The 57671-nt window shown below is 43.9% G+C and carries 42 protein-coding genes (2 of these 42 only partly in view); 34 read left to right on the top strand and 8 right to left on the bottom strand.

The features are described 5' to 3' along the window. From EWE74_RS16090 to metK, 7 genes are all read right to left on the bottom strand, one after another. A protein-coding gene (locus EWE74_RS16090; protein WP_206365279.1) for a hybrid sensor histidine kinase/response regulator transcription factor crosses the window boundary here: on the bottom strand, positions 1-1830 show its start. 2226 nt of this gene lie to the left of the window's left edge; only the first 1830 of its 4056 coding nucleotides appear in the window; it begins with the start codon at positions 1828-1830; its stop codon lies off the left edge, out of view. A gap of 71 nt (positions 1831-1901) precedes the next feature. Then, the gene (locus EWE74_RS16085; protein WP_130142627.1) at positions 1902-3101 is read right to left on the bottom strand and encodes a glycoside hydrolase family 88 protein; all 1200 of its coding nucleotides are present in this window, start codon (positions 3099-3101) and stop codon (positions 1902-1904) included. Positions 3102-3103: 2 nt separating this feature from the next. Further along, entirely contained in the window at positions 3104-4672 is a 1569-nt protein-coding gene (locus EWE74_RS16080) for a DUF4832 domain-containing protein (protein ID WP_130142626.1), read from the bottom strand. Positions 4673-4697: 25 nt separating this feature from the next. Continuing rightward, the gene (locus tag EWE74_RS16075) at positions 4698-5915 is read right to left on the bottom strand and encodes a SusE domain-containing protein (protein WP_130142625.1); all 1218 of its coding nucleotides are present in this window, start codon (positions 5913-5915) and stop codon (positions 4698-4700) included. 39 nt (positions 5916-5954) lie between these two features. Further along, positions 5955-7604, bottom strand: a complete 1650-nt coding sequence (locus EWE74_RS16070; RefSeq protein WP_130142624.1) for a RagB/SusD family nutrient uptake outer membrane protein — start codon at positions 7602-7604, stop codon at positions 5955-5957. 12 nt (positions 7605-7616) lie between these two features. Further along, the gene (locus tag EWE74_RS16065) at positions 7617-10604 is read right to left on the bottom strand and encodes a SusC/RagA family TonB-linked outer membrane protein (protein WP_239018685.1); all 2988 of its coding nucleotides are present in this window, start codon (positions 10602-10604) and stop codon (positions 7617-7619) included. A gap of 390 nt (positions 10605-10994) precedes the next feature. Then, positions 10995-12254, bottom strand: coding sequence for a methionine adenosyltransferase (metK, locus tag EWE74_RS16060; protein WP_130142622.1), 1260 nt, complete (start codon positions 12252-12254; stop codon positions 10995-10997). Between the two features lie 323 nt (positions 12255-12577). Between metK and EWE74_RS16055 the strand changes: the two genes are divergently transcribed. From EWE74_RS16055 to EWE74_RS16040, 4 genes are read left to right on the top strand one after another with little or no spacing between them, the layout of a single operon-like run. Further along, on the top strand, positions 12578-15715 hold the full coding sequence (locus tag EWE74_RS16055) for a GH92 family glycosyl hydrolase (protein WP_130142621.1): 3138 nt from the start codon (positions 12578-12580) through the stop codon (positions 15713-15715). A 10-nt stretch (positions 15716-15725) separates the two neighbouring features. Then, the gene (locus tag EWE74_RS16050; protein WP_130142620.1) at positions 15726-19202 is read left to right on the top strand and encodes a glycoside hydrolase family 38 N-terminal domain-containing protein; all 3477 of its coding nucleotides are present in this window, start codon (positions 15726-15728) and stop codon (positions 19200-19202) included. Next, positions 19199-21541, top strand: a complete 2343-nt coding sequence (locus tag EWE74_RS16045; protein WP_130142619.1) for a GH92 family glycosyl hydrolase — start codon at positions 19199-19201, stop codon at positions 21539-21541. Before EWE74_RS16050 ends, EWE74_RS16045 begins: the two co-directional genes overlap by 4 nt. Positions 21542-21547: 6 nt before the next feature. Further along, on the top strand, positions 21548-23128 hold the full coding sequence (locus EWE74_RS16040; RefSeq protein WP_130142618.1) for a sulfatase family protein: 1581 nt from the start codon (positions 21548-21550) through the stop codon (positions 23126-23128). 21 nt (positions 23129-23149) lie between these two features. Here EWE74_RS16040 and EWE74_RS16035 read toward each other — a convergent pair whose 3' ends face one another. Next, positions 23150-23887, bottom strand: coding sequence for a GntR family transcriptional regulator (locus EWE74_RS16035; protein WP_130142617.1), 738 nt, complete (start codon positions 23885-23887; stop codon positions 23150-23152). A 139-nt stretch (positions 23888-24026) separates the two neighbouring features. Between EWE74_RS16035 and EWE74_RS16030 the strand changes: the two genes are divergently transcribed. The 30 genes from EWE74_RS16030 to EWE74_RS15885 all read left to right on the top strand — a co-directional run. Continuing rightward, the gene (locus tag EWE74_RS16030) at positions 24027-25775 is read left to right on the top strand and encodes a class I mannose-6-phosphate isomerase (RefSeq protein WP_130142616.1); all 1749 of its coding nucleotides are present in this window, start codon (positions 24027-24029) and stop codon (positions 25773-25775) included. Between the two features lie 12 nt (positions 25776-25787). After that, positions 25788-26948: an MFS transporter gene (locus EWE74_RS16025; RefSeq protein ID WP_130142615.1), complete on the top strand. Its 1161-nt coding sequence runs from the start codon at positions 25788-25790 to the stop codon at positions 26946-26948. Further along, positions 26948-28078 carry an ROK family protein gene (locus EWE74_RS16020; protein WP_130142614.1) on the top strand — a complete coding sequence of 377 codons (1131 nt, stop codon included), beginning with the start codon at positions 26948-26950 and terminating at the stop codon, positions 28076-28078. The genes EWE74_RS16025 and EWE74_RS16020 overlap by 1 nt, the downstream gene beginning before the upstream one ends. A gap of 395 nt (positions 28079-28473) precedes the next feature. Continuing rightward, positions 28474-31602, top strand: a complete 3129-nt coding sequence (locus EWE74_RS16015; RefSeq protein ID WP_130142613.1) for a SusC/RagA family TonB-linked outer membrane protein — start codon at positions 28474-28476, stop codon at positions 31600-31602. An 11-nt stretch (positions 31603-31613) separates the two neighbouring features. Beyond that, positions 31614-33578: a RagB/SusD family nutrient uptake outer membrane protein gene (locus EWE74_RS16010; protein WP_130142612.1), complete on the top strand. Its 1965-nt coding sequence runs from the start codon at positions 31614-31616 to the stop codon at positions 33576-33578. A gap of 39 nt (positions 33579-33617) precedes the next feature. Next, positions 33618-34370 (top strand): DUF3823 domain-containing protein, encoded by a 753-nt coding sequence (locus EWE74_RS16005; protein WP_130142611.1) that lies wholly within the window; start codon positions 33618-33620, stop codon positions 34368-34370. A 275-nt stretch (positions 34371-34645) separates the two neighbouring features. Then, complete coding sequence (locus EWE74_RS16000) at positions 34646-35524, top strand: diacylglycerol/lipid kinase family protein (protein ID WP_130142610.1); 879 nt, start codon at positions 34646-34648, stop codon at positions 35522-35524. 34 nt (positions 35525-35558) lie between these two features. After that, on the top strand, positions 35559-35909 hold the full coding sequence (locus EWE74_RS15995; RefSeq protein ID WP_130142609.1) for a translation initiation factor: 351 nt from the start codon (positions 35559-35561) through the stop codon (positions 35907-35909). 434 nt (positions 35910-36343) lie between these two features. Then, positions 36344-37177 (top strand): MotA/TolQ/ExbB proton channel family protein, encoded by an 834-nt coding sequence (locus EWE74_RS15990; protein WP_130142608.1) that lies wholly within the window; start codon positions 36344-36346, stop codon positions 37175-37177. A gap of 97 nt (positions 37178-37274) precedes the next feature. Then, a complete protein-coding gene (locus EWE74_RS15985) occupies positions 37275-37925 on the top strand; it encodes an ExbD/TolR family protein (RefSeq protein WP_130142607.1) in 651 nt (216 codons plus the stop codon). Between the two features lie 19 nt (positions 37926-37944). Beyond that, a complete protein-coding gene (locus EWE74_RS15980) occupies positions 37945-38496 on the top strand; it encodes an ExbD/TolR family protein (protein WP_130142606.1) in 552 nt (183 codons plus the stop codon). A 19-nt stretch (positions 38497-38515) separates the two neighbouring features. Beyond that, complete coding sequence (locus tag EWE74_RS15975; RefSeq protein WP_130142605.1) at positions 38516-39391, top strand: energy transducer TonB; 876 nt, start codon at positions 38516-38518, stop codon at positions 39389-39391. Between the two features lie 2 nt (positions 39392-39393). Continuing rightward, positions 39394-39627, top strand: a complete 234-nt coding sequence (locus EWE74_RS15970; protein ID WP_130142604.1) for a hypothetical protein — start codon at positions 39394-39396, stop codon at positions 39625-39627. Further along, positions 39627-40592, top strand: coding sequence for a PstS family phosphate ABC transporter substrate-binding protein (locus tag EWE74_RS15965; protein WP_130142603.1), 966 nt, complete (start codon positions 39627-39629; stop codon positions 40590-40592). The genes EWE74_RS15970 and EWE74_RS15965 overlap by 1 nt, the downstream gene beginning before the upstream one ends. 179 nt (positions 40593-40771) lie before the next feature. Beyond that, positions 40772-42511 (top strand): tetratricopeptide repeat protein, encoded by a 1740-nt coding sequence (locus tag EWE74_RS15960; protein WP_130142602.1) that lies wholly within the window; start codon positions 40772-40774, stop codon positions 42509-42511. A gap of 104 nt (positions 42512-42615) precedes the next feature. Continuing rightward, positions 42616-42996 (top strand): NADH-quinone oxidoreductase subunit A, encoded by a 381-nt coding sequence (locus tag EWE74_RS15955; protein ID WP_130142601.1) that lies wholly within the window; start codon positions 42616-42618, stop codon positions 42994-42996. Between the two features lie 21 nt (positions 42997-43017). Further along, on the top strand, positions 43018-43572 hold the full coding sequence (locus tag EWE74_RS15950) for an NADH-quinone oxidoreductase subunit B (RefSeq protein WP_130142600.1): 555 nt from the start codon (positions 43018-43020) through the stop codon (positions 43570-43572). Continuing rightward, positions 43565-44068, top strand: coding sequence for an NADH-quinone oxidoreductase subunit C (locus tag EWE74_RS15945; protein ID WP_130142599.1), 504 nt, complete (start codon positions 43565-43567; stop codon positions 44066-44068). The genes EWE74_RS15950 and EWE74_RS15945 overlap by 8 nt, the downstream gene beginning before the upstream one ends. A gap of 19 nt (positions 44069-44087) precedes the next feature. Next, entirely contained in the window at positions 44088-45323 is a 1236-nt protein-coding gene (locus EWE74_RS15940) for an NADH-quinone oxidoreductase subunit D (protein WP_130142598.1), read from the top strand. Beyond that, complete coding sequence (locus tag EWE74_RS15935) at positions 45316-45840, top strand: NADH-quinone oxidoreductase subunit NuoE family protein (RefSeq protein ID WP_130142597.1); 525 nt, start codon at positions 45316-45318, stop codon at positions 45838-45840. Before EWE74_RS15940 ends, EWE74_RS15935 begins: the two co-directional genes overlap by 8 nt. 2 nt (positions 45841-45842) lie before the next feature. Beyond that, entirely contained in the window at positions 45843-47183 is a 1341-nt protein-coding gene (nuoF, locus tag EWE74_RS15930; RefSeq protein ID WP_130142596.1) for an NADH-quinone oxidoreductase subunit NuoF, read from the top strand. Positions 47184-47195: 12 nt separating this feature from the next. Then, positions 47196-48206 carry a 2Fe-2S iron-sulfur cluster-binding protein gene (locus EWE74_RS15925; RefSeq protein ID WP_130142595.1) on the top strand — a complete coding sequence of 337 codons (1011 nt, stop codon included), beginning with the start codon at positions 47196-47198 and terminating at the stop codon, positions 48204-48206. Between the two features lie 13 nt (positions 48207-48219). Beyond that, positions 48220-49257, top strand: coding sequence for an NADH-quinone oxidoreductase subunit NuoH (gene nuoH / locus EWE74_RS15920; protein ID WP_130142594.1), 1038 nt, complete (start codon positions 48220-48222; stop codon positions 49255-49257). Positions 49258-49261: 4 nt separating this feature from the next. After that, the gene (locus EWE74_RS15915; RefSeq protein WP_130142593.1) at positions 49262-49786 is read left to right on the top strand and encodes a NuoI/complex I 23 kDa subunit family protein; all 525 of its coding nucleotides are present in this window, start codon (positions 49262-49264) and stop codon (positions 49784-49786) included. 1 nt (position 49787) lies between these two features. Further along, positions 49788-50294, top strand: coding sequence for an NADH-quinone oxidoreductase subunit J family protein (locus tag EWE74_RS15910; RefSeq protein WP_130142592.1), 507 nt, complete (start codon positions 49788-49790; stop codon positions 50292-50294). Continuing rightward, positions 50294-50623 carry an NADH-quinone oxidoreductase subunit NuoK gene (gene nuoK / locus EWE74_RS15905; protein ID WP_130142591.1) on the top strand — a complete coding sequence of 110 codons (330 nt, stop codon included), beginning with the start codon at positions 50294-50296 and terminating at the stop codon, positions 50621-50623. Before EWE74_RS15910 ends, nuoK begins: the two co-directional genes overlap by 1 nt. Before the next feature lie 31 nt (positions 50624-50654). Then, positions 50655-52574, top strand: coding sequence for an NADH-quinone oxidoreductase subunit L (gene nuoL, locus EWE74_RS15900; RefSeq protein WP_130142590.1), 1920 nt, complete (start codon positions 50655-50657; stop codon positions 52572-52574). A gap of 15 nt (positions 52575-52589) precedes the next feature. Next, entirely contained in the window at positions 52590-54035 is a 1446-nt protein-coding gene (locus EWE74_RS15895; RefSeq protein WP_130142589.1) for a complex I subunit 4 family protein, read from the top strand. Between the two features lie 19 nt (positions 54036-54054). Next, positions 54055-55437, top strand: a complete 1383-nt coding sequence (locus EWE74_RS15890) for an NADH-quinone oxidoreductase subunit N (RefSeq protein WP_130142588.1) — start codon at positions 54055-54057, stop codon at positions 55435-55437. Between the two features lie 114 nt (positions 55438-55551). Then, on the top strand, positions 55552-57671 hold the 5' portion of the coding sequence (locus EWE74_RS15885) for a DUF5686 and carboxypeptidase-like regulatory domain-containing protein (RefSeq protein ID WP_130142587.1). 415 nt of this gene lie beyond the right edge of the window; 2120 of the gene's 2535 nt are visible here — the first part of the coding sequence; the start codon lies at positions 55552-55554; its stop codon lies off the right edge, out of view.

Here is a 57671-nt window from a genome sequence, read left to right as displayed (position 1 = left end):
AGATCCACATTTGTTTTCTTTATAAAAACGTGCCTTCTCAAACTTGGTGGATTTGGGATTATAACTATAAATGCCATCGCTGGTACTAAGCCAGATTCTCTTCGAACTGTCGTCTTCCAATATACCGAATACCATCTTTGGCGGAAACCCATTGTTGCTGTTGAAATTGAGGTAAGTGCCATCTTTCTTCAGTACGTTTACGCCTCTTCCTAATGTGCCTAACCATAAATCACCATTTGAAGATTCGTGATGGCAGGATAGATTGTTGGCGGAATAAGGGGCGTCTTGAATCAGATAATGTTTCAGGACTTTAAGCGTATTTCGGTCAACAACATATAATCCTTGTTGTGTAATCAACCGGAGGTTATATTGGTTATCTAAATACAATGTGGCTATATCGAGGTTTAGCTTTTCATCATTTGCACCGATAATTTTAACAATTTCTGTATCCGCGTTTTTCTTTCTTTTATATAAAAAAGGTTGGTTGGGATCGGTCATCCACCAAGTTCCTTCTTCATCCTGTACGAAATCGTATATGGTGAGTGGCTGCCGGCTTCCCGGGAAGAAGAAATGGAGATCGTTGAAAGTACGACCAGCGGGGTCATACGCCGTAAGGCCGCCGCTAAATGCAGAAATCAAAAGACGTTGGTTCTCCGAATCAAAACGTAAACGCTTGATCATGTTGGAGTTTGGTGAATCTGTGGATGATTTTATAAAATGGTGGAAGGAGTCGTTTTTCCGGTCCCAGTAATTGAGCCCGCCACCTTCAGTTCCGATCCACATGTTGCCCAATTGATCTTCTTGGAAACTACTGACAATAGGATGGTTAAGTCCTCCTGGGCTGGGATTAAAATAACGTACATGCGCATCGTATAGCGAGCAGTAGGCAATCTTACCGCCATAGGTTCCGATCCACGCGCCTTGATTAGGATCTGCATAGATGGTCCAGATCGAATTATTCGGTAGTGAAAAAGGATCATTCAAGTTCAATCGAAGAAAACCGCGCTCTTCTTTGATTGGATTATATAAGAACAATCCAACCTGGGTGGCCACCCATATTACACCGGTTTGATCAAGAAATAGGCCTTTCGCTAATGCCGGCTGGTTGTTCGCAAAGGATACAGGAATATGGCGTCTTATTGTTCCCAATGTATCGGTGACAAAGATACCACCTCGTTGGGTGAGGTGGTAATAGAGTCCTTCATATTCCAGTACGTCAACAAGGGTATGGGAAGGTTTGTCTAAATGGATAAACGGTACCAATTGCTTCTCGCTTTGGTGCAGTTTATAAAGTGTGCTTTCATGCGACACATACAGGTCACCATTCAAACTTAGAATTTTACTGTAGAATTTGTCTTTGGGCAGCTGAAAACCGTTTAATGTATTGTTTTGTGAATCATACCACAAAAGACTATCTCTGGATAATATATATAGTTTGCCGTCATCATGTTGACATGCAGATCGTATGCTGCGTTGTACGGCGATATGAAATTTAAATTGCTCATAATCGAAGCGTAGCAAGGCATGATTCGTGAAGAGAAATAGTTCTCCTCGCTGGCTGGCGATTAGAGAACCATACCCCCATTTGACGGTAGGATTGAGGGCGGAAACGAGTTCGTCTAATTGGTGGAAGCTATTCCCGTCATACATAAAGATAGCGTCAGTACCGGTATACCAAATTCGCCCTAGACTATCTTTTGCTATGCTCTGTATTCCACCGTAATAGGAGGTTTCAGGCATCACGTGAAACCGGTAACGTGACGTATCAATCGCAAAAGCGCACTGTAAAAAGAAAATAAAAAAGCAGAATAATAGACTGTATTTTTTCATTTTATAATGAACATTCCTCCGGATTACATGCCAATGTACTATAAAAATTGTTTAGCCCGTTACTTCTTATCTTAAATTTTTTCCCTTAGCCTGGTCAAAGCTTCTAAATAATAGTAGTCTGCATAAGTGAGCGGTACATCCACTTCTGATTGGAGAGGATATGCACCTACACTATGCTTTAAGATAAAATAACCATTTTCGCCGAGAGTAGCCGTATAGGCCGGAGACGCCATGGTCTTAACCTGGACTTTGGCAACGTGCTCATATAGCGATGCGCGATCTTTATCAACATAATTACTTAACTCAATCAACGCCGACGCGGTGATAGCCGCTGCGGATACATCGCGATAAGTGTCCGGAATATCGGAACTGTTATAATCCCAATAGGGAATATAGTCATCAGGCATATTGGGGTGATTAATCAAATAGTCTGCGATATGCTGGGCTTGTTTTAAATAACGCTCATCTTTCGTCTCCTTGTATAGATAGGTATAGCCGTAAAGTCCCCAAGCTTGCCCTCTGCTCCAGGACGACTCGTCCGAGAAACCTTGATGTGTTTGTTTCAAGTGCGGTGTGCCGCTAATTGTGTCATACGAGACGACATGGTAGGAACTGTAATCGGGTCTAAAGTGATGCTCCATCGTTTTGTCGGCGTGGGATAACGCAATCTCCTTGAAACGGGCGTCGCCCGAATAGGTCGCCGCCCACAACAATAACTCTAAATTCATAATATTGTCGATGATAACGGGGTACTGCCATTGTTCGGTATTGTGATCCCAAGACCGGATCAATCCTACCTGCGGACGATAGCGGGTACTTAGCGATTTAGCAGCGGTAAGCATCACGTCTTCATATTTTTTATTGTTTGTGAGCCGATAGCCGTTGCCAAAACTACAATAGATCATAAAGCCGACATCATGATTGTCTGTCGTATATTTCTCCCGCTCGACACGATCCGTATACAATTCCGCATATTTTAATACAGCGGGATTTTGGCTGTTTTCATAGATGTACCAAAGCGAGCCTGGAAAAAAGCCGCTGCACCACCAGCGTGAGTCGGAAGAAACATCTTTGCCGTTCTCGTATGTCCGGGGGAGTCTTCCTTGCTGATCTTTGTATTTTTCCGCCATCAACAAGGATTGTTTTTCGGCAAAAATAAAGGCGCTGTCGATTACCGCTTTTAAGGCCTGATCGTCATCCGTTTCCGGACGTTCGGTACAAGCGAACAGTCCGGACAGGATGATAAAGTAACTAAAAAGTTTGTTGTACATACTTATTGTATTTGGACGTTCAGAAGTTTCACCCACCCTTCTTCGGTTATCTCATCGTTAACGGCAAGCTTTATACCGGGCTGGTTGTCCTTTGTTGTATCAACAATAGCGATGGCCCAGGTATATGTTCCTTTAGGCAGGTCTATGACCATTTTAAAGTCATATGATGCGGGACTGTCTTTTAACCAGGTCGAGGGTTCTGCCTCATGGTCGATAAATGTTTTTTTGACCGATCCCTGCTCGTCCAGGAGTGCAAATGCCACTTTATATTTATAGTTCCATTGCGGGATGTTGTTGGGAAAATAACCCCAGCCCATGTTCCGCCACCGGTGGTTGATGTTAACTTCTTTACCGCTAGCTACGGTTTCTGGTAGGTACAGGCGATCTGGATAAAGCCGATATCCTCCTTCTGATATGAAACGCTGCACAAGGTTAAACGACTTTTCAAACCAGGAATCGGTATCTCCAGATCGGAAGTCCATCATGTTGACACGGGCTTCAGCAGAATCGTCAAACTCGCCCTGCCGAACATCTTCGGGATGACCTTCGCGGTAACGGCCACTTGGATCTGTCCAGTAACGGTGTGTGCCCGAGGTAATCCATCCGCCCTCCATCAGTATTGGGCGTTTGAAATTCCACGATTTGGCGAACTGTTTCTCCCAACTTTGATAGTATTCTGTCATCCCGAACGCGTCTTGCCGCAGACTGTATCCTTTGTTAATCATCTTGACGAGTAATCGATCGCTGTTCGGATTGGGAGAGCCCCAGCTTTGCGGGTGGCCGACTAGACGGTGGTAATTGATGACCAATGGGATGTTAGTGAATGTTCTCGTATAGAGGTCGGAAACCCAATCGATCAATTCTTCCTTTAGTGTTTCGGTATCGGATCCGCTTGGGCTATTGGGGTCTTCGTAGATCACGTTGTGCGCTTCTCCCCATTTTCCAAAACCATAGGCGTCGATAAACGACACGAGATCTGGATCATTGAAATCCTCGGCCAGGGCTTCTATAAATTTGGTGTAGTATTGCCTAAATATTGGATCTTGGGGAAGGGGTGTGACGCGCGTAGGAAAGGAGGGGTTTTCCAGGTAGGACGCCGCTCCGGCATCAAAAACAAATTGTGGCGTATTCATCCCTTGATCGCGGCCATCTACTACGATACGGAAGGCTATGGGAAGCCCTCTTTCTTTGGCACCGTTGATTAATCGGGCTATTTGCGTGCTCGGATCGCGCCAAGCGTAAACGCCATCGGCTGGGTTTAACGATGACCAACTGGTGCGTAGATAGCAGGCCGATGCGTAATCGATAGCTTTTACGCGTTTGCCCAAGTCGGCAACATAGTACTCTTGGTCCCAGTAGGTAGGTTCGGCGGTTCGTGCGGCATACATGACCCAACCATTCAAGGGGTTGCGGAACATGGTGCTTCTGTTGTATTTTGTTTTTACGAGCGTATGATCTCCATTTCCACCTTCGCTTTCATTAATCCCGTTTGATGAACACGCGACGGATTGGAAACATACTAAGATCATCAAAAGGAGCTTGATCGTTTTCAAATAATTTAAATTTCTCATATTTTTAATATTTCTGCTTAGTGTTTTAGCGTTTTTCTGCAAGAATCGTCATGTTTCTCAAGTCAAGCACCAAGAGGTTTGTACCACCTGGTATCGTGATATAAGAGTTTCTATGCTCTCCGGAAAATCCGCCAGATATGTCATTTATTTTGCCGAGAATGAGCGTGATATCTTGCCTTAAGCCTGCGGAAGTCAATGGAGAGCTAAATGCATAAGCTAAGTTTTTATCGTTGTCACTTCCGCCATACGCAATGAACTTGGTTTTACCCGTGGTGCCGCCCGTGTAAACAAGTACCTGCGGATCCGCCAGGCTTACGGTACAATTCATTTTAATGGGTGTTCCCCAATTATTGATGGCTCCATGCATCCATAGGTCCGTGATTTCCGTTGTTACTGGTCCAGCTCCACTGTTCCAATCCACGACCTTGGGCATCAGTGCTTTGGCCGGAGAATAAATAGTAGCTGTTGCTTTTTGCATATCGATGACGACCCGATATTCGCCGGGGTTTTCTATTTTCCAAGGAATCGGATTTTCGCGTACGGTGACACTGATCGTCTCGCCATCTTTTAATGTTCCATCGTTATCGGAAGGGCTGATATAATTGGTCTCGCCATTGTACGATATGGGTATGATTAACTCGCCGGCATCCAAATCGAGAACATGTGCATAGACATTATTGTTTTCAATGGTTTTGGCCAGCTCAATCCGTGATCCTGGTACCGAGCTGCCGTCTAAAAATACGTTGTCTGCATCGAAGACAATGGTTCGGATGGGGTGTACACGTACCGTGACTGTTTTGACTTCGGGCGCTTCAAATGTTGGTCCTCCTTCCCACTGCGCAATCACTCTGAATTCCAGTGTAAAAGGGGTGTTCACGGGTAGCTTCCATTTTTCATTCGCCCAATTTTGTAACTGCTCTGAGGTGAAGCTGCGGCTGAATATACCATCGTCTTCATACTGCATGATGGCAGTCGACGATCCGAAGTTATTGCCGATGACATCCAGCTTGGTCGTGTAAAGTACCACATGGTCTTCCGATGTTGATCGTGCGGGCTCCCATGTAAAGGTGATGATGTCGTCTGTGAGATGTTCCACATCCAGTGCAATCTCTCCTGATGATGCCTGTAAGGTCATTGTTTCAGGTACTTTGTCGATATCGACGATTTCGTAGCTACAGGCATTTAAACCACAGACGGCGAGAAACAACGTTAAAATTCGATATAGATAAGCTATCTTTTTCATAAAATATAATTTTTAAACAAATGCATGGAATACTTTATCCTATCTATAACCAGGATTCTGTGGGAACTCCGCATCGCGATTGGCATCACGGATGCTCTGCGGTATCGGCCATAATGCATGATCAACCTTTACTCGATCGCGTATGGCACTGTTGTACGTGCTGACTCGTTCTACGTACGTATTCGTGCGGACCAGCGTAAAGCGACGGCTTTCTTCACCGACTAATTCCCTGATGCGTTCATCAAGCAGAAAATCCATATCCATATTACTGGCATTGACAGGTAAGGCGTTCGCTCTTTGCCGCACGGCATTGACGGCATTTGCTGCGCGATCACGAAATGCATCGCCTTGCCCTAAATATGCTTCTGCCAGCAACAGGTAGGTTTCTGCCAGGCGGAACTTCATCCGGTCTCGGTAGCTGCCGGTGAGTCCCAGATTCTCGGCGCGGCCGTAAAAGAATTTGGTCAACGCCGGGAATAGTGTTTTGGTGCTGAACCACGTCTGCTCCGTGATATTCGCTTTCGTGCCGTGCACTGGGCTGTTGGGATTATTATAGTACCAATTACGTTTGATGTTGTAGTTGGAGTTTCGGATATCGCTGGCATCAAATATTCCGGGTGCATTTCCGCTTGCATTGGTGCCCGTAGTACCCATCCACCACTTCATCGGTACAATCTGTGCCAAGCCGCGGCCTCCGAGGGTGTCTGCCAACGTAAAACCAGTGATATCAAAATATTTTGGATTCCATGCGCGACGTGTCCAATCGTCTGAATTTGTTCCTCCGCCGATGGCATTGAATTCAAACTGCAGCACCCAGATACTTTCCCGGTTGCCTGCCTTTCTGTTTTGATTATTTTCTTTGAAGAGATCACTGAATGCATCGCCTGGCTGATTCTCACTGACGCCAAACCGACTCGCCATCAGATTGAAATAGCCGCTGTTGATAACGGCCAAAGCAGCTTTTTCAGCCAGGTTGTACTCGCCTTGTAAGAGATACATTTCGCTTAAGAGATGATATGCCGCCCATTTGGTTAACTTTCCATCTTGCACCTGATCGGGGTTTTCGGGCAGGTTTTCGACGGCGAATTGGAGGTCGTCTACAATGTGCTGTAACACTTCCGCCTTAGGGGTGCGGGTGAAGTTGAGCTGAAAATCATACTGTATGGTTTCTACATAAGGCACGTCGCCATAGAGGTAGACCAACGTGCGATAGGCATACGCCCGAAAAAATTTAGCTTCTGCTTGGAAATGTACTTTATCCGTCGGTCGATCCCAATTGTCGTTTATATCCGAAAACAGCAAAATTTCATTGGCGGAGGCTATCAAGCTGTAAGACCAATCCCAATAAGAACGTACAAACCGTTCTTCAGCGGTTAATGTAAGGTTGGCAAATGCGGTCAGTGATGCATCGCTGTTGATCACGTCCACAATATCCGTTGCGGCCTGTAAAGCTTCATATGGGGTTGCATTACCATGCATAAAAGCGCCCCCCTCTCCCCACGTATTATACTCTGCGCGAGCGAGAGCGTATAGTCCAGTACTCCCTACTTCAAAGCCATACGTACTGGTGAATGTATTTGTAGGCGCCAACTCCGATTTTAGATCTTCCGTGAGAAAGTCTTTGCATCCTGTTACGGCACCTATTGCAAGTGCCGCAACGCAACTCATCATGATTTTATTTATTTTCATCGTCTTTAGGTCTTAAAAAGTTAAGTTTAAACCGAACATATACGAACGCGCTGTGGGGAAAGAAGCCATCCAGCCATTGTCGTAGTTTAGCACCTGCCTGGCGTTAGAAAACGTATGGAGATTATTGACGCTCACGTTTACGTCTATGGCGCTTAGCCGGACTTTATTGGCGATGGCCGATCCGACGCGGTAGCCGAGGGTTACATTTTTAAGTTGAACGTAGTGCTGCTTTCGGTAATATCCATGCCCGAGACTATTGAGATAACCTGGAGAGACAATGTCTGCGTCTGGATTTTCAGGTGTCCAATAATTTGCTCCACGGACATAGTTGGTGATACCATACGTCCATGAACCCATGTTGGCCAAATTATCTTCGCGCCAGACACCAAATACGCCGTTAACCAAGAAAGAGAAATAAAGATTGCCGAAGGACATTCTGTTGCCTACAGAAGCTAGAAAACTAGGCATTTTTGATCCGATGATTTTTCGGTCCTCTGCATCGATGTACCCATTGCCGTCCACATCTTCTATCTTGGCGTCGCCAGGAACAGCACCTCTTTGTATGTCTTCTAAATTACCATCGGCATCGGTGTACTTAAACGTATCTCCCTGCTGCCAAATACCAATGACGTTATAGTCATAGAATACACGTAATGGTTTTCCTATGAACCATTGGTTATTGATGTCATCCATCTGGTCGCCGCGCAGTTCAATAATTTTGTCCCGGTTTAGCGAGAAATTCAGGTTCGAACTCCATTCAAATTTGGACGTACGGACGTTAACGGCATTTAAGGCTACTTCAATACCGGTGTTACGGGTCTGCCCGATATTATCCCAGATCCGCCCAAACCCATTCATGATGGGGACGGTACGGATCATCAAGAGATCGTGTGTGTTGGATCTATACATTTCGATGGTTCCGCCCAAGCGATTATTCAGAAACTGAAAGTCGATACCGAGGTTGGTGGTGCGCGTTGTCTCCCACTTCAGGTTGGGGTTCCCGACGCCGTCACTAGGCAGGTATGCGGTGTTCACAGGTAAGCCGCCATCTCCCCAGATGTATTTCACACTGGAGTACAGCCGGTCCAACGTACGATAGGGGGAGATAGCTTGGTTCCCGTTTGAGCCATAAGAAAGACGTAGCTTCAGCATGTCCATCCAATCTGCGTTATCTTTGATAAAGCTTTCTTCTGCCACGTTCCAAGCTAGGGCTACGGATGGGAAAAAGGCGTATTTATTGTTGGTTCCAAATACAGAGGCGCCGTCTGTACGTCCGGTAATCGTGGCTAGGTATTTGCTCTTATAACCGTAGTTTAGACGGAACATATAGGATAGTAACGCGGTTTCGGTCAATCCCGAAGATATGGTTTGGTTGCGCTCGGCAGCTTCCATCATATAATAGCTGGTTTGGTCCGTTACAAAGCCTTGTCCGTTCAGTCCGGATGAAATATTTTTAGTTTCCTGTAGACTGAATAAGCCGGTCGCATCAAGCCGGTGGTCCCCAATCTCCCGTTCATAACGCAAGATGTTTTCCCAGGTATAGTCCGTATTGTGCGCATTGCTGATGCTGGCATTACCCCCAACCAATCCGGCTTGTTCTCGGCCGACGAAGGTGTCCCTGCCGTAATATGTTCCTGTAAAGTTGGAACGGTAATTATAACCGAGATTGGAGCGGAAGGATAAACCTGTTATCGGAAGTTGTATGTTCGCATATCCATTGATAAAGAAATTGCGGTTGGTTCTGTTCTGATCCGCATTGACATTGAGCATGGGATTGGTGATGAGTGCATATTCCATAGGCTCGGTAATGTACCGGCCTGTTTCATCTATATATTTGCCATAGGGACTCTGTTTGATCGCGTGCTCGATATTTGGCGTAACACCACCGTCTTCGCGCTGTACAAACTGCGTACCTATTCCGGTCGTTAACCAGTCATTGAACACTTGATCGATGTTTGCGGAAATATTATGTCGGTTCAACCGGGAGTTGTATACAACACCGTCTTGCTTCATGGACGAAGCGGCGACCATGTATTTTGTACTGTGTGTTCCGCCCGAAAAATTTAACTGGTGATCCATGGTGATTCCTTTGCGAAAGATATAGTCCTGCCAATTGTGTGTGATTCCATTGATGTAGTTTTCGCGTTCGCTTTGGCTGATGATACCGCCCGCGATGGGATCCAATTGATCCCCGGAAAGGCCTTCTTTTAGACGGCCTATATCTTGTTGTAGGCGGATATATTCATCGGGTCCCATAACCTGGATATATTGCATGGGTTCCGCGACACCAATCTGACCTCTATAGCCGACCTGCGGTTTACCTGCTACGCCTCGTTTTGTTTGCACCAAAATGACACCGTTGGATCCGCGCGAGCCATAAATAGCTACTGCCGAAGCATCTTTTAGTACCGTAAGATTTTCAATGATATTGGGATCCAAGTCTACCAAGGAACCACTATAGGGTATGCCGTCTAAGACAATTAAAGGGTGATTGCTTGCTGATAACGAGTTCTCACCACGGATTAATAACGTTTGGCTGGCACCGGGAGCGGCATTTGAAGTCGTAATAGTAAGACCCGCTACTTGCCCAACCAAGCGATCCATTAAGTTGGTGGTGGATACCATGGATAATTCTTTTTGTCCGACAACGGAGAGACCTCCGGTAAGATCTCGCTTACGTGTGGTACCATACCCAACTACCACCACTTCGTCTAATACGGCTTCGCCCGTCATGGTCACATTCATGATCCCGGAGGCGGGGACAGGCACCTCTTGGCTACTATAGCCAACGTAGGAGAAGGTTAATATAGACGAGGGGGCAGCTTGTAAGCTGTAATTGCCCGCGTCATCAGTGCTCGCGTAGGTGTCGCTATCTTTCACTTGAATGGTGACGCCGGTTAGTGAATTTCCATCGGCATCACTTACTTTTCCCGTAACTTTAATTAAATTTTGTTGTGCATGCATAACCGTTGTCCACAGAAGGGAGAAAAAGAGTAGCATGCAGGTTTTTATTTTTATGTTAGTTTCCTTAATCATATAAATTTAGTTTGGTTAACGCTAAAAAAATATTTTCATTTTTTGGCTTCGTTGCTAAATAAGCAAAGGTGTTATAATAGCTATTTATGTATTTCTATAGGCATTGGGTTTAATTGTTTAACTTTTTTGTTTATAGCGGTTAGCGGAAGCGTTGATGGCGTTCCAGCATGGCACAAAGGTAGCCGAAGAGGCCTGATCTGACGGTATAGGTTTGTTCAGAAATGGTTCAATTTTGTACAGAAAGCGATTTATTGCGCCTAGGAGGCGCTAGTCGGTACTAGAAATATGATCGAAATAAAAAAGGCTACCCTACTGTGCTGTAAAGTAACCTTTATATCGTCTTGTGCTCAGATTTTAGGACTTAATCCCAAACGCCTCCTTAATAGCATCCACATAGTCCAATTTCTCCCAGGTAAACAATTCCACTTCCACGGTTTTCTTCTCACCGTTGGAGCTTTCGAATGTTTTGGTTATGGTTTGGGGCGTTCTTCCCATATGTCCGTAAGCTGCTGTTTCTGAATATATCGGTTTGCGAAGTCCTAAGCGGGTTTCGATGCCGTAAGGTGTCATGTCGAATATTTCACCGATTTTTTGAGCAATTTTGCTATCGTTAAAGTCGACGTTGCTTGTGCCGTACGTATTTACATAGATTCCCATAGGGTCTTTTAAACCGATAGCATAGGATATCTGCACCAGTATCTCGTCCGCAACACCTGCTGCTACGAGGTTTTTAGCAATATGACGGGTAGCGTATGCTGCAGAGCGGTCTACTTTAGAGGGATCTTTTCCGGAGAATGCACCACCACCATGTGCTCCTTTTCCTCCGTACGTATCCACGATAATCTTACGGCCGGTCAAGCCGGTGTCGCCATGCGGCCCGCCGATCACAAATTTTCCCGTAGGATTAATGTGAAACTTGATGTTGTCGGTAAATAGGGCCTGCAACGCTGGTGTCAGTTGTGCCTTTACGCGGGGGATCAGGATGTTTTTAACATCGTCGGTAATTTTCTCCCGCATTGCTGCTTCAGTAGCGAACTCATCATGCTGTGTTGAGATGACGATCGTGTCGATGCGTTGCGGTTTATGGTCGTCACTATATTCTAATGTTACTTGCGACTTAGCATCTGGGCGTAGATAAGTAATCTCTTTATTCTCCCGGCGCAATGCAGCTAGTTCGTATAATAACCGATGAGCGAGGTCTAACGCCAACGGCATATAGTTTTCGGTTTCGTTGCTCGCGTACCCAAACATGATACCTTGGTCGCCGGCGCCCTGTTCCTGTTTTGTTTGGCGATCGACGCCTTGATTGATCTCCGCAGACTGTTCGTGAATAGCCGACAGCACACCACAAGAGTTTGCCTCAAACATATACTCGGACTTGGTGTACCCTATTTTTTGGATAACCGAGCGGGTAATTTTCTGTACATCTAAATAGATGTTGGATTTCACTTCGCCAGCTAAAACAACCTGGCCGGTCGTTACTAAGGTCTCAATAGCGACTCGGGCATCTTCATCCCACGCCAAAAAATTATCAATCAACGCATCGGAAATCTGATCCGCTATTTTATCAGGGTGTCCCTCCGACACCGATTCGGATGTAAATAAATAAGCCATTACTACATATTTCTTTTGTGATTGAACGTACGGAAGGAGTTGTCTAAGTAGAAGTGGAAAAACGACCCAAATTCTGGTTTTAGCACTTTTTTTTACTGTGGTTGCAATCTCCTTCTGGCATATTAGTCAATATGCAGCACGCAAATCAGTCCACATTTTTCGTGCACAAAAGTACAATTCTTTATTTGAATAATACGAATGGAAGCGAATTTTTATGATGCATATTTTAATCGATTTTCTCCTTTAGATATTTGCATTATTAAAATATTCCACATACATTTGAACATACTTTAAATGTTCATACATTAAAATCAGTAACAGCTATGTATTATAAACCCCTTTTCTTTTTTTTCTTAATCAACTGGGCTTTCATTTCTGGCAGTCAAGCGGAAAACATTATTTGGCAGCTTGGTGAAAACAACAACAGTGCAAAAGAATTTGCGCTTGCGCCCAATGAATATAAACGTTTTCTGGAAAAAGATTTTGGATATGAAGATCGTTATTTTCTTATTGGACTTTCTCAGCTGAATCAAGATTTCCCTTATATCTTACCTGGGCCGGCAGATTCTTGGGGTGGTACCGGACCTACATCTGGCTGGCGGACACATGATGTCAATATCCTTTTTGGGTTGGGAAAAGTGCCACAAAACGAAAAATGGACACTGGTTTTGGATCTTGTTGATAACCATCAAGCCCAGACATTAGTAAAAGTAACCGTCAATCATAAAAGCAAGACATTCAGATTAGGTAAGAATGGCTCGGCAGAATCACTACTTGGGAATACATCCCAAGCAAATGAATCTATTCTCGAACTGGGGTTAATGAGCGATGATTTAAATGAAGGAGGCAATATGGTAACGGTCAGTGTGCTGGAAGGTTCATGGATTATATTCGACCATATAAAACTGGAAGGTCCGCAAAGAACACAATTGCTTAGCCACGACAAAGTTTTTATTCGGCAGGTATCAGCCGCCGATTATCAAACAACGAACCAAGGTCAGCAATATCAACCGTTATTAGTAGATGTTGAACATTTAAAAGAAAGACCTGAGCTAAAGGTGCTATTGGATGGAAAGCAAATATTTGCCGCACAGCTAGACACGGGACGCTATATTTATGAAGCGTTAATGCCGGCTGTATCCAAAAGTAAAAAAAGTAAATATAAGGTAGTGGTCGATGGTAAAGTCGAACAGGAAGGTGTCGTTTTGCGGAATAAACAAAAACAGCAAACGTTAGCCGGATATGTTGATACAAAGATTGGCACTGCCCACTCGCGATGGATGATTGCTCCTGGTCCATGGATGCCTTTCAGCATGGTGAAAATAAGCCCGGACAACCAAAACATGGGCTGGCAGGCCGGCTACCAACCCACCTTTGAATCTGTCGGAACATTTAGCCATATTCACGAATGGACCATGGGAGGTCTCGGTCTTATGCCGGTCAATGGAACGCTAAAAACAAAAATAGGCGATGAAAGAGATAATAATTCAGGCTATCGGTCGGCGGTGGATAAGTCTACCGAACGTGCACCGATAGGCCGATATGAGGTATTATTGACCGATTATGATATTAAGGCAGAGATGACAGCGACAACCAGGGCAAGTTTCTCTCGTTATACATTCCCGCAGGATAAAGATGGTAGGGTGATGATCGACATGCATATCCATGCGGAATACGATTATCAGTTAGTAGATGTAGAAATAAACAAAGTAAGTGACTACCGCATTGAAGGCCGAAGCCATCAGATATCTCCCCGTCCGCATGTGTGGAGTAATGATGCCGATCAGGATTATGTTGTTAACTTCGTCATCGAGTTTGACCGCCCGATAAAAAATGTAGGCGGATGGATCAATGAAGAAGTGAAATCTGGAGCCGCTAACATTAAGGGAAAAAACCTAAAAGATGCCGGTATGTTCGTGGAATTTGAGACATCAGATCAACCTGTCGTACAAGTACGCACGGGTATTTCCTTGGTGAGCATAGCCAATGCTTCAGAAAATCTAAAAACAGAAATCACAGATCCTTTTGGGTGGAGTTTCGAAGCGGTAGAAAATAACCAGATAGCCGTATGGAATAGCTATTTCGATCGTATAAAAATTCAGACGAACGATAGAAATGAGAAAATAAGGTTCTATAACAATATGTATCGGTCTATCTGTAGTAGAAATACCTGGAACGATGTCAATGGAGAATGGATGAGCGCTGATGGCGTTAAACAAAGACTAAAAAATCCCGAACATCGTGTCTTGGGTTGTGATGCGTTCTGGAATACATTCTGGAACCTAAATCAGTTCTGGAACCTCGTCGTACCCGAATGGTCTTCCCGATGGGTCAATTCACAATTAGCGATGTATGATGCCAACGGTTGGCTGGCAAAAGGTCCGGCAGGGATGAAATACATACCGGTCATGGTCGCCGAGCATGAAATACCATTGATCGTAGGTGCTTACCAGATGGGCATCCGCGATTTTGATACCGAAAAGGCCTTCGAAGCGGTCAACAAAATGCAAACGACCCCCGCACAGCCCGTGGCTGGAGGATTTGCCGGAAACAGGGACCTGCTACCTTATCTGCAATATTCGTATGTCCCTTCCGATAAAGGACGGTTTTCGAATACCCTGGAATATGCTTATGATGACTGGACCGTGGGCCAATTTGCAAAATCGCTTGGCAAGGAAAAGGAATATCAGATCTATAATAATCGGGGAAGCTGGTGGAAAAATGCGATTGACAAGGAAACGGGTTATGCCAGGTTAAGAGATAGTGAAGGGAAGTTTGAATCGCCTTTTGACCCGTTTCATTCCGGTAAAAACCACCATTATGTGGAAGGAAACGCGTGGCAGCTGACGTATTTTGTTCCGCAGGATGTAAAAGGATTAGCGGACTATATCGGTAAGGACCGATTTTTAGAGCGCTTGGAGTGGGGCTTCAATGCCAGTGAGCATTGGCGATACAATGCACCAAACGACCAGTACTGGGATTTTCCCGTCGTACAGGGCAATCAGCAATCCATGCATTTTGCGTTTCTCTTCAACTGGGTAGACAAACCGTGGCTCACCCAAAAATGGTCCCGCTCTATTATAGACCGCTATTACGGCAGTGGCCAGGCCAACGCCTACCTTGGTGATGAAGATCAAGGACAGATGAGCGCCTGGTTTATTATGGCTGCTTTGGGACTGTTCCAAACGGATGGAGGCTGTAGCGTCGAGCCGGTCTATGAAATAGGTAGCCCGATGTTTGAAGAAATAGAAATCAACTTAGGCAACAGATATGGCCGCGGGGATAAATTCATCATCAGCGCAATAAATGCTTCGCGCAAAAATGTGTATGTGCAACAGGCGACCTTAAATGGTAAACCGCTTCAAAGCTTTAAGTTCTCCGCGAAGGAATTGCTTAACGGAGGCAGTCTAGTGCTGGAAATGGGTCCGACGCCCAATAAAAACTGGGGAGTAGAACAGTAAAGCAATCCGTATGATCCGATTTTTCTTATTCATTATATTACAGATCGGCCTCCAATGGACCTTGTTGTCTGCACAGGAAACCTCGATATGGCAAGAGCTTTCCGCGTCGCATATACAAGTGTCTGCCAGCAGCGAGTTTGAACATTTCGCCGCAGAGAACCTACTTACAGACAAAAGCTTTGTACAAGGAAGACTGGTCAAGAATGCGCAGGGCAGAGACATGTGGCTCTCTAAGGTAGCGGAACACAATGTACAAGGCAACCAACAGGTGCCGAAGGGTAAAGGCTGGATTCTATTCGAATTTGATAAACCGTATATCTTGGAACAAATGGGGATCTGGAACTATAATCAAAATGACCATACCAAAAGAGGACTGAATAAAGTATATATTCACTATACGCAAGATGACAAACACTGGAAACCTCTCCGTAATGGCGAGAAAGACCATTTCTGTTTTCCGGAATCGGGAGGTTCTTTCGAACAGGACATGGATCTTTCCATTGCTTTACGCGGATTGGAAATAAAAGGTTTATGGATAACAATCGACGCCGACTCCGGGAATCATTATCACGTTCCTCATAATGCCGGCATTCTACAGGATGCCGAGCGAAGAGCACAGAACATCAACTATTATGGATTGGGCAAAGTCAGGTTCTATACACGAAAAAAGCTGCCGATCGGCCAGCTGCCGAAACTGGACGGCCTGCAGTTCATAGCTGCCCAGGGGTACCGAAAAACACTGGATGGTCCCGCCCGTGAATTTCGTCTAACCTTCGACCAGCCGCTATACACAGGTGGAAAACTGCGTCTTCAGTGCAGAGGACAACAGAAGATCCTGCACATTCCTACAAGCGAAAGAGGTCTTTACGAATTCCGTGGAACGCTAACAGCGGGGCTCATGGAAAATGAAGAGCAGCTACAGTTGGCCTTTGAAAGCCTCCAAGGAAAGATAGAAAAGCAATTGAATATACCCGGGGCACGTAAATGGGAAATACATTTCTTAGCGCATTCACACCAGGACATCGGTTATACGCACAGACAGGCCGAGGTTTTACGGCGCCAGTGGGACAACCTGGAGTTAGCACTTGATTTGATTGATCGGACGGAACACTATCCGCCACATGCCCAATTCAAGTGGAACACGGAAGCGACCTGGTATCTACACGCTTACTTGCAGCAGTATGAAGACACACCTAAAGCGGCCAGATTGAAACAGGCTATTCGGAATGGCCGTATTGGCGTGGACGCATCTTTGGGCAGTATGTTGAGTGGAATAAGCCGGCAAGAGGAGCTTATGCATTATTTTGATGATGCCCAGACGTTGGAGAAAGAATTGGGCATGGAATTCCAAAGTGTGCTGTTCAGTGATGTGCCTGGCGCTGTATGGGGTATGACATCCGCGTTGGCACAGAATAAAATCAAATATTTTTCGTCGGCACCAAACTATACGCCAAGTTATCCCGGAGGCGGCAGCCGACTGGCACATTTCCATAGGATATGGGGAAATAAACCGTTTTATTGGACCTCGGCCTCTGGAAAAGATAAAGTCCTGTATTGGGCAACAGGTACCGGATATTCGCTCTTTCACAGTTGGATATACGACCGGCTATCGGTATGTGGCCTCGATCCGATATGGGAAATCCTCCAGAATATGGAAAATGAAGCGTATCCCTATTCTATTTCGTATATGCGCTATACCATACACGGTGATAACGGGCCACCGGATCGCGAAATGGCGGACGTGATCAAGAAATGGAACGAGACCTACGCCTACCCTAAATTTTCCATCTCTACTACCGAGGAAGCATTCGAAGCATTGGAAGGGCGCTATGGAAATGTACTGCCTTCCTATGCTGGCGACCTCTCTCCGGTTTGGGAAGATGGTGCGGCGTCAAGTGCCCGGGAACTGGGTATCAATAGGAGAACGGCTGAAAAACTCAACCAACTTGAAGTACAGTGGACTATCTTATCCCCAACAGATTTTCCAACGGAACGATTTAAAGTAGGGTGGAAGTATGTTAACTTATTTTCGGAACATACGTGGGGAGCGTCTAACAGCTTCCACGATAAAAATAGCGCGTTTACCAAAGATTTATGGGAAGAGAAAAAAGGTTATGCGCTGGCAGCAGACAGCATCTCCAGAACGTTGGAAGCGGAACTGATGGACAAAATCCGCCAAGAAGAGGGCGACTATATACAAGTACTCAATAGCAACTCCTGGGTTCGAACGGATTTGGTATCTTTTGTTTCCTATCGGGATCTGCACAGCTTGTCCATTCAGGACGAACAGGGCAATATTTTCCCACTACAGCAACAGCAGAACGGGAATTGGTGTTTTCTCGCGAAAGATATCCCGCCTTTGGCCTCCCGGGTATACCGTTTGGTCAACCATAAACGGAATTACCCGTTGACCTTGCAGACTCAGGATGATGAGATGGCAAGCGACCGGGTAAAGATTGGGCTGGACGAGCAAGGTGTGATTACATTACTGACATTTGACAAGGATCCGCATAATTATGCTGGAGCGGAGGGTTTAAATGGATTTGTACATTCCAAAAGAGGATTGGAGGAACTTTCAGATGAGGTTACGAATACTATGGTCCGTATCATTGAAAATGGACCTGTATTCGCGGTGATTCGTATAGAATCGGACGCTCCGGGATGCGAAAAGTTATATAAGGAATTAACCTTGATACGGGGTATAGACCGACTAGATATAGCGAATATCATCGATAAAAGTGAAACCGATGGTTTCGAGAACCTGCGGTTCCATTTTGATTTTAATGTGACCAATCCCGAAATCAATCTGGATCAAGCCTGGTGTTCTATATTCCCCGAGCGGCAGCAACTACGTGGCGTAAACAAAAATTATTATGCTGTACAAAATCAACTTTCGGTAATGAATAGCGATAGAGCGATCGTGCTGACCACGACGGAAGCTCCTTTTATAGAGCTCGGTAACATGAGTGCGGAGGGTTGGCGTACGCAAAGCCGTTCGCGTACCGATTGGCAGCTTAGCGCTTCACTCGGTAGCAGCCATATATATTCTTGGGTAATGAATAATTCATGGACAACCAACTATAAAGCCTCACAGCCGGGCATAACTTCCTTTCATTATAGCATTTCTCCATCTAGCCCGGATAACTTGGCAGCCCATAAGCGAAAAGGAACAGAGGCCGTTCAAAAACTGACGACGATATGCACATCCAATAAAATGCCGATTGCTACTCCTTTTGAAATTGTAGGGACAAAACAAGTGGCACTTTCGACCATGAAGATGATCGATGGAAATCTCTTCCTGCGGCTGTTTAACCAAGATGATGCGACATCCCGTTTCCAGATAGATTGGAAAAACTTTAAACACTACCATAAATATAATTGCGATAACAAAGGACAGATCATCAGCAAACTCGATGAGGAAGATCTATGGTTAAAACCATATGCTGTTCAGAATATATTGGTCACCCTAAATAATGTCACGAAATGAAAAAGATATTACTCTACATACTATTTTTATCGATTTGCTTACCGAGTGCAGCTTTCCAGCATCAAACTGCAGATAGCTTAACCGCCTATGTAAAAACGGGCATAGGAACGGCGCATTCCAGATGGTTTCATTATGCTCCCGCTTCGGTACCTTTTGGTATGGCCAAGGCAGGCCCTTCGACAAACGGGCATTATGGAAATACCGGTGGCTGGCAAGCGGTGGGATATGATCCACATCATACATCCATCGAGGGTTTCCCAAATTTCCATGAATTTCAAATCGGCGGGGTTGTTTTCGCACCCGCAACGGGCAGACTGCTGACTTACCCTGGGAAACTGGAGACCCCGGAAGACGGATATCGCTCTACCTTTGATAAAAAAGATGAGTTTTCTGCACCGGGCTATTACGCCGTGTATCTAAAAAAGCATCAGGTAACCGCAGAACTCACGGCGACGAAACGGGTGGCTTTCCATCGCTATACTTTCCCCCGCTCCAATCAATCGCATGTGCTCTTTGATATCGGAAATAGACAGGGAGAAAGCGGCCCCGTATTGGATGCCTACGTCGAATATGACGGCGGATACCGCATCGAGGGTTATGTGATTACGAATCCAGTATATGTGGATATTTATCAAAAGGGAGCTGATGTCAAAATGTATTTCTCGGCGGTGGTTGACAAAAAACCAACGTCGTGGGGAACGTTTAAGGGAAAGACAAAAACCGAAGGTAAACGAAAAGAAAAGGGTGTGGGTGCCGGAATTTATCTAAGTTTTGACACGGAAGAGCAAGAAAAGATCGTCATAAAAGCGGGGTTATCCTATACATCGATAGAGAATGCACGCCAAAATCTAAAGCAGGAAGCGGACGAGCTCTCTTTCGAACAAGCCAAAATACGCGCTTCGCAGGAGTGGAATAATATGCTGGGCAGGATACAAGTGGAAGGGGGTAAACAGGACGATAAAATAAAATTTTACACCGGTTTGTATCACGCGTTGTTGGGCCGGGGTCTGGCTAGTGATTGCAATGGAGCATACCCTAAAAATGATGGCAGTATAGGGTATATACCTACCGATATCCATAACGTACCTATCCATCAACATTATAATACCGATGCCATTTGGGGGGCATTCTGGAATCTCACACAGTTATGGTCCTTAGTCTATCCCGAATATTACGACGATTGGATAAAAAGCCAGCTCCTGGTGTATAAAGATGCTGGATGGCTAGGCGATGGTATAGCGGCTAGCCGGTACGTCTCCGGTGTAGGGACGAATTTCACCAGTCTGGCGATCGCCGCAGCCTATAATGTAGGTATCCGGAATTTCGATGTACAACTCGCTTACGATGCCGCACGTAAAAATGAATTGGACGGTCACAACCGGATTGCCGGAGCGGGCAAGCTCGATGTATCGCAATTTGTGAACAGAGGATACTCGCCTTATGCGGATGAACTGCACATGCAGACCACAGCGGCAGGTTCAGGTTTCGCCGCTTCGCATACCTTGGAATACGCATTCAGCGCCTATGCGGTAGCTAATTTTGCAAAGGCGTTGGGAAAGCGGGAGGATTATAAAAAATTAAAAAAACTGTCGCATGGCTGGCGTCTGCTGTATGACGATAAGTTAGACTTGATCCGTCCGAAAGACAGTCTGGGTAATTTTATCGAGCATTTCAATCCACAGGAGCCCTGGCGCGGATTTCAGGAAGGAAATGCCATACAATATACGTTCTATGTACCTCATCATATCGAAGATTTAGTCCGTAAAATGGGTAGAAAAGACTTTGTTAACCGGCTGGACAGTATTATGCTCTTATCGGAAGAGGATTACTTCGGTGGCGGTAAAACACTGGATGCTTTTTCTGGTTTGCAGGCTGTTTATAACCATGGGAATCAACCCAACCTCCATGTTTCCTGGCTTTTCAATTTTGCAGGAAGACCTGATCTGACCCAAAAATGGGTAAGGGCCATATGTGATAAATTCTATGGTGTATCGGATATACATGGTTATGGTTTTGGACAGGATGAGGATCAGGGACAATTAGGGGCTTGGTATGTGATGGCTGCTATGGGACTCTTTGATGTCAAAGGATTAACGGCGGAAACGCCCACTTTTCAATTCAGCACGCCGCTTTTTGAGAAGATCCGCATACAGCTAAATCCGGCATATTATCTTGGTGAAAGATTGTATATCCTCACAAAAAGAGAAAGCGAGGACGCAAGATACATACATGATACGCACTTTAACGGGAAGAAAGTCAACGGATTCGAAATCAAATTCCACGATCTCGTTAAGGGCGGTGAATTAAAATTTAATAGCAAAAACAATCCTAAACGATAAAACAACATGAGAAAATATAGCTTACCTCTTATGCTATGCACCATGCTGGCATGTTTGAACCATACGAATGCGCAGGTAAAAAAAGAGGGGAATAAAAAGCCCAATATCGTCTGGATCATGTCTGATGATCATTCCTTTCAAACGATCAGTGCGTATGGACACCCTATTTCTAAATTGGCGCCAACACCGAATATAGACCGAATAGCGGAAAACGGCGTCGTATTCGACCAAGCTTTTGTAGAGAACTCAATTTGTACGCCCAGCAGGGCTACCTTGCTGACGGGTATGTATAGCAAAAATCATGGTCAGATGTTTTTTGGATATGGTCTGGATACGGGCAAAACGTTCTATTCCGAATATCTGCAAAAAGCTGGGTATACTACAGCGGTATTTGGAAAATGGCACTTAGCCGCAGAACCGAAAGGTTTTACTTATTATGATCTTTTCGACGACCAGGGAGATTATTATAATCCGGCCTTCCGAAACCCGACTACAGAGGGAAAATACATACAGGAAAAAGGGTACGCCACCACACTGGTTACCGACCATGCCCTTACTTGGCTGGAAAAAGAAAAAGACAAGGAAGAACCGTTTTGCCTGGTCATTTTACATAAGGCTCCACATAGAAACTGGATGCCTGATCTTAAAAATTTATATGCTTATGAGGATGTGACTTTCCGGGAGCCCCCAACGCTATTTGATGATTACGCGACCCGCGGAGGGCAGATGGACGTACACGAACTTAGTATCGCACAACACCTGGGGTATGCTTTCGATCTAAAGGTCGAAGCGTTAAAAAATGAGCCTACGCTAGACTATATCAGAGATAGCTGGGCGCTTGCCATGGATAGACTGGATCCTGAACAACGTAGAGTATGGGACGAAGCCTACCGCTCCATCCACCACGATTTCCTACAGAACAGACCGGAGGGTAAGGCGTTAATCAGCTGGAAGTACCAACGCTATATCCGGGATTATTGTAAAACTGTAAAGTCTGTCGATGACGAGGTGGGTCGTGTACTGGATTATCTGAAAGAAAATGACCTTGAAGACAACACGATTATTGTCTACACATCGGATCAAGGGTTTTTCATGGGAGAACATGGCCTCTACGATAAAAGATTCATGTATGAAGAAAGCTTCAGAACGCCTTTAATTATAGCTTATCCCGGTCATATTGAAGGTGGACAGCGTACGGACAAACTTGTACAAAATATCGATTTTGCTCCTACTATATTGGATGCCGCCGGGATAAAAATCCCAGATGACATGGACGGCCGATCACTGATGCCCATCCTCAGAAAAGATAGAAACCTCCAATGGAGGGATGCGTTATATTATGCATACTACGACTATCCAGCTGTGGGTGGCGTGCGACCGCATTATGGCATACGGACCGATCGCTATAAACTAATCCATTGGAAAAATGTAGACCCAAAGACGAAGCAAACAGAATTCGACCACTGGGAATTATATGATCTTAAAAAAGATCCTTTGGAGATTAATAATGTATATGATAAAACCACCTATCACCAGATTCGGCAAACGCTACGGAAAAAACTGGAACCTTTTGCAACGAATAAGTAATGCCTGCGTATACTATAGAAGCTATCTTTCAGCTTCTATAGTATACGTAAAACTATCTGCACGGTAATAACCTATATTGTATTCAATAGGCCTACCTTTATCGTCATAAACAAATCTCTTTCTGACCAATATCGGATCGGTTGCCTTGATTTCGAGTTTTTGAGCAACCAAGTCTCCCGCTAGCCGCGCATACACTTCTTCTTTGGACGTCTTTACGATGACGCCGAAATCTTTCTCGAGAATCTCATACAAAGGACGTCGGAAGTTTTCGTCAGACGACAAGGGTATATCCGGATTGAAATAAGAAACGAAGTAGACAAAAGGATAACTGGTATTGCCACGGACGCGCTCCATCAGCAAGCATTTGGTGTTTTCTTTCTCCTCCAGCATAAAGAAATTGGAAATTTCTGTGGGGGCATCGGTATAACGAATATGCAATTCAAAATTTTTAACCTCTATACCCAACATCTTCATTTCTTGGGAGAAGCTCAACCAATTTTTTATACCACCTACAATTCCCTTGCGTACGACTCTCGTTCCATGCCCTCTTTTACGCAACAGTAATCCTTCATATACCAACTTATTGATAGCTTGTCTCAATGTATTCCTTGAAATGTTCAACATTTTAGCGAGCTCAACTTCAGTGGGAAGTAGTTTACCGGCTTTGTACTCTTCTTTTTCGATCAGTTGCCTTATATATGTTTCTGCTTGAATATGAAGCGGATCTAGTTCTTTTTTGTCTAATGAATTGCTTTTCATGTATGCCTAATATATCAAAATAGCCAAATTTTAGGTAAAAATATGAAATAAAACAATATTTACTCAAAAACAGTTTGACAAATAGAAATAAATTATATATTTGCACATACTTAATTTGTTCATACATTAAATAAGACAAATGACTGCTCAAAAAAAACGCTCAAATTATGACAAGTATCCCGCTACCATTATATCCGGTCAGATACACACTGGATGGGATAATATTCGCTCTATTTTCCGTCCACTTATAGAAAGTAATGGTATACTGGCTATTGACATGTATGTAGGCGTATACGAGTCCGAAATAGCGGAAGCTTTAGAAGTCCTTCATCCCGATAAGGTTATCCTCACCCGAGATTTATTAAAATCAGAAGAGGAAATCCGAAATATGACAGCCCCGTACGTTACGGAAGACATTTTGTTTGGCTATGTTACGCCTCTTAAGCTGGTTGACTATTTTGATCCGGAAGCGTTGGCTGCTGCTAAAGAATGGTTGGAACAGCACGACGGCAATGCTATCGTGTTAGGTATAGGTGCCTCGCTGATAGCTCCTGCTTCTGCGACGTTGGTCTATGCCGATCTGGCCCGCTGGGAACATCAACTCCGCATGCGAAAAGGAAGCGTACATAGCATCGGTATAGATAACAGCAAAGATACTTTTGAGAGCCAGCACAAAAGATGTTATTTCAACGACTGGTTGATCTGCGACACACATAAAGAATCTCTATTTGACCGTATCGCATTCTGGATAGACACCCATATAGAAGATGCACCTAAACTCATCGATAAGGCAACATTTATGCGGGGGATTGATGAAACGGTAAACCGCCCTTTTCGCGTAGTGCCATTTTTTGCGCCAGCGCCATGGGGTGGACAATGGATGAAAGAGGTTTGTGACCTGGACAGAGAGGTCGCCAATTATGGCTGGTGCTTCGACTGTGTACCAGAGGAAAACAGCCTTTTGTTTTCTATTGAAGGAACCACATTTGAACTCCCATCGATAAATGTGGTGCTGCTCCGTGCGAAGGCATTGTTAGGAGGACCTGTAGAATCTCGCTTTGGAAAAGATTTTCCTATCCGGTTTGATTTCTTAGACACGGTAGGCGGTGGGTACCTCAGTTTTCAGGTACACCCTACTACCCACTACATACGCCAGCATTTTGGAATGAAATATACCCAAGATGAAAGCTATTATGTGCTGGATGCCAAAGAAGACGCGATGGTATATCTGGGCTTGAAGAACGAAGTGGACAAAACACAGATGGCACAAGACTTACGCGATGCGCAGAAAAGTATCATGCCGTTTGACGCGGAAAAATATGCCAATAAAATACCGGTGAGAAAACATGATCATTTTTTGATCCCCGCCGGAACGGTGCATTGCTCCGGACCGGAGACCCTGGTGCTGGAAATAAGCTCCACACCCAACCACTTTACCTTCAAAATGTGGGACTGGGGAAGACTAGGGCTCAATGGCAAACCTCGTCCTATCAATGTGGAACGTGGTCTGGAAGTAATAGACTGGGAAAGGGATTACGACTATACCATGAAATATCTGGTGAATACCATAGAGGCGGTAGACAGTGGCGACGGCTGGTCGGAAGAGCGGACAGGCCTACATGATCATGAGTTTATAGAAACCAGAAGGCACCGATTTAACAAAAGGGTTGTCCATTATACTGGCGACAGTGTAAATGTACTTAACTTGGTCGAAGGGGAGGAAGCTATCGTAGAAAGTATAGATGCAAGTTTCGAGCCCTTTATTGTACATTACGCCGAGACCTTTATCATTCCGGCTCACTTGGGACAGTATAGCATACGGCCATATGGAGCGTCCGAAGGAAAGGAATGCATGACTATAAAAGCGTACGTTCGTTTCAAAGCATAAAATCTGGATAACATGAGCACCAAAACAAATCGCATCAACGTATTTATCCCTATTCTACTCAGCTTTTTTGTAATGGGCATGGTCGATATCGTAGGCGTGTCTACAAATTTTGTCCGGGACGATTTTAACCTAGGTACATTTGCCGCGTCGGCACTACCTATGATGGTGTTTTTATGGTTTGCCGTATTTTCTATCCCGGCAGGCCTGCTGATGAATAGATACGGACAGAAAAACATGGTCGTCCTTTCCATAGGCATAAGTATCGTCGCATTAACCATACCGTCGATTTATTATACATTCCCCAGCATGCTCTTTGCTTTTATTTTACTGGGTATCAGCAATACCATATTGCAGGTGGCTATCAATCCACTGGCAAGCAACATCGTAAGTGACGACAAGCTGGCGGGCATGCTGACCTTTGGCCAATTCACAAAAGCCATCGCTTCTTTTTTAGGCCCCATCCTCGCCAGTTTTGCCGCTTCGTATTACGGTGATTGGAAGTTGGCCTTGCTAACGTATGCTTTCATATCAGCCGGCACGGGAATCTACCTCTATTTTACACCTATTGAAGAAAAAATACGTCACGGGGAAACATCCGGTTTCGGAGACATTATCAGGCTGCTGAACGACAGGAATACCCTGCTGCTTTTTTTGGGTATCCTTGTCCTGGTAGGTATCGATGTGTCCATGAACACATTTACGCCCCAATTGCTTATCGAAAAATTAGGCATGGAAACAGATAAAGCGGGGTTAAGCTCCAGCCTGTATTTCGGATCACGCATAGCGGGCTCTTTTCTGGGCTCTTTTCTGTTGTTACGCATTGCTCCGGCTAGATTTCTGAAAATCAATATGCTGGTAGCTATATTGGGTGTGTTGCTACTCCTGTTCACCCAAACAAATTCAATGATTTACTTGGGCATTGTCATTATTGGATTTTGTTGTGCCAACGTCTTTTCGATTCTGTTTACCTTTGCGCTGCAACTGAAACAGGATAAACAAAATGAGATATCGTCTTTAATGATCATGGGTGTAGCTGGAGGTGCTATCATTCCGCCTATCATAGGCTTCGTCACCCAAAAAACGGACATTACATTCGGCTTCAGCTTATTATTGATACTTGTGCTTTATCTTCTGGCGATTTCCTTTAAGTTCGCACCTAAAAACATCCAATAATGTACCAATTTGACAACAGAACTGTACTCACACTAGATGCCGGAGGTTCCAACTTTGCGTTTTCGGCTATACAAGGCAATAAAGAAATTATTCCCTCATTTACGCTGCCGGCCTCCCCAAATGATCTGGGTAAATGTCTAAAAATATTAATCGAAGGTTTCAGCCGTTCGGTCGCACTGCTCCAAACGAGCGGCTTGCAACCTCCGGTGGCGATAAGTTTCGCCTTTCCCGGTCCTGCCGACTACAAAAACGGAATTATAGGTGATTTACCCAATTTTCCTGCTTTTCGTGGCGGTGTACCATTAGGCCCTTACTTACAACAATATTTTAAATTGCCGGTATTTATAAATAACGACGGCAATTTATTTGCCTATGGAGAAGCGTTGGCTGGTGCGCTGCCGGCGATCAATCAACTTTTGGAAAACAAAAATAGTGGCCGGAAATACAGAAACTTAATTGGATTGACCTTTGGAACGGGCTTTGGTTCAGGGGTGGTGATCAACAACGTCTTACTCGACGGAGATAATGGCTGTGGTGGTGATATCTGGACTTTCCGGAACAAGCGATATCCAACAATGCTGGCCGAAGAAAACGTAAGTATAAGAGGGGTTATACGGGAGTATGGCAACCTCGCTGGTGTACACGCTGCTGACCTTACCCCTCAGGATATTTTTGAAATTGCAGAAGGCAAAAAGGAGGGGTATCAACAAGCGGCTATCCGAAGCTTTGAACTGCTCGGTGAGGTGGCGGCTGACAGTATAGCCCATATGATAGCCATTGTGGATGGGTTAGTGGTATTGGGAGGTGGACTGATGGGGGCTCAAAAATTCATTATGCCCGCGCTCATGGAGGAGCTGCGGACATCCTTGCATACTTTTTCCGGAGACTCCTTCAATCGAATGGAGGCGCAGGTCTTTGATTTAACAGATGTCAACGACCAGCAGAAATTCTACGCTAGCGCGTCCGAAAATAGATTTATCTCTTTCAAGAACGCCGAATCGGTGGAAATGGACATTAGATATAACGAAAGAAAACAGACTGCCATAACCGTTTCTTCCCTCGGCACGAATCAAGCCATTGCCATTGGTGCCTATAATTTTGCTCTTCATCAACTTGATCATGATCAATAAACCATATAACTAATTTGTTGGTACATAATAAAAATATAATGGGTTAGAGATTCGTTTTATATGAAGAGCAAAAATATTACATGCTAACGTGTTTTTCATATGGAAACGAATATAAACACTGATTATTAATTACTTATATTGTAAAAAGCTGTTCATCCGTTATCAAAAAAAATAAAAAATAACGAGTTTTTTATTTTGATATTAAATATGTACAAATTATATTTGTATGAACATATAGATAAAACGATATCGATATGTGAGCTTATCCCCATATTTTGCGATGGCGGATAGAGAATTTAAAAATACCATACTATAAACCATGAAAAGATATGAGCAAAACGAATACTCCCATCAACGGATCTTTATTATTCATTTCCAATAAAACCTATAAATAAATGTACAGAATAACAGTTTTAACATGGACGCTGTTTCTGATAGTTACAGCATCATTTGGACAGGGCCAAAATCCAGTCGCCATAAGCGGTGTAGTACAAGACAAACTCGGGCCGCTCAAAGGAGTCACCGTTAGTGAAAAGAACACTAAAAATACGACTACGAGTGATGACAAGGGAAGGTTCACCATTACCGTTGCCCTAGGAAGCACGCTTACCTTTCAATATATAGGTTACAAACCCGTAGAACACCTTATTACGACTACGGACGATATCCGGATTAACATGGAGAATGATAACCAGATGGTCGAAGAGGTTGTGGTGGTGGGATATGGTCAGCAAGCCCAGAAAACGATGACAGGGGCGGTATCTGCTATTAAAGGCGAAGAGATCGTCACGACCAAAAATGAGAGTCTTCCCAATATGTTGACAGGTAAAATTCCTGGTTTGCGTGTCGTACAGAATTCGGCTGAGCCGGGCCAGTTCAATAATTCGATGGACATACGTGGGCTGGGCTCCCCACTGATTGTTATTGACGGTGTACCCCGTAATAACATGGCACGTCTCAATCCGGAAGACATAGAGAGCATTTCGGTATTGAAAGACGCCTCAGCTGCGATATATGGTGTAAACTCGGCAAATGGTGTTATACTCATTACGACCAAAAAAGGAGCGCAAGGGGAAATCGATCTTAGTTATTCCGGCAGCATGCTCTGGCAACGGCCATCAAATTTTCCAAAACTGGTAGATGCCGTAGATTGGATGACACTCTATAACGAACGAAGCTCCCATAATGTGGATAACCCTACCCGCCCGTATACGGATGAACAAATAGAACAATATAGAAGTGGCGAATTGAAAAGTACGGATTGGGTGTCCGCTATATTCAGAAATAGCGCCCCACAGCAGATGTATACCCTTAATGCATCGGGGGGAAGCGATAGAATATCGTTTTATTCCAGCTTAGGGCTGCAAAAACAGGAAAGCTTTTTACGCACCAACGCTATTAATTACGAAATATTCAATTTGCGATCGAATATTTCGGCTAAAATAACGGACAATCTGGTGTTTGACATGAATCTTGCCGGTACGTTGGATGATCGCCAATCAACACCTTATAGTTCGTCGGATATTATCCGCGGCATGTGGCTCATGCAACCTATGGACCGGGTATTCTATGATGACGAACAGACAAAATATTGGCAACCGTCAAATGGGGGATTACAAAATCCGGCGGCTATGATGGATGGTGATCTGGTAGGTAAAAACGAATACCGAAGCAAATGGTTCCAATCCAATTTCTCTTTACGGTACGATGCTCCATTCCTAGATGGGTTATATGTAAAAGGGTTATATAGCTACGACTATACCTTAAATGAAAATAAGGAATTCAGTAAAGCTTACCAGCTCTATGACTCTGGAGGAAACCCAAGGACATGGAACGCCCAAAGTGATGCACCTAACCGTGTGGCAAGGTATTTTTATGGAAAAGATGCTAACCTATGGAATGTGCAAATAGGCTATGAAAAACAATTTGAAGATCATTTCATCTCGTCCATGGCGCTCTTTGAAAATACCCATCGGGAAGGCGACAACTTCTACGGCAGTAGGCAGTTGGCGTTACCACTGGACCAGATATTTGCGGGAATAACGGATAAAATGCAAATAAATCAAAGTGTAAGCAGCGGTTCGTTATACGATTATGCTTATCATGCATACGTCGGTCGTTTAGCTTATAACTATAAGAGCAAATATCTCTCGGAGTTTACTTATCGGTATGAATCGTCTTCACGGTTTTCGGGACAGTCGGGTTGGGCAGGCACGCCTGCCATCATGGCGGGCTGGGTGATATCGGAAGAAGATTTTATAAAAAATTCTTCTTTAAATTTCATAAATCTGTTCAAGGTAAGGGCATCCTATGGGAGAATGTTGGATGATGCCGCAACAAATGATTACAACTTCTTAACAGGATATTACTATCCTGCCACCGGCGGAAGCAGTGTCAGCTTACCTTCCGGATACGTATTCGACGGAAATTTTATCAACAGCTCCAGCGATAAGGGTGTTGCGAATAGAGCGATCACCTGGTATAAATCAGATATGTTCAACTTAGGGCTTGACTTTGATGCCTGGACGGGTAAATTCGGCGGTACATTAGAGCTTTTCCAACGCAAACGACACGGCCTCTTAGCTACCCGTAGCCAGTCGCTTCCCGGTATTGTTGGTGCCGCCCAACCTCAGGAAAATCTCAACAGCGACTTGACAAAAGGTATCGAACTTGAATTATATCATGCAGATAAATGGAAGGACCTTTCTTACAGGATTGCCGGAAACATTTCTTACACACGCGTAAAAACACTGCATTTTGAACGAGCTAGAGCGGGCAACTCTTACCTAAACTGGCGTCAGAATAATAACCAACGTTACAATAACATTTGGTGGGGGTATGCGGGCAATGGTATCATTACGGATTGGGACGACCTATATTACAATACAACCTATATCAGTCGAGGTTCGACATTGGGTGACTATCAATACCTCGATTGGAATGGTGACGGACAAATTAGTGACCTGGACGTCCATCCGCTAGCTGTCAACGGCATGGTACCTTTGATAAACTATGGTATCACATTGTCTGCCAGCTGGAAAGGAATTGACCTCAATATGTTGTGGCAAGGGGCGGGAAAACGGTATTTTGCTGCGAGGGAATTTTTATACCAACCCCTGTGGTCGGATACTAATGCATTGACCGAATTTCTAAATCGGTGGCGCCCCACAAACCCAGAAGCGAGTCCTTACGATCCGGCTACAGAATGGATAGAGGGAGATTATGCTTTTACGGGCACGAATCCGAATTATAATTCTGAATTTAATATTCAAAATGCAGCTTATATCCGATTGAAATCGATAGAATTAGGATATTCCCTTCCTTCGGACTGGCTGACCAAAGTTAACCTTAAAAAGGTGAGGCTCTATGTAAACGCTTATAACCTGTTAACATTCACTAAACTAAGATATATGGACCCGGAATTCTATTCTAATCCAGATGTATCTAGAGGCGGCCTAGGCGATTATGGATATAGCTATCCGTTAAACAAAACAATATCAGTCGGTTTAAACGTGAACTTTTAACTTCAATGACCATGAAAGTACATCAATTTATATATGCATTCTTCTTGTTGGTAGTAGCCGGTTGTACGAAACTGGATATACCACCTAAGAATATCATCAGTGATCCCGAGATTTTTGGGACAAGTGAAGGCGTTTTAAGTTATATGGCAAGAATGTATAGTACACTGCCCATGGAGGATTTCCGGTATAACTATGAAGCAAGCGGGCTATTTAATAATGGGGGAACAAAATACAAACAACAATCTGCATTGACTGGCGAAGCACTCGGAAGAGATACGCAGGGAGCCGATGCGGAAAACGCAAGTTATTGGGATGCTGCATATACCGCTATCCGGACAGCAAATATGCTCTTGGAAACGCTTCCGCAATACCAGGAGTTTCATTCGGAAGAGGAGGTTAAAACTTATTTAGCGGAGGCCCGGTTTATCCGAGGTTTTATTTATTATTCTCTGGTAAAGCGTTATGGAGGAGTTCCTAAGGTGGATATGGTCATCGATTATCCGGCTTCGGTAAGTCTCGAAGAGACCTTGTTGCCCCGTGCTGCTGAGGAAGAAATATGGGATTTTATAGGAGAGGATCTCGATTTTGCAATGAACAACCTTCCAGAAAACAATCAAAAGGGTAGGGCGACAAAATATGCGGCAGCAGCATTCAAATCCCGTGTTATGCTACACGCCGGTTCGATAGCCAAGTATAACACAATTGAAGAAATTGACAGAGGAAACAGAATCTGCGGAATACCGTCTCAAAGGGCAACGGAATACTTTAAAGCTGCATATGAAGCCAGTAGGATTCTGGATGAGACAACGAAGCACCGCTTGTATAAAGACGAATGGGTAGCTGGCCATGCCGAGGCGCAAGCGCAAAATTTCACCAATATTTTCCTCAAAGATACTTACGAGAATATATTTGTACGCTACTACAAAGATCCCGAAAGTCTGCACAATTTTGATGACTCGGCACAGCCTATGCAAACTTCTTCCGGTGGAAATAACTCGGAACTCTGCCCTACCTTGGACTTTATCGAAATGTTTGATGGAATCGAAAAGGATGCAAACGGTCATTTTGTGTTTTTGGATGCAAACGATAAATACAAATTGTATGAATCTCCGTTAGATGCATTTGTCAATGCAGAACCTCGATTGAAAGGTACGGTTATTCTGCCGATGTCCGAATTTATGGGGCAGACAATTGATATACGAAGGGGGGTATGGACGGGATCGAGTCAAAATGGTATTTCGCCTTTAATGCCTGCTGGTAGTGTGGTGAATTATACAAATGTCTATAATGAATCGAGTCCGCTTAAGCTTTCGAGCAATTTTGCTTTCAACAACGACCCGGGCAATCAGATTACGCTGAAAGATGGCAGCAGAAAAAAGAGATCTGGCGAAAGTGGTGTCGTATCTGGTTGGGATTTTGGTAATATCAGCGGATTCTATCTGCGAAAATACCTCAACCCTGAACAGACAGATAATAACGGAAATAAATCGACGCAGAGCTGGATAGAGATACGCTATGCTGAGGTATTGTTGAACCGGGCAGAGGCAGCCTATGAACTACTTACAGCTGGAGCGACTTCGCCTGGTGGAGGAGATTATAGGCAAGATGCCTTTGACTGCATCAATCAGATAAGAGAAAGAGCCGGCGCAACACTTTTGGTTTCGCCCAGTGCAATAAATAGTATAGAGACCATCCGTACAGAACGTAGAAAAGAACTGGCATTCGAACACAGAACATATTGGGATCTTAAACGATGGAGAATTATGGAGGCCGAACAGAGCAATAAGCGCTATAGAGTATTATATCCGTTTTATTCTACAGATGCCGACAGATATTTTCTGGATGCCCGCTACATGGAGTCTAAAGGTGGTGCGGCAAATTATATCTTCAATTTTGACAGTCGTAACTATTATCAAATGATTCCGCCTGCGGAAATAACAAAAAATCCGAATTGTAAACAAAACCCGGGGTATTAATGAGCGGTGTATTTATTTTAAAAAAAGACTTTTAACGATATGAAAGCATTAAAACTTCTTACAAATATATGTTTGTTGCTCTTCATGACCACGGGTTGTGAACAGGACAATTTTCCGGCGCCTCAAGAGACCTTTAAAGGGAAGTTCGTCGACAAAAACAGTGGAAAGCCATTTCAGACAGCAATTGGGAATACGGGGATACGTATTCGAATGATGGAATACAGTTGGGACGATAATCCCCAGCCTTATGATTTCAATTGTAAAATGGATGGCTCATTTTATAATGATAAGATTTTCTCGGGTTCCTATGGTGTCAGGCCATCAGGAGCGTTTGTGCCGCTTGAAGAAGAACGTTTAGAGATAAAAGGGGTTGTTGAGCGCGTATATGAGGTAGTACCCATTCTTCAAGTAGAATGGATGGGAGAACCTGTTTTAAATGCCGATAGAACAGTAACCTTTAAGGTTAAAATTACATACGGAAGTGAAGATCCCCGATACCGGACGCCGTTGGTAGAATCGAGGCTATTTGTTAGTGAAAACCAATATGTTGGCGACTTTAGCTTCAGCACGAATTATACCATTATATTAAATCCGGCCCAAATGGGATTAACAGCATCGACCATATTGGATGATGATGGCGTTGTATTAACCATTACGACTGCTCAATCCCAAAAGGCTTTCCCGGATTACAGCAGAAAATATTTTTTTAGATTCGGAGCACGCTCACAAATATCTTTTGATGCCACAAATAGATATAACTATACCGACGTCAAAGAGGTACTTATTCCGTAGAAAGAGTAAACGTATTTATAACGTATTTTATAGAGACACAACATAGTGTCTCTATTTTCTTTTTACCGGAGCATACACGTTACACGAGTGTACACGGTATTGCACAGACCCCGATTAACCTTTAATGCCGCATCCGGAGATTTGATAACTGCAGAAATTTGTTTTTAGTACTACCCCTTCCTATCAAATATCCGAAGCGGAGAGGTTTTGGTTCTTTTTACGGGAAAAAGTAACAAAGAATCCGTTATCTTTACTAAACTATTTCGGATGAAGATATGCGTCAACGTAAGCGAATATTGTTTGTTATCAACCCAATCTCGGGAGGGAAAAAGAAGACCGCGTTTAATAAGCAGGTGTTAGAAGTGCTGGATCTGGAGAAATTTGACCCGACATTTAAGATCACCGATCACGCCAATCATGCTTTTGAGCTCGGAAAATCAGCGATTGAGGAAGGGTATGATGCAGTTGTAGCTGTGGGGGGGGATGGCACCATTAACGAGCTGGGATCAGCGATTTTAGGTACGGACATGCCTTTGGGAATTATTCCGGAAGGCTCTGGTAATGGTTTGGCGCTTTACTTGGGGATTCCACTCAACGAATCTGCTGCCATCCGACGGATAAACCGTTTCGAGACGACGGCAGTCGACACGGGTGTGGTTAACGGAAGGCATTTCTTTAATATTGCCGGACTAGGTTTTGATGCGTCGGTGAGTGACCGCTTTGCAGCAGATAATATCAGGGGGCCGATCGGTTATCTACGTTCGGCGATTAATGTACTCAGTGATTTCCAGCCCAGCACCTATACGTTGACGATAGATGGGAAAGAATATCGGAAAGAAGCGTTTATGGTCAGTGTGGCTAACTCACCCCAGTATGGCAACAATGCATATATAGCGCCGCAAGCGTCGATTAACGATGGTCTGCTGGATGTGTGTATTGTAAAGAAGTTCCCACTTTATCTCTTTCCAAAAATGGTGTTCCATTTGTTTACGAAGAGTGCGGACCAATCAGAATATGTGGAAATTATTCCTGGAAAGGAAATTATCATTTTACGAGATGGAAATGGTCCGGTGCACGTCGATGGGGAACCTGTGGAAATGGGAGAAAAACTGGAAATCACCATACAACCCAAGTCGCTGAAGATAATTTGTTAAAAAGAGTTAAATAATTTAACATTAAAAAATGTATATGGCTAAACAAAAAAAACAACGATTTGAAGGGATTGTCTATTCCACAGCGAATGATTTTGAATATGTGGACGCAGAGGGAACGGCCGCAGAAGAGACAATACCTATTACGCAGCAAAAACTAAAGGTCTTATTAGACCGTAAGGCTCGAAAAGGAAAAGTTGTTACAATTGTACAAGGTTTTGTCGGGACAGACGATGATTTGAACGAACTGGCGAAAAAGTTAAAACAGAAATGTGGCGTGGGAGGAGCGGCAAAAGACGGAGAGATTTTGATCCAAGGCGATTTTAAACAAAAGATTTTTGATTTGCTAACAGGTGATGGGTATAATGCGAAATTGGTTGGAGGTTAGTGTTTTATGGTGAATGTTAAGCGTTGACGTGGACGAAAACCAGATTATTGGCGTTGAAATTATGACAATTGCTTGATCGTGTCTTGGGCTGAAAAGAAGTTGTCTTTTTGTGAGTAAATACTTACTTATTTTTTTCTGTTAATGATTTTTTAATTTGCATAAACCAAAAAAAATGGTTTTCATTGTAAAATATTAGCGCGGTATTAACGTTAATCCGTATAGCTAATAAGCATATTGGGAAGGACACGGAACCGCTGATGGTTTACTAATATGTGGCGCATTGAAAGATGTATAAATTAATGTCAAGAAAATTTTATTTTTAACACAAAATAGTATATTTGTTTTGCTTTATAGCAGAATAAGTGCCTTTAAATTGCACAAATTGAATTAAACATTAAATATTAAACAACAGTAAAAATCTAAAAATTAGTAAAATGGCAAACGCACCAAAAACTACTGCTCCGGCTAAAAAACAAGAAAGCGGAAATTCAGGTAATTTATTTGCGAGTTTAGCAATTGTTATTTGTTTTATTATCGGTTACATCGTGTGGGAATTCGTAATGGGTGCTCCATCTAACTTTATCGATGGTAACCGTGAAAATCAGCCACTTCCAGGTAATTATGGAGGTATGGTTTATCATGCAGGTGTAATCGTGCCTGTTCTTATCGGTTTATTCCTTATGGTATGGGTTTTCGCTATCGAGCGCTTGATCGTTATCAACAGAGCTTCTGGAACAGGTAACGTTGGTAACTTTGTTAGAAAAATCCAACAATTGATCAACGGTGGTAATATTGATTCTGCGATTACCGAGTGTGATAAACAAAAAGGGTCTGTGGCAAACGTTGTAAAAGCCGGTTTGTTAAAGTACAAAGATGTTTCTGCAAATACAGGCTTAGATGCAGAGAAATCAGTTGTCGCTATCCAGAAAGAAATCGAAGAAACAACTGCATTGGAAATGCCGATGTTGGAGAAAAATATGAACGTTTTGGCGACGTTGGTATCTATCGGTACGCTGACAGGTCTATTAGGGACAGTAACGGGTATGATCAAGGCGTTCTCGGCTTTGGCAACGGGAGGAGCTCCAGATTCAGCAAAATTAGCAAACGGTATCTCTGAGGCCTTGATTAATACAGCAACAGGTATCGCAACTTCTACATTTGCTATTGTATTCTATAATATCTTAACAGCGAAAATAGACAAATTAACGTATTCTATCGATGAGGCTGGTTTCTCTATCGTACAAACGTACGCAGCAAACCATAAATAAGAAAAAGTGTTTTTTAAATTCTTTTATGGAATTTTAGAAGAACATGCATCATAGCTATAAAAAGAATAAGAATTGTTAATTAAAGGAAGTAAAGATAATGGGTAAAGCAAAAGTAAAAAGAGCCAGTACCTCCATCGACATGACGGCGATGTGTGATGTATCGTTCTTGCTTCTTACATTCTTCGTATTAACAGCAACGGCACGCCAGCCCGAAGTTTTAGTGGTGGATACACCCGCTTCGACGAGTCCGGAAAAATTGCCAGATGATGGTCTAGGTATTATTTCGGTGGCTGATGGTAAGGTTTTCTTTGGTGTGAAAAATCCGAATGTACGGGAGATAACGTTGAAGAATATGTCGCAGAAATACAATGTCAATTTTTCTGCTGAGGAATATGAAAAATTTAAGCAGTTGGACGAATTTGGTGTTCCGATCAAAAATCTACGTCAGTTGCTTTCACTGCCAAATGAACAACGTACAGAGAATATTCAGCCAGGTATCCCTGTAGATAGTACAGAGACAAACTCCAATGAATTGTATTCTTGGGTACAGGAGGCGCGTCGGGCAACGATCGAATTTAACCGTTCGCGAGAAGGAGAGAAGAACTATGTGGATCCGGGACCGATGAAAGTAGCAATCAAAGCGGATGCGGAAGAGAAATATCCGGTTATCAACTTGATTATTGAAACGCTACGTAACCAGAAGCAAAACAAATTCAGTTTTGTGACGGGTTTAAGACAGGATAATTAAACGCGTAAACGAGAAGAAAATGGCAGAATTAAATCAAGATAGTGGTAAAAGTGATAAAGGTGGTAAGGTAAGAGCCAAGAAAGCTGGTGGCAAGGTCGATTTGACCGCCATGGTAGACTTAGCCTTCTTATTGATTACTTTCTTCATGCTGACCACGTCACTAAATACTCCACAGGCGATGGATGTCGCGATGCCTGATAAGAACAAGATGGATCAAAACGATAATCTGGAAATCGCAGACAATCGTTCCATCACACTTCTGTTGGGATCGGATAACAAAATCTCTTGGTATTATGGACAATTGGCGAAACCGATCTACCCACCTACAACCATAGATTATGGGAAAGAAGGCGTTCGTCAAGTATTGCTCAGAATGCAAAAAGAGGTTCCTCAGCGTGCCGGAGGTAAAGATTTGATTGTGGTAATCAGACCTAGCGAAAAATCTGTACAACGTAATCTGGTGGATATTTTGGACGAGATGCGGATTGTGGATGTCAAACGCTACATGATTTCAAAAATCAATAGTGACGAAATAGAAGTGTTGAAAAGCGAAGGTCTTTTTAACGATTAATCGCATAATTAAGTAAAATATGTTTGGTTCTAAATTAGATATATTCAAAAAAGAATGGCTTGACGTCGTTTTTGCGAATAGAAATAAAGAGTATGGTGCCTATGACTTACGTAAGTTTGCTCCAAAGGCAACCAATGTTGCGCTATTCTCGATTGTCTCAGTTGTTCTTGTTTTGAGTGCTCCAAAAATGTTTAACATTAAGGTATTCCCAGATAGACCAGTGGAAGAAGCTCCCCTGATAACGGAGGTAACGCTGGAGGATTTGGATATACCGGAGCCTGAAGAAGAGGAAGAAGAACCACTTCCACAGGAGGAAGAGCCCGTGCAACGTATTGCACAGGAACCACCAGCAGAAGACTTGGTGCGTTTCCCAGAGCCGAAGGTAGTACCTGAAAGTCAGGTGAAGGAGGAAGTGGTATCACAAGAAGAAATTAAGAAAGAAAATAAAACACCGGCACGTATTACCTTAAAGGGTACAAAAGGAGCATCAGGTGTGCCTACCGGAGAATTTGGTCCGAAAAAAGTAGAAGGACAGATCACAGGTAGTGCTACCGGCGATCCGGATGGTGGTGCTGACAAAATCTTTACCGCGGTAGAGGTCAACCCAGAACCACACGGTGGCTTGAACGCTTTTCGGGAATGGGTTGGACGTAACTATAGTTATCCGCAAGGAGCTATTGATGCAGGCGTAAAAGGACAGGTTGTTGTTTCTTTCGTAGTAGAGCGTGACGGTAGTTTGACGGACATTAAAGTGGTAAAAGACTTGTCATATGGTACCGGTACAGCAGCTGTGAATGTGTTGAAAAAAGCGAAACCTTGGAAACCGGGTATTCAGAACGGTCGTCCAGTACGTGTAGCTTACACATTGCCTATTACATTGAACCTTCAACAATAAGTATGAGTGGTTTGCGTAACAACACAAGAAAATTTAGTCAGAAATCGCCAACAAAGCGATTTCTGTCTATTTTGGGCCTGGCGATGTTTGCCTTCTATTTTATTTTGGGTATTCTGGTTATCTTTTGGGATAAATTTCCATTGGATATCGATCCCACGTATAAGAATATGTTCGGTATCCTGCTCATTGTTTATTCATTCTTGCGCTTTGCCCGCTTATGGCAGAATAATTTTTGATGAAACAAATAGTCAACATAAGTATACTGGCCATCGTGTTGCTGAGCATAGCAGGCTGTTCCGGCTGCTCCCGGACAGAGAGGAAGGCCTCTTCTGCCGCGGATAGCTCGGTAGTAAATAACGCCGGATCGAAAGAAGATATCTTGGTAGGCGTGCTTAACGTCATAGTAGATGAGACGATCCTGCCACTTGTGAAAGAGCAGGAAGAGGTTTTCTTATCGGCGTACCCAGATGCTAGACTGAACATTATCGTCCAACCGGAATTATTAGCCGTGCGCGAGTTACTGTCAAAAGAGGCCGGCGTGGCGCTATTAGCGCGGGAACTTAATGAAACGGAAAATGATTATTTCAAGAAGCGAGCGATTAAACCTCGGGTATTTCCCGTATGGACCGATGCAATTGTGGTCATCAATAATACTAAACTAGTCGATACGACCGTTACTATTGAATATTTGGTGAATGCGATGAAAGGAGAAAGTGCTGACCGGAAAAAGATTGTTTTCGACAACCTTAATTCCAGTACGTTTAGACACTTGAAAGAATTGGGTAAATTAGAAAAGGTAGCATCCAATTTTGTGGAGGCCCAAGGAGATAGCGAGAAGGTGTTGGAAGCGGTAGCAAATGATCCGGATAAAATTGGAATTTTAGGGTATAATGTCTATTTAGATTTGATTACTTCGTTTTCAAATAAAAATAATATTCGTATCTTGAGCGTCCAGAATACGATAGGTGAGGCGGCCGATAATAAATATTATAAGCCCAGCCAGTCTACGATTGCTGCAGCGGAGTATCCGCTACGCCGTACATTTTACGTGCAGAACTATCAACCTAATTTAGGGTTGGGGATAGGTTTTTCTGCGTTTTTGACAGGCGATCGGGGGCAACGGATTGTGTTGAAATCGGGCTTAGTGCCGGCTACGATGCCAGGGCGTGACATTATTATACGGGATGATATTTCGCTGTAAGTGCGCACATTAAGCCAAATATTGGCGGAAATTAAACATTTATATTGAGAGACAGTCAAAGTATAAGAAACGAGCACAGGATAAAAAAATCATATAATTCGTTTAGATTTGTGATAATTCCTGTTTAAATTGGTGTGTAATTAGTTAGTAAAAAAAGAAAAATAGAACACAAATAGATTATGACAAGAAGCAAATTATTTTTAAGTCTATTATTGGCGGGTACGATAGGTTCTGTAAGTGCACAGAGCTTAAAGGATGCGAAGGCTGCAATAGCCGAAGAGAAATATGATGAAGCAAAAGGGATGCTTCAGAACTTGGTAGAAAAGAAAGCAAAAGACGGAGAGAACTGGTTTTATCTTGGTCAAATTCACTTGATCAACGATAAAATTGATTCTGCCTCTTATGCATTCAATCAAGGGGTGACGAATGCGCCCAAAGAAAAATTAAATAACGTTGGGTTGGGTATTGTCGACTTAATGAAAGGCGACAAAGCAGCGGCTGAAACGAAGTTTGCGACAGCTGTTTCTAGTTTGGGCAGAAAGGAATATTTACCGTTGTTATATGTTGGACAAGCATATATCAAAGCGCCGGAACCTGATTATACAAAAGCTATTGAGTATCTAACACAGGCGAAAGAAAAAAACCAGAAAGATGCCGATATATTAATCGCTTTAGGTGATGCGTATGCGGGTATGGGTGAAAGTAGCCAGGCGTTTGTAAACTACCGTGATGCGGAGTATCTTGATCCCAACTTATTGGCTCCAAAAATTGGGCAAGCGTTAATTTCTAGAAGGGCACAAGCGTATGACGTGGTTATTGAGTCATTGACGAAATTATCAGGTGAGAACCCCGATTATGCACCACTTTACCGCGAGCTTGCGGAGACCTATTATTTGTCTTCGCTGAAAGCGCCGGAAGATGACTATCGGGAAATCAACCAGAAGGCATTGGAGTTTTACCAAAAATATTTAAGCTTAACGGGAGATGCGTCGGTCGAAGCAAAAACACGTTATGCTGACTTCTTGGTTTACTCCGGTAACTATGCGGAATTGAAGACCGTTGCTGAGCAGTTGGCAAATATGCCAGGTGTAGACGCCAAAGTTTACCGTTATTTGGGGTATATCGCCTATAACCAAGATAAAGATTATGCGAAAGCGGCGGAGAATATGAATATCTTGTTTGAAAAAGTGCAGCCGGAACGTTTGATTCCCCGTGACTACTTATATGCTGGTTTGGCGAACTTAAGTGCTGGCGATTCCACAAAAGGTGAGCAGTTATTGAAGCAAGCTGTCGAGAAACAAACGGCGGAGGATAATCTGGAAACAGAAATTGCAGAAACGGCTTTCGCTAAATACCAGGACGGTGAAGTAGAAGAAGCGGTTAAGATTTTCCGTATCCCGGCTGCGCAGGATTCATCTGATTACTATTATGATGCCAATTACTTTGTGGGGCTTGGGCAGTATACCAAAGGCTCTAGATTGGTGTCTCCGGCAGAAGGTGAAGAGGTAACACCGGAACTCGGTGCGCAGAAGATCGCAGCAGCAAAGCCTACGCTTGATGAAGCTATTAAATCGTTCGGTGTCGTTATTGCAACGGATAAAGAAGACGTAAAGAAGAAATATTTAGTAAATTCTTTGTATTATAAAGGTTTGTCTGAACTGGCGCTGGATGGGGTGATGTATGATCCCGAAAATGCGAAGGGACTTTTTGTAGACTCTTTCTCCAGATTGTTACAAGAGGTGCAGAACACAGAATTGCCTGAAACTACAGTGAATTCTTACATTGTGGATGCGAATAATTACTTAGGTTACTTCTTTTATTTGAAAGGAGAAACCGAAAAAGCGAAAGCACATTTCCAGGAAACCATCAAGGTTAGTCCGGAAGATGAATTTGCGGGCCAATTCGTTGATCAACTGTAATTTAGAATCATAACAAATAAGAAAGGGGCTGTGTACAGCCCCTTTTTTTATTGTGAAAAAATGATATATTTGTTAAGAGGAGAACTGAATATAAAACTGCTATTATGGAAAGTGTAAACTTAGAAAGCGCCCCAATAGATTATATACCGATTCTAATACAATTAGGCGTGGCCGTAGCGTTTGGTGTTTTAACGATCATCGGTACGCATTTAATTGGGCCGAAAGTCCGCACAGAGAATAAGCTGGGGGCGTTCGAGTCAGGCGTGGAGGTAATTGGTAACGCGAGGCAACCTTTTTCTGTTAAGTATTTTATGGCGGCCATCTTGTTCGTCGTTTTCGACGTGGAGGTTATATTTATGTATCCTTGGGCGGTTAATTTTAGGGAGATGGGGATGGACGGTTTATGGAAAATGGGTATTTTCCTAGGTATTGTCGTTCTGGGTCTGGTCTATGAGGTGAAACGCGGAGCCCTGGATTGGGATTAATGCAACAATAACAAAAAAATCATGAGTAAAGTGACATTGGCGGAAGCGCCTCCGGGCGTAGAAGGAGCAGGATTTTTTGCGACGTCTTTAGATAAAGTGATCGGTTTGGCTAGGGCAAACTCCTTATGGCCGCTGCCGTTTGCCACGTCGTGCTGTGGGATTGAGTTTATGGCCACTATGGGCTCGACGTACGATTTAGCACGTTTTGGCGCGGAGCGTCCGAGTTTCTCGCCACGACAGGCGGATATGCTATTGGTCATGGGCACGATAGCTAAAAAAATGGCGCCGGTCTTAAAGCAGGTTTATATACAAATGGCGGAGCCCCGTTGGGTAATAGCTGTAGGCGCCTGTGCCTCCAGTGGTGGGATTTTTGATACCTATTCGGTACTGCAGGGTATCGATGAGATCATTCCCGTGGATGTGTATGTCCCCGGTTGCCCTCCCCGCCCCGAAGCCATATTGGATGGTGTGCTGAAATTACAAGAAATTGTGAAGAATGAATCCTTAAACCGCCGGAATACACCGGAATATAAGGCATTGTTGGAAAAATACGGAATAGCGACGGAGAATGGATAAGCTGAATAATCAAATCGTTATAGATCGTCTGCAAGAGCAGTTTGGGGAACAGGTGCGTATCGTGGCCGAACCGCATGGCTTACTGACCGTCGCAACGGAAGCAATGTCTATATTGGATGTGCTTGCTTTTGTAAAGGACGATGTGGCTTTACGTTTTAATTACTTGACAGATATTACGGCAGTGCACTATCCGAATGAGGAGCGCGATTTCTGTGTTGTATACCATGTACATAATCTATTGCAGAATTTACGTCTGCGGATAAAAGTATTTATCAGTGGGCCTACACCAACGATTCCATCGGCTACCCCCTTATGGAATGGAGCCAACTGGATGGAACGGGAAACGTATGATTTTTTTGGTGTCGTGTTCGAAGGACATCCTGATTTGCGACGTATCCTGAATATGGATGAATTGGAGGTATTCCCGATGCGCAAGGAATATCCGCTCGAGGATCCAAATCGAGTGGATAAAAAAGATTTTTATTTTGGACGTTAAATCGTAGAGGAGAGTAAAAATGAGTAAACCGATAACCAAGATAACACCGAATGCAGCTGTCTTTTTTGACAATGATCCACAAGATGAGTTGATTACGCTCAATATCGGGCCTACGCACCCGGCCACGCATGGGGTTTTCCAGAACGTGGTACAGATTGACGGGGAACGTATTGTGAGTGGTGTCTCTACGATAGGTTATATACACCGTGCTTTCGAGAAAATTGCGGAGCACCGTCCTTTCTATCAGATAACACCACTGACGGACAGGCTGAACTATTGTTCATCGCCGATAAATAATATGGGTTGGCACATGACGGTGGAAAAATTGCTGGACATTGAGCTGCCTAAACGTGTACAGTATATGCGGGTTATTGTGATGGAACTGGCACGTATTGCTGACCATATCATTTGTAATGGCATATTAGGCGTGGATACGGGAGCTTTCTCGGGGTTCCTCTACGTGATGCAGGAACGGGAATTTATATACGAAATTTTCGAGGAAATTTGTGGCGCGCGTCTCACGACCAATATTGGACGTATCGGTGGTTTCGAGCGTGATTTTAATGAGATTGCTTTTCATAAAATCGAAGAATTTCTCAAACGTTTCCCACCGGTATTGAAAGAATTTGAAAACTTGTTTGTCCGTAACCGGATATTTATCGAGCGTACATCGGGTGTAGCGGCTGTTACACCGGAAACGGCCCTAAGCTATAGCTGGTCGGGCCCTATTCTGCGTGCCACAGGTGTGGATTACGACGTGCGGGCGACGGCGCCTTATTCGTCTTATGAAGAATTTGAGTTTGATGTTCCGGTAGGAACCAACGGCGATGTATACGATCGTTTTATGGTGCGCAACGATGAGATGTGGCAGTCGCTGCGTATCATTGAGCAAGCGTTGGAAAAGATTAAAAAAGAACCTGCAGGGGTATTCCATGCCGATGTGCCGGATTTTTATTTGCCGCCTAAGGAACAGGTATATACCAATATGGAAGCGTTGATTTACCATTTTAAGATTGTGATGGGCGAGTGGGAGACGCCGAAATCGGAGGTTTATCATGCTGTAGAGGGCGCGAATGGTGAGTTGGGTTTTTATCTTATCCACGACGGGGGGCGAACGCCTTACCGCTTGCATTTTAGAAGGCCCTCTTTCGTCAATTACCAGATGTTTGCACCTATGAGTAGTGGGATGCTTATCTCTGACGCGATTATCAATATGAGTAGTTTAAACGTTATTGCAGGAGAATTAGATGCTTAGTGTTAAAGAAAATAAGATCGTCGATTTTAGCACGCCTTTGTTGGAAAAGTTTGCAGAAGTGGTCGCGCGCTATCCGAAAGGTAGACAGAAATCAGCACTTCTGCCTATCTTACACTTGGTGCAGGCTGAATATGGTTGGTTGAGTGTAGACGCGATGGACAAGGTCGCGGCTTATCTGGATATACGGCCGATAGAGGTGTACGAGGTTGCTACGTTTTATACGATGTTTTTTCTGCAGCCCAAAGGTAAATATGTGTTGGAGGTTTGCCGTACAGGCCCTTGTTGTTTAGTTGGTGCCGAACGTATTATGCAGCATATGGAAGATAAACTGGGTGTTAAAGAGGGAGAGGTAACAGCGGATGGTTTATTCTCATGGAGGGGTGTGGAGTGTCTTGCTGCCTGTGGCTATGCCCCCGTATTACAGATCGGTCCGGAGTATACGTTTTATGAAAACTTGACGGAAGAAAAGGTAGATCAGTTGATTGATGAATTGAAGCAAAAAGCACAAACGAAATAAGTATGGCACGTAAGTTATTGTTGGCACATATAGATGTTCCTGGGATCAATACTTTTGAGGTTTATCGTCAAAAGGGAGGCTATCGTGCGGTAGAAAAGGCTCTCAAGACCATGTCGCCGGAAGATGTGGTGGAGGAAGTAAAGAAATCTGGGTTGCGCGGACGGGGTGGTGCGGGATTCCCGACAGGGATGAAGTGGGGTTTTCTGGCGAAACCGGAGGGTGTTCCACGTTATTTAGTCTGCAATGGGGATGAATCGGAACCCGGTACATTTAAGGATAGATATCTGATGACCCATATTCCACATGCTTTAGTAGAAGGCATGATTGTTTCCAGTTATGCATTGGGCGCCAATACCTCGTATATCTATATTAGGGGTGAAATGATGCCCCAGATTCGTATAGTAGAAAAAGCGATCGCGGAGGCGAAAGCAGCAGGTTTTATAGGCAAAAATATACTAGGAACAGGCTACGATTTAGAAATACATGTTCAACCGGGTGGAGGAGCTTATATTTGTGGAGAAGAGACGGCGTTGCTGGAATCGCTTGAAGGTGAACGAGGTAATCCGCGCATTAAACCACCTTTCCCGGCGGTAGCTGGTTTATATGGTTGCCCTACCGTGGTCAACAACGTAGAATCAATTGCTGCTACCGTACCTATTGTGAATGACGGTGGAGAAGAATATGCAAAGATCGGGATTGAGCGTAGTACAGGTACAAAATTAATATCGGCTTCGGGCAACTTAGTGCGTCCGGGAGTATATGAAATTGAAATGGGTTTGCCCATGGAAGAATTTATCTATTCCGAGGAATATTGTGGTGGTATAGCGAATGGTAAACGTCTGAAAGCGGTGGTTGCCGGCGGTTCGTCGGTGCCGATTTTACCGACCCACCTTGCCCTAAAAACAGCAAAAGGAGAACCTCGGCTCATGACGTATGAGTCGTTGGCAGACGGCGGTTTTGTAACGGGTACAGCGATGGGCTCCGGTGGTTTTATTGCGTTTGACGAGGATCAATGTATCGTACGCAATACGCTGAACTATACGCGATTTTACCATCACGAAAGCTGTGGGCAATGTTCGCCTTGTAGAGAAGGAACCGGCTGGATGGAAAAAGTATTGCACAAAATCGAGTATGGACATGGCGATATGTCGGATATTGACCTATTATGGGATATCCAGCAGAAAATCGATGGGAATACTATCTGCCCGTTAGGAGATGCTTCGGCCTGGCCGGTGGCAAGTGCCATACGGCATTTCCGGGATGAATTTGAATGGCATATTTTACACCCGGAAGAAGCACAGACGAGGAATTATGGATTGGTGATGGAGGGAGTGGAGAGTTAAAGAAATAAACAAATGGCAGACGAAAAATTTAAAGTAACGATAGATGGGATTCCGGTGGAAGTGGCGCCGGGAACGACGATATTGAATGCTGCGCGTCAGATCGGCGGGGACATTGTACCTCCTGCTATGTGCTATTACTCGAAATTGGAGGATAGCGGTGGAAAATGCCGTACATGCTTGGTTAAGGTATCTAAAGGATCAGAGAAAGACCCGCGTCCGATGCCGAAATTGGTAGCATCCTGTAGGACGACCGTTATGGACGGGATGGAAGTGCAGAATATCACGTCGCCGGATGTACTAGAGGCGCGTAAAGGTGTGGTGGAGATGTTATTGATTAACCACCCATTGGATTGTCCGGTTTGTGACCAGGCAGGAGAATGTAAACTGCAGGATCTCAGTTATGAGCACGGTGTGGCACAAACACGGTATGAATTTAAACGACGTACGTTTGAGCCTATCGATATTGGCGATAAGATAAAACTACACATGAACCGTTGTATTTTATGCTATCGTTGTGTATTCGTGGCGGATCAGCTAACGGGAAAACGTGAACATGGGGTCATCAATCGTGGTGACCATGCAGAAATATCTACTTTTATCGAGAATGCATTGGATAATGATTTTATCGGAAACGTCATTGACGTATGCCCGGTAGGTGCATTGACCGATAAAACATTCCGCTTTAAAAACCGTGTTTGGTTTACCAAGCCGGTAGATGCACACCGTGATTGCCCGACGTGCTCTGGTAAGGTTACACTGTGGTATAAAGGAGAGGAAGTTTTGCGTGTAACGGCGCGCAAAGACGAATATAATGAGGTGGAAGAGTTTATCTGTGACACCTGTCGTTTTGAGAAAAAGAAAACAGCTGACTGGGTATTGGAAGAGCCTGCGCCAATCAGCAAGCAATCGGTCATCGATGCTAATCACTATGATGTATTCAATCCACCACCAGTCATCAAAAAGAACCTGCAGTTGCAGGAAGCAAATGAGGAGCAGCTGGCAAGGACAGAACGTTTAAAATAAGCAAAGGAAACACATGGAAGGAGCTTTTATTTTAGAAAAATTGATTTTGGTGGTGATTGTTTTCACGATCTCGTTGGTTATAGCAATGTACTCAACGTTGGCGGAGCGTAAAATAGCTGGCTTTATGCAGGATCGTCACGGGCCCAACCGGGCGGGATTTGGCGGGATTTTGCAACCGCTTTGTGATGGTGGTAAGTTCTTTTTTAAAGAAGAGATTATCCCGGCAGGAGCACATAAACCGTTGTTTATACTGGGACCCACCTTGGCCATTATCACGGCCTGTATCAGTTCGGCTGTCATTCCTTGGGGGCAGACACTAACCATTGGCGGACGTGAAGTGGTTTTGCAGGTTGCCGACATCAATGTGGGCGTACTTTATATCTTTGGCGTTGTGGCCTTGGGGGTATATGGTATTATGTTGGGTGGATGGGCATCAAATAATAAGTTTTCGTTAATGGGTGCTATTCGCGCGGCCTCGCAGAGTATTAGTTATGAAATTCCGATGGGGCTTTCCATTATCGCCTTGTTGATGGTAAGCGGGACGTTATCCATGGGAGAAATCGTCGCCCAGCAGTCGGGCTTTGTCAATTGGAATATTTGGGTACAGCCGTTGGGCTTCTTAATCTTCATGGTGTGTGCATTTGCGGAATGTAATCGTGTACCGTTTGACTTGCCAGAGTGTGAAACGGAGCTGATCGGAGGATACCATACCGAATATTCATCGATGAAACTCGGTCTTTATATGTTTTCCGAGTACATCAATATGTTTGTTTCTTCGGCATTAATGGCCGCCTTGTATTTTGGGGGATATAACTTCCCGTTCATGTACGAATTAGGACTATCACAGAATTGGATCACCATTATTGGTGTATTGGTATTCTTCCTTAAAATATTTGGATTTATCTTTTTCTTCATGTGGGTACGTTGGACACTGCCCCGCTTCCGCTATGATCAGTTGATGGGACTGGGGTGGAAGATATTGATTCCGCTGGCGATAGCAAATATTGTCTTGACAGCAGTGGTGATCGTGGTGAAGGATACTTATTTTTAAGACTATGCAATCTTTATCAAATAGAAAGAAAGTTATCGAGCAGAAACCCATGAATTTTTGGGAGCGCATGTATCTGCCTGCTATTGCAAAGGGATTAGGTATTACGATACGACATTTTTTTAAGAAAATTCCAACGGTGAAATATCCGGAGGAGCAGCGACCTTATTCGAAGAATTTCCGGGGACTGCATTCGTTGAAGCGTGATGAGGAAGGACGTGAACGTTGCACAGCCTGTGGCCTTTGTGCGCTTTCTTGTCCGGCGGAGGCTATTACGATGATCGCCGCGGAACGGACAAAAGAGGAGGAAAACCTATATCGAGAGGAGAAATACGCGGCCGTATATGAAATCAATATGCTGCGTTGTATTTTTTGTGGTCTGTGTGAAGAGGCTTGTCCGAAAGAAGCGATCTACTTGGATGGTCCACATGTGACGGCGGATTATGTAAGAAAGGATTTTATTTACGGGAAAGACAAATTGGTCGAACCTGCATTTGATATTAGGAAACTAAACCCGGAAAAAACGAACTAGCATGTCTCTATTTTATTTTGTTGCATTTGTTGCTATTTTTTTCGCGTTGATGACGATCTTCACCAAAAATCCAGTACACAGCGTACTGTATTTGGTGGTTACGTTTTTTACGTTGACGGTTCATTATATTTTATTGAACGCGCAATTTCTGGCTGTAGTCAATTTTATCGTGTATATGGGAGCCATTATGGTGCTCTTTTTATTTGTCCTCATGTTGCTGAATCTAAATGGGGATACGGAACCTATGAAATCCAATTTGGTGAAGATTATTGGGGTTATAGCAGGGATGTGTTTGTTTGCGACAATCTTAGGGTCGCTGCGGGTGATAGAGCCATCCAGTGAGGTCGTCACCGGTAATACGGATATAGGACTTGTGAAACATTTGGGTAATGTGTTGTTTAACGAGTTCTTGCTGCCTTTTGAGATTTCGGCAATTTTATTGTTGATAGCGATGATCGGCGCGGTATTGTTGGCAAAAAAGGAAGTTAAAGAGATTAAAAAAGCATAATGGAGAATATTGTAACGCAGATTCAGGGTGTTCCACTCAACCACTACATCATTTTTTGTAGTATCATTTTCGCTATCGGTGTTACGGGCGTACTTATCCGTCGGAACGTGATTATTATCATGATGTCCATCGAATTGATGCTGAATGCAGTCAATTTATTGTTGGCAGCTTTTTCGGCCTATCGGGGCGATCCAACAGGTCAGGTGTTCGTGTTTTTCATCATGGCATTGGCAGCAGCAGAGGTGGCTGTGGGGCTTGCGATTATCATCATGGTGTACCGAAACACGAAATCGGTGGATATTGAATCGTTGAGTAAATTGCGTTGGTAATTGAATAGAAGAATTTTTACTAAGAAACTATATGTCTGAATTAATTTGGCTGATCCCATTGATACCTTTTATAGGTTTTGTAATAAACGGCTTAATGGGTAATCGTGTGCCGAAAGCGGTTACGGCTATTGTGGGCTGTAGCGTGGTGCTCGCTTCTTTTGTGTTAAGCTTGTTGGTTTACTTTGAAGTCGCGGCTGCGCGTGAAACCGGTGCTTCCGGAGAAATATATGTACATCTCTTTGACTGGTTTACAGTAGGCAAACTGCAGGTCGCGCTTTCTTTTCTGGCGGATCCGTTGAGTGCTATTATGCTCTTGATTATTACAGGTGTAGGGTTTTTGATTCATCTGTATTCCTGCAGTTATATGGCCGGTGATGCAGGATTTGGTAAATTCTTTGCCTATCTCAATCTGTTCATCTTCTTCATGACCATCCTCGTGCTGGGTTCTAATTACCTGGTCATGTTCATCGGATGGGAAGGTGTGGGTCTTTGTTCTTACTTGTTGATTGGGTTTTGGTTCAAAAATGCCTCTTACGCCTCGGCTGCGAAGAAAGCTTTCGTCATGAACCGTATCGGGGATTTGGGCTTTCTTATCGCGATGTTCTTTATTCTGGAAACTTTTGGTAGTTTGGAATACGGAACGGTATTCGCCGCTGCGGCAAGCATGCCGGTGGGAAGTTCCACACTACTCGTTATTACACTCTTGTTATTTGTGGCGGCAACCGGTAAATCTGCACAGATTCCGTTGTTTACCTGGTTGCCGGACGCGATGGCCGGCCCTACACCGATGTCCGCCTTAATTCACGCGGCAACCATGGTGACGGCAGGTATCTATATGGTCGTCCGTTCGAACATCTTGTTTACGCTTTCTCCGGTGACGATGGAGATCATGGCCGTTGTCGGTTTGGCAACAGCGTTGTTGGCAGCTTTTATAGCGATTACGCAAACCGATATTAAAAAGGTATTGGCATATTCTACGGTATCTCAACTGGGATACATGTTTCTGGGCCTCGGGGTAGGTGCGTTCACCGGGGCTTTTTTTCATGTTCTGACGCACGCGTTTTTTAAAGCATTGCTGTTTCTTGGAGCAGGATCGGTCATCCATGCCATGCACGATGAGCAGGATATGCGCCAGATGGGTGGTTTAAGAAAAGCGTTGCCCGTCACGTTTATCACGATGTTTATCGGAACAATTGCGATTAGTGGAATTCCACCGTTTGCCGGATTCTTCTCTAAAGATGAGATATTGGCACATGCGTTTCAGCATCAGCCTGTTTTGTGGGCAATCGGCTTCCTCACCGCTCTATGTACGGCGTTCTATATGTTCCGTTTGTTATATCTGACATTCTTCGGAAAGTTTCGGGGAACGGAAACACAGAAACAACATTTACATGAATCGCCTTGGCAAATGACAGTGCCGCTGATTGTTTTAGCGATGTTATCGGTCATTGGTGGTTTTATCAATATTCCCGAAGCACTGGGTGGACATCATAGTCTAGCTGCATTCCTGGCACCGATCTTTGAAGCGGGAAGTGCCCGTGCGGAGGCGTTGACATTAAGCCATAGTACGGAGTACCTGTTGATGGGGATATCCGCCGGTGGTGCGTTGATTATGGCGTTTGTAGCTTACAATCGGTATGTGAAGAAAGAAACCCTTCCTGCTGCTGATACACAAGCATCAAAAGGATTGCATAGGCTTTCCTACCGCAAGTTATATGTGGATGAATTTTATGATACGCTTATCGTACAACCATTACATAAATTATCGGTCGGCTTTTATAAATATGTAGATCGGTTGGGGATTGATGGATTTGTGAATGGGGTGGGCGACTTTTTTATCGGAGCCGGAAAAGGCGTAAGACAATGGCAAAGTGGTCATGTCGGGTTTTATATTATGATGATGGTGATCAGTGTGATAGCGATTATGCTTTACGCGGTATTTAATATTTAGACAGACAATTAAACAATGAGTAACCTATTTATATTAATATTAGTACCTGTTATTTCGGCAATAGTATTATGTTTTGTGAGGGATGCGGTACGGGCAAAGTGGATAGCACTATTGGCTGCGCTGCTTGAATTGGGGCTTTCCATTCCTTTTCTGTGCGGGTTTATACCGGACGCGAGTATACAATTCGAACAACGTTGGATGTGGGTGGAGTCGTTGGGGATTCAGTTTCATATCGGTTTAGATGGTATCAGTCTACCTATGCTATTGTTGACCAATGGGTTGATTCCGCTTATTGTGCTCTCTTCGTTTAGAAAAGCACATAAAGGAAATTTTTTCGCATTGATTTCGTTTATGCAGGCGGGGCTATTGCTTGTATTCCTGGCATTGGATGCGTTCACGTTCTATGTCGGATGGGAAGTAGCCTTAATCCCTATTTATTTTATTTGTGCCCTGTGGGGGGATGGTGATCGTATTCGCATTAACCTTAAATTCTTTGTTTATACATTTTTCGGAAGCTTGTTGATGTTGATCGCACTTATTTATCTATACAACCAAAGTGCAACACCGAGCTTTGAATGGAGCTCTTTTGTGGCCTTGGAATTGTCTGAATCGACGCAACGCTGGATATTCTGGGCATTCTTCCTGGCGTTTGCCATCAAGATCCCGATTTTTCCCTTCCATACCTGGCAACCCGATACGTATACACATGCGCCTGCAGCTGGAACGATGCTATTGGCGGGTATCATGCTTAAAATGGGGGTATACGGATTGATTCGTTGGTTATTGCCTGTCGCTCCACTTGGTGCATTGGCGTATAGCCAGGTGGTCATGGTGCTCTGTGTTATTGGTATCGTATACGCTTCTATCATCGCTTTTAAACAGCAGGATGCTAAACGTTTGATTGCGTATTCTTCGATTGCGCACGTCGGACTTATCTCTGCGGGTGTTTTCTCTTGGAATACGGAAGGATTGCAGGGGGGCATTATCCAGATGGTGAACCATGGATTGAGCGTGGTGGGATTATTTTTTATTATTGATATCTTACAGGAACGGACAGGAACGCGTACGCTTGCAGAATGGGGAGGGATAGCCAGTAAGGCACCTCGTTTGGCAACGGTGTTTCTTATTATTCTGATGGGTGCAGTAGGCTTGCCGTTAACGAACGGCTTTATTGGTGAATTTTTGCTATTGAAGGGGGTTTTTGATTATGGTGTATGGTATGCTGTATTTGGTGGACTGACCTTAATTTTGGGCGCAGTATACATGTTGCGTTTGTATCAGAAATCGATGTTGGGATCTTTACCAGAACGTTATGAAGGTGTATTAGATATAAAGGGATACGAAGTGTTGGTACTGGCGGTTATCGTGTTTTTTACGCTTTTTTTAGGGATATGGCCGAAAGCGATTTTACAGCTTTCAGAGGCGTCTGTAACGAACTTATTGAATCAAATTAAATTTTAATTAGCGATTGTAGAATATTATGGGGGCAATTATTACATTGTGTATTTTGGGGATCGTGGTGTTATATCTGGGCTTATTCAAAGCGAAGAATGCGCTACTTCCTGTCACCTTGCTGGGATTGGTCGTGACAGTAGGTTTTCTGGTGGCAGGATGGAACAACGAAGCGCTGCCGCAATTTCACGGGATGGTGATTTTTGATCGCTTAGCATTGTCTTTTTCGATCCTGTGTGTGATAGTTACAGGGTTGGTTATGCTGCTTTCTAAAGAATATTTTAAGAATATCAGTACCTATCTTTCGGAATATTTTTGTTTGATTATCTTTTCGTTGCTGGGGGCATTGTTGGTCAACTCCTACCATAATTTTGCCATGTTGTTCATCGGTATTGAGGTGATGTCTGTGGCCTTGTACATCCTTGTGGGAATCCGGAAAACGGACCTGGCTTCGAATGAAGCTGCGCTCAAGTATTTCTTGATGGGGGCATTTTCGACTGGTTTTCTCCTTTTTGGGATCACACTCTTGTACGGAGCTTCCGGAACATTTGATTTAACGGAGTTACAAGCCTATGTACAAACATCGTCCGATATTTCTCCTTTATTTTACGGTGGCGTATTGCTATTGCTTTGTGGCTTGTGCTTTAAAGTTGGTGCGGCTCCTTTCCACTTCTGGACACCGGACGTATATGATGGAGCACCGATATTGATCACCAGCTTTATGAGTACGGTTGTAAAGGTTGCTTCTTTTGTCGGATTCTTAAGGTTGTTCAGCACGGTGTTGATTCCGTTGCATGATTTTTGGACGCCGGTATTGCTTACGATTATCATTATTACGCTATTCGTGGGAAATATCACGGCATTGCTCCAGTCTAGCTTTAAGCGGATGATGGCCTATTCGAGTATTTCGCATGCAGGTTATATGCTGTTCGCTATCGTATCCATTGGTGCGATGTCCGCATCGGGTATGCTCGTGTACGCCGCGGCATATTCGTTGGCTTCGGTAATCGCTTTCGGTGTGCTTATTTTGGTGAAACGTAGCACTGGCTCGGAGAGCTTTGAATCATTTAACGGCTTGGCAAAAAGAGAGCCTATGTTGGCCCTCGTGTTGACTATTGCGATGCTTTCCCTTGCCGGTATCCCTTTGACGGCAGGTTTTATGGGAAAATTTATGCTATTCAATAATGTAATGGGATCCTATAACATCACACTGCTTATCCTTGCTGTTATTAATGCGGCTGTCGGGGTATATTATTACTTGCATGTAGTGGTGAATATGTATTTCCGCAAAGCAGAAGAGGACGTAATGGAGCAACATGTGCCCGCCAGCTATAAGATTGTATTGGTTGGTGCGGCTGTATTGACACTGATCATTGGTGTCTATCCGGATAGTATTTTGGGATTTCTATAGTCATGACTGTGTAGCGTAAAAGAGACTCCAACAAAGTCTTATTGTTATAAAAAAATCAATTTCATTTTAATCTTATTGTACAAATTGTATCTTTATGGCAGTGCCATTTTGGATATGAGTAGAATAAGCTTGCTGAAATTGTTGATATGGATATTTGCCCTTGGCGTTGTCACACAACAAGGCGTGGCTCAACAAAAAATCAGTGGAACAATTATAGATGATGTAACAGAGAAAGGCGTTCCGCAGGCGAGTATACAGGTGCGAGGGACGTCAGACGGGACATCCTGTGATGCTACGGGACAATTTATCCTAACCACAACGAGTCCGTTTCCGCTGCGACTCGTCGTATCTGCTATTGGCTATAAAGAGCTGCTACTCTCCGTTGATTCCGCTCAACAGCATATGTATATTGCACTGGAAAGTGATAAGCAGCTTATTGATGCGGTGGAAATCTCGCGCCGGCAGAAATATCGGAATCGCAATCCTGCGGTGGATATTATCCACCAAGTCATCAAACACAAACGTTCTAATCGTTTGGAAAACCAGCCTAAGTTGTCTTTTCAACAGTATGACAAACTCCAATTTGGACTCGTAAATCCGTCGGAACAGTATAATAAGCGGATGGGAAGCTTAAGCTTTTTTTTCGATAATGTGGATACATTGACATCGCCGGGGAATAAACTACTTACCATTTTTATGCAGGAGCAGCTTAGTGATGTCTATTCCAAGAATGATCCCAAGGCGTTTAAAAAGCGGGTGAAATCCATCAAGCAGACAGATTTTGACGACCGATATGTGAACAACCACAATATCCAATCGTATTTATCCTATCTCTTTCAGGATGTAGAGATTTATGATGAAAATATATTCCTGATCAATAAATTATTTCTCAGTCCGATAGCCAACAATGCAACGGTTTTTTATAAATATTATATTGCGGATACGATTGATACCGATGATGGCCGTTTGATTGAATTAAACTTTGAGCCGAGAAATAAAACGGACCTGTTGCTTAGTGGTAAATTACGGATAACAACAGATGGACGGTTTGCGGTGCAGGGGGCGACCTTACGGGCGAACAAGGAAGCGAATCTGAATTGGGTAAATGATATAACGATTGACTTGCAGTTTCGTCCGAATGCAGAACGGTATATGTTCTTGGAGCGTAGTGATGTGGATATTATGTTTGGGACGAACCGAAGCGATGCCGTATATGGCCGGAAGACTACGCATAACTATGACTACGATTTCTCTCCGTCTTTCTCGGATGATGTTTTTAAAGGAGCTCCTACGGAGATATTGAAAACAGCGAAAGACAACCAAGTGCTTGTTCAACAGCAACGTCCGGTAAAGCTATCGAAGGTGGAAAACCGTGTTTATGCTAATGTAGATTCTTTGAACGATAACCGTACGTTTCGGACAATGCTTGCTGCCGGTTATCTGCTGGCACAAGGGTTCTATCCGGCGGGAGCAGTAGAATTTGGACCGTTAGAATATCTGTATTCGCGAAATAATATTGAGGGTAACCGGATACGGCTTAGCGGACGGACAACGCTCGGGTTTTCGGAGAAAGTGTTCATCGAAGGATATTTGGCGTACGGGACGCAAGATGGCGCAATGAAATATTTCGTACGACCGACATTTTCCCTTAATGGCAAATCAGTAGCTACTTTTCCAGCGCACTACTTGCAAGTAGCGGTGCAGCATGATATTTTCGATCCGGGTAGAATGCTCGGTTTTAAAAAAGGAGACAGTTTTTTTCAGTCCATACGAAGCAACCGGCCCACGAAATGGATGGACACATATGCGTATCAACTTAAACACTTGATAGAATTTGGCAATCATGTGAGCCTGCAAAGCTCGCTTATCCATCATCGTAGACGTGCAATAGGGGATTTACAATTTATTTCGTCGGGCGACGAACCCCACCACATACCCCATATAAACACCAATGAGTTGGAATTTATACTGCGATGGGCACCAAAAGAGAAATTCTACTATCGTAACTTGACACGTAATACCATTATCGAAAAGTATCCCGTTTTTACGCTACAATATAATCGCGGGTTAAAGGGGTTTTGGAGTGGTGATTATACTTTCGATGCGGTGCGTGGTTCGGTGTCAAAACGTTTTTTCTTAAATCAACTCGGTTTTGCAGATATGACATGGAGTGGTGGAAAAATCTGGGGTACGCTTCCTTATCCGTTACTGGAAATGCCAAATGTGTTTCGTGA

Origin of the sequence: Sphingobacterium corticibacterium, from assembly GCF_004208525.1 — a bacterium.
Taxonomy (GTDB): Bacteria; Bacteroidota; Bacteroidia; order Sphingobacteriales; family Sphingobacteriaceae; genus Sphingobacterium; species Sphingobacterium corticibacterium.
The sequence above is the reverse complement of the archived record's forward strand: the minus strand, read 5'-3'. Positions and strand labels throughout refer to the sequence as shown.

Bases quoted from the DNA above. Each gene is read 5' to 3' on its own strand.
- EWE74_RS16040 (WP_130142618.1), top strand. From the start codon at position 21,548: ATGAGAAAATATAGCTTACCTCTTATGCTATGCACCATGCTGGCATGT.
- EWE74_RS15935 (WP_130142597.1), top strand. From the start codon at position 45,316: ATGCTTAGTGTTAAAGAAAATAAGATCGTCGATTTTAGCACGCCTTTG.
- EWE74_RS15940 (WP_130142598.1), top strand. From the start codon at position 44,088: ATGAGTAAACCGATAACCAAGATAACACCGAATGCAGCTGTCTTTTTT.
- EWE74_RS16075 (WP_130142625.1), bottom strand. From the start codon at position 5,915: ATGAAAAAGATAGCTTATCTATATCGAATTTTAACGTTGTTTCTCGCC.
- EWE74_RS15980 (WP_130142606.1), top strand. From the start codon at position 37,945: ATGGCAGAATTAAATCAAGATAGTGGTAAAAGTGATAAAGGTGGTAAG.
- EWE74_RS15925 (WP_130142595.1), top strand. From the start codon at position 47,196: ATGGCAGACGAAAAATTTAAAGTAACGATAGATGGGATTCCGGTGGAA.
- EWE74_RS16010 (WP_130142612.1), top strand. From the start codon at position 31,614: ATGAAAGTACATCAATTTATATATGCATTCTTCTTGTTGGTAGTAGCC.
- EWE74_RS15910 (WP_130142592.1), top strand. From the start codon at position 49,788: ATGTCTCTATTTTATTTTGTTGCATTTGTTGCTATTTTTTTCGCGTTG.
- EWE74_RS16050 (WP_130142620.1), top strand. From the start codon at position 15,726: ATGATCCGATTTTTCTTATTCATTATATTACAGATCGGCCTCCAATGG.
- metK (WP_130142622.1), bottom strand. From the start codon at position 12,254: ATGGCTTATTTATTTACATCCGAATCGGTGTCGGAGGGACACCCTGAT.
- EWE74_RS15945 (WP_130142599.1), top strand. From the start codon at position 43,565: ATGGATAAGCTGAATAATCAAATCGTTATAGATCGTCTGCAAGAGCAG.
- EWE74_RS15970 (WP_130142604.1), top strand. From the start codon at position 39,394: ATGAGTGGTTTGCGTAACAACACAAGAAAATTTAGTCAGAAATCGCCA.
- EWE74_RS15895 (WP_130142589.1), top strand. From the start codon at position 52,590: ATGAGTAACCTATTTATATTAATATTAGTACCTGTTATTTCGGCAATA.
- EWE74_RS15990 (WP_130142608.1), top strand. From the start codon at position 36,344: ATGGCAAACGCACCAAAAACTACTGCTCCGGCTAAAAAACAAGAAAGC.
- EWE74_RS15950 (WP_130142600.1), top strand. From the start codon at position 43,018: ATGAGTAAAGTGACATTGGCGGAAGCGCCTCCGGGCGTAGAAGGAGCA.
- EWE74_RS15915 (WP_130142593.1), top strand. From the start codon at position 49,262: ATGCAATCTTTATCAAATAGAAAGAAAGTTATCGAGCAGAAACCCATG.
- EWE74_RS16020 (WP_130142614.1), top strand. From the start codon at position 26,948: ATGTACCAATTTGACAACAGAACTGTACTCACACTAGATGCCGGAGGT.
- EWE74_RS15995 (WP_130142609.1), top strand. From the start codon at position 35,559: ATGGCTAAACAAAAAAAACAACGATTTGAAGGGATTGTCTATTCCACA.
- EWE74_RS15975 (WP_130142605.1), top strand. From the start codon at position 38,516: ATGTTTGGTTCTAAATTAGATATATTCAAAAAAGAATGGCTTGACGTC.
- EWE74_RS16065 (WP_239018685.1), bottom strand. From the start codon at position 10,604: ATGCTACTCTTTTTCTCCCTTCTGTGGACAACGGTTATGCATGCACAA.
- nuoH (WP_130142594.1), top strand. From the start codon at position 48,220: ATGGAAGGAGCTTTTATTTTAGAAAAATTGATTTTGGTGGTGATTGTT.
- EWE74_RS16045 (WP_130142619.1), top strand. From the start codon at position 19,199: ATGAAAAAGATATTACTCTACATACTATTTTTATCGATTTGCTTACCG.
- EWE74_RS15890 (WP_130142588.1), top strand. From the start codon at position 54,055: ATGGGGGCAATTATTACATTGTGTATTTTGGGGATCGTGGTGTTATAT.
- nuoL (WP_130142590.1), top strand. From the start codon at position 50,655: ATGTCTGAATTAATTTGGCTGATCCCATTGATACCTTTTATAGGTTTT.
- EWE74_RS16030 (WP_130142616.1), top strand. From the start codon at position 24,027: ATGACTGCTCAAAAAAAACGCTCAAATTATGACAAGTATCCCGCTACC.
- EWE74_RS16055 (WP_130142621.1), top strand. From the start codon at position 12,578: ATGTATTATAAACCCCTTTTCTTTTTTTTCTTAATCAACTGGGCTTTC.
- EWE74_RS16080 (WP_130142626.1), bottom strand. From the start codon at position 4,672: ATGAGAAATTTAAATTATTTGAAAACGATCAAGCTCCTTTTGATGATC.
- EWE74_RS15955 (WP_130142601.1), top strand. From the start codon at position 42,616: ATGGAAAGTGTAAACTTAGAAAGCGCCCCAATAGATTATATACCGATT.
- EWE74_RS15965 (WP_130142603.1), top strand. From the start codon at position 39,627: ATGAAACAAATAGTCAACATAAGTATACTGGCCATCGTGTTGCTGAGC.
- EWE74_RS16070 (WP_130142624.1), bottom strand. From the start codon at position 7,604: ATGAAAATAAATAAAATCATGATGAGTTGCGTTGCGGCACTTGCAATA.
- EWE74_RS16015 (WP_130142613.1), top strand. From the start codon at position 28,474: ATGTACAGAATAACAGTTTTAACATGGACGCTGTTTCTGATAGTTACA.
- EWE74_RS16025 (WP_130142615.1), top strand. From the start codon at position 25,788: ATGAGCACCAAAACAAATCGCATCAACGTATTTATCCCTATTCTACTC.
- EWE74_RS16005 (WP_130142611.1), top strand. From the start codon at position 33,618: ATGAAAGCATTAAAACTTCTTACAAATATATGTTTGTTGCTCTTCATG.
- nuoF (WP_130142596.1), top strand. From the start codon at position 45,843: ATGGCACGTAAGTTATTGTTGGCACATATAGATGTTCCTGGGATCAAT.
- EWE74_RS16000 (WP_130142610.1), top strand. From the start codon at position 34,646: ATGCGTCAACGTAAGCGAATATTGTTTGTTATCAACCCAATCTCGGGA.
- nuoK (WP_130142591.1), top strand. From the start codon at position 50,294: ATGGAGAATATTGTAACGCAGATTCAGGGTGTTCCACTCAACCACTAC.
- EWE74_RS15960 (WP_130142602.1), top strand. From the start codon at position 40,772: ATGACAAGAAGCAAATTATTTTTAAGTCTATTATTGGCGGGTACGATA.
- EWE74_RS16035 (WP_130142617.1), bottom strand. From the start codon at position 23,887: ATGAAAAGCAATTCATTAGACAAAAAAGAACTAGATCCGCTTCATATT.
- EWE74_RS16085 (WP_130142627.1), bottom strand. From the start codon at position 3,101: ATGTACAACAAACTTTTTAGTTACTTTATCATCCTGTCCGGACTGTTC.
- EWE74_RS15985 (WP_130142607.1), top strand. From the start codon at position 37,275: ATGGGTAAAGCAAAAGTAAAAAGAGCCAGTACCTCCATCGACATGACG.